The organism is Candidatus Aegiribacteria sp. (assembly GCA_021108005.1).
Classification (GTDB): Bacteria; Fermentibacterota; Fermentibacteria; order Fermentibacterales; family JCC-6; genus Aegiribacteria.
On record JAIORS010000169.1, the window covers coordinates 1 to 53,633 of the forward strand.

Sequence of the window (53,633 nt, forward strand, 5' to 3'; positions counted from 1 at the left end):
GGTTTGATGATTCTGTATGCTTCCTGCAGGAATCCGCTGATTTTAAACAATTCAACAAGTCCCTGCAGTGTCATTGCGGTATCAAAACTTTCCGACGCTATGGGAAGCTGCCGTACATCCCCTCCGATTGCTTCGCTGATTGAACTTCGCCCGATATGTTTGAACCGGTACTGGATATTCCACACGCACTTCAGATCACGTTCAACCGCGGCAATCCGTTTCAGTTCACTGTTCTGAAACGCCTGATGCGTTACACCGTATCCCCCTCCCGAAAGAAGGTCGATAAGATCATCCGGCTCTGTTCTCTGTACCGCGTTCATAAACTCTTTGAAAATGTCAAGATTGACTCCGCCCTCAGCCGGAAACGTAAGTAATCGTTCCGCTCTTCCGTTGTGTTTGAACCATTCGCCCGAATCCCGGTACCTTGCCTTGCCAAGCAGTTCTTTTGTGACCGCGTTCGGATCTGATTCAACAGCTTTTGTATTTGTACTCCGATTGAGCAATTGTTCGATTGACCTGTCAATCCCGATCTTCTTCAGTCTGTTCATAGAAAGCAGCCCATTAACAGGAATGCCGGGCGGTACTCCCAGAGCTTCATCCACGGGAGCCTGCCAGGTATTGACTGCCGTGTTCGACAGCAGGGCCGGTCTGCCAAGTATTATAGGATACTGATTATCACATCTCGCGCACTTCATTGTACCCGATCTGATGTCACTATTTCGCCTGGTCGTATGGTGGATTGATAGATGTCCCTTACATTCGGGACATCTGAGATATTCCAGAGCTGAGCTTCGCATAAATCCTCCCCCTATTTTAGTGTATCTGTAAGTTCTATATTAACAAGCAGATAGCTTCATTGTCAAGGTTTGACAGGCAGGATCTTTATTCGTATATAGAAAGTAGAAAACGTTCAGGTCGTTTCATATCGGAATGCATTTAACCAGTTATCACAGACTATGTTACTTCTATTTCAGGTAAAATAAAAACGTTTGTCCAGTCGGTACACCGATGAAAACACAAAAGTATATAGAGGAATCATTCCTTTGGTGATCTTAGAATCCTCCGGTAGCTGCGTCTGACTTCCAGCATGAAGTCGTTGAATCTCCCGTCAATGAAATCGGGAAAACTGTGATCGGGGGCTGTGAATATTCCATGACCGTATCTCAGGCAGGTATGAGCCCATACCCCGCGCCCCATGTATATCTTGTCGGGAGCACTCTTAAAGGAAGCCAGGACAAGCTTTCCGTAATCCAGATAGCCCGGATCGATGTTCACACTGCGATCGCCATTATTATCGAGAAAACCGTTCTCGATATCGACGCAGGAATACTTCCAGTCAGCAAGATGTGATGCGTCAAGAAGTTCCATGAAACTGAACCACCGCCTTGTAAGCTCAGTACCCATTTCCTTCTCGTAATAATCCGAAAGATCGAAAGGGTACATTTCGCTGATAATATCTATTTCACCGAATCGCGATTCAAGGATGGATTTCGTTTCCTCTTTTAGCGTTTCATCAGCCGTGATTACGCTTATCATCGGCATAACCTGTGGTGCTTCTACCGGTCCCGACATGATTTTATCCATTCCCTTTCCGCCGCCTGTGCTATATCTCTTCTAAGACCGAAATACGCCTCGATCTTTTCTGAGTAATCATCCCTGAGTTTTTCATTTTTCTTTCCTTCAGCATTCACACTGCGAAGGTTCATATTATGGGCAGACAGTCTTCCTTCACCGTTTCTGCAGTTAAGGTGAAGGCTGTTCATGCCTGTCGCGTCGAACGATCTCTGCCAGTGAGAAGTGAATGCATCAGGGCTTACCGGGTTCATTCTGACGCGATATTTCCAGTTCCTTGCGCTGTCGTTGACAGTGTAGAGATCGTACGTTTCGCCGTTATCAACCGGTTCCCAGATAAGCCTGTCATCGTACATTTCCAACTCCGGGGATTGTCCGGTTTCCAGCGGTACCGGTACGGAAACCAGATATCCTGGATCCGCGAGATAACGTGATCCATCACCCGTTATTACGGAAAGGGCACAGTGTATGTTCTCTCCATGATTCATATCAGCCATGACAGGATGGCAGTGAAAACCGGCAAAAGATAGAATCGTTCCCAGAGCTTCAGTTAGAGAAAAACAGGTGCCTCCCGCTCCGTTCTCTATGTGTTCTCTTATCACTGTATCAGCCAGCCTCAACCGGTTCTCTGCTGGAAGCCGCTGTGCTTTCACAAGGAACTTGGTCAGGTTTTCCCAGGGAATGCGTGAGAAATGTGAAATGATTATTCCGAGGGAATTGATGTCCGGTTTATGGGGCAATGCGCCGAAATGATCGAAAAATACGGATGCGGCCTGTTTCATCCTCTGTTTATCGTTCATTCTATCGTTTCCCTTCTTACTATCCCGCAGGTACGCCTGAACAACCGCTTTCCCGTCGGAAGAGGTATGAAAGTTTAATGGAAGACAACCGCATCCGCAAGCTGTGGTCGGAGCTGAGAGTACAGACCTCTGACGATAGAATCCTGGAAGATATGAACAGATGCCACACTTCTTCGTTAATTGTCAGATATTCCCTGAAGAATGTTCCTTGACCCAAGAGGTGAGGGAAGCAGGTCATATACTTCGGAGCATACAGCCAAGCTTGGAGGGGAAGAGAGTGCCGCCTGGCTGATAATGGTGATTATTTATATACAATAACCCTGTTTACAGTAACGGAACCTGCAGGATCGATGGATAGTATCAAGTAAAGACCCTGCGGCACTGCATGTGTATCCCATATCAGAGAGTGTGCGCCAGCATCGAGTTCACCCGAATGCACCGTCTCTATCGCCCTGCCGGCGGTATCGTAAACGGTTATCTCGAAATTGCCGCTGCTCGATAGTGTAACCGGAAAGGTAACAAGACCGCTGACAGGGTTGGGATGAGGGGTTCCCACCGAAGTGATGACACCCGCAGGATTATCATTTATTCCCAATCCGTTAATAACACCCTCTGAGGGAATCGCGTTATGGGCGGTAACCATCCAGCAGATATCGTTTAAGCTTCCGATAGCGTCGAAAGCAAGGGTGACACTGCCCGTGGTATCGGTGACGCCGCTTACCCAGAGACTATCGTGTGTCATGCATACAAGGGCATTCTCAACCATACCGTCCAGTTCACTCACCGAGAAAGCGGCCTGTGTGGAACCACTTGGCAGGCTGGTGGGAGCACTCACTGTAAGGTCATGAGGAACTGCTGTCCTCATATCCATTGTTGGGTCACCGAACCAGTGGAAAAGATCCCATTCCAACTCAGTACGATCGGTTGAAAATGGACACATTGGAGCTGAAGCCTCCATCTCCATCTTCGAGCACATCAGAGCCTGTCCGGCAAGGTAGTTCCCTGTGGGATCAGTGTACAGTGCGGGAGGGTTTACGTACTCATCATTAAAGGATTTATACAAACCGTAGCAGATGTAGTCGTTCCAGTAACTGCAACTTACATCCGTTGCAGCAAGTACACCTACGGCTCCCCCTTCCATCCGGAAGAAGTTCTCAGCAAAACAGTTACCGGAGAACTGACCGGTCAGGCAATTAACGCTCATAACCATGGGAGTCATCTCACCGTTTGTTAAGCCTGAGAGTTGTGATATTTTGAAGTACGGGTGACTCCATCCGGTAACACTTCCGTGGTCTCTGTGCTGAACAAGGAAAACTCCGGAGTTAATACTTGACAGAATACCTGCCGCGTTACCATCCCAGACTATATCACCGGGAATCTGCTGCCCTGCGCTGGGAAGATCGTTTCTGTAGTAGTAAGGTGGTGAGGCGGAAGTATTCTTGTTGTATTCGCGCTGAACCGTTTTTCCGTAGATATTCATGTAGGTGTCACGGACCGTCTCACATGTGAAGCAGAACCAGCGTTGCGCAACCGTGCTGGAACCGCTGGTTGCCTGGAAATATCCCGCGCAGAGAACATTCCCCCAGAAACCAGCGTCCATCAGCGGGTCGAATTGCCATTTGAGGATTTTTTCCTGCACTATGGGATAATCAATTGTGGAAGTTACGAACCTGCTGTGAAAGATATCGGCCCTGAAATCGCTTGAGCCGTCCATGCATACATATCTGTTATCGGTATCGACAAAATGGTCACCGTAAAAGTCAAGGGTACCGGTTCCTGCGGTTAAATCTTCATCATCTCCAACGAAAAGAATGAAACTTGGTGGTATAACCCATGTATCGTAGGCGTTCTGTATGTAATCCTTGATCTGTGTCTCGTTCCAACTTCCGGCTCCCACAATGGCGGTAAGGTAGCCCTGGTCCATTTTAGCATCGATGAAAACGTCCATCAAGGTGTCAACAAAACCATCGCCTGCGATTATCAACAGATCGGCTGCGGTGATATCTCTTGCCTGCTCCATGTTATAGGCTTTCACCGGCTCACAGTTCTCGGAGTTGATGGAATTTCGGGGTTCACCGAGTATTTCCGAATTGATTAGGGTTCTGTACGTATTTATAAAGAATCTGCTCTGAAGCCTCGGGTCGACATGAACGGTGCCGCCAAGATCAACAGTAACGCGAAGTTTAGGGGTTACCGTCAGGAGCCCTGTTTCAGCATCCCAATGGAAGGGAATGATATTGAACCTGCCCATATTCACTCCGCGAAGGGTTCCGGAATCCTCGAACACGGCTTCCTGCGAGGGGTATGCGCCATGGCTGTAAGCTTCCGGCAGGTATGTGAAGGGGACCTGCTCGTAGGAATTATCCACAGGAATGGGCTGCATGGGAGAAGGAGTAATGTTCATGATTACAACCGGCTCCTCAAGCACCTCTACGCTGATGGATACGTTGGGGTTGTCAGGTATGGCAGCCATGAAGGATGCCTTTGGAAGCATCGGCGCTCCCTCCGCGTCTGCGTAGGGTGTAAGGGCCGGTACGCTTATGGAATTGAATGTCATTCCGTTCCCGGTAACCGGGTTGTTCTGGAAACCAGGCAGAGTGATATCCACTACAAAACCGGAGGCGGTACATTCCACCACTTCCAGATTGGCGTGATCAAGGTCGGATATGCCGAAGTCAACCCAATCAGCAACAACCATGGGAACCAGCGCCAGCAAAACAAAGATTGTTTTCATAGCTATCCTTTATTGTAAGAGTTTAATTCACTCTGATGAGTATACTTTAAGGTTGAAATAAGGTAAAGCAAAGGCTTCGTCCGGTTTGAAATCAAGATTCTTATTACCCAGTCGAACATGAGCCTGTAGTTGTGCAGAAAATCAATATAGAGAATTCCGGAATAACCGCTTCCGTTCCAACCGGCGGATGGACCCCTGTTTCCGGTGGCATTGAAACCATTGTATGCGAGCGTAACACTACCGTCGAGTTTTCTGGCACGGATAGAACCTGACCTCTCATCTTTGCCGGTGCTGAATAAACTGCCATATGCCCGGTTCACACCACTGTTGGCGCTGTGCTTTCACAAGGAACTTGGTTAGATTTTCGCAGGGAATACGTGAGAAATGTGATATAATTATTCATTATGAAAGTCTTATGGAAGACAAACGAATCCGCAATCTTAACAGTTTTTTCAGACATGTTTTCGGATGCAAAGTCAAAAAGGTAATCCTGTGGGGAGGCTTTACATGCCCGAACAGGGATGGGACCTTCAGCAGTATGGGATGTACCTTCTGCAATCCCCTTTCAAGCCGTCCTGAGACTTTTGAAGAGGGTAAGTCCATCGCGCAGCAGATGGAGGACGGCTGCAGATACATTGCCAGAAGGTATGGAGTGCAATGCTTTCTTCCCTATTTTCAGGACTATACGGCAACTTATGGGGACCCTGTCGAGTTGGATGCCCTCTATTCAGAGGCGATATCACATCCGGGAGTGGTGGGTCTTTCATTATGCACACGTCCGGACTGCCTTGAGGAACCAATGCTTGATTATATCGAGGATCTGTCCGGGCGGATATTCCTCTGGGTGGAGCTGGGTGTACAGACCTCTGACGACAGAATTCTGGAAAGCATGAACAGATGCCATACTTCCCGTGAAACCATGAATGCTTTCAGAGCCCTGCACTCCAGAAAGATATTCTCCTCCGCTCACATGATAATTGGTTATCCCGGTTCCAGCGTAGAAACCGTTCTGGCTGATGCCGAGTTCATAAGGAAGACCCGTACAGATGGAGTCAAGCTTCAGAATCTTCATGTAATCAAGAATACTCTCATTGCGGATCAATTCGCTTCAGGTGAATTCGAACTACTGACAATGGAGGAATATGTTGATCTGGTAATACTTTTCCTTGAACACACTGAACCAAGAGTAGTAATACTCAGACTCACCGGAGAGGCTCCGGAAGAGCTGACCGTCGCCCCCGAATGGTCTCTTTATAAAATGATCGTCCTGAACAGAATCCACGAAGAGATGCAACGAAGGGACACATGGCAGGGAAAAGCTCTGGGATTCAATAGATCATCCGTTGAAAGTCCACCGGATAATATCCGTGACCACTGGAGACCGGACTGAAGTATTGCAGGATCACCTCCCCTTTCATAGATTAAACTCTCCGAATTCTAAAGATTTGACTGAACCGGATGTTTATTCCGGAACTACCCGTTAACTGGGGGTCCTGATGATTGAACGCACATCCATTAAATGCATTCTCGATGGAGAATGCAAAGAGGAAAAAGTAACCGTATACGGCTGGGTCCGAACTGCAAGATCAGCTAAGAACGTTGCATTCGCATCCATAACAGACGGTTCAGTTACTTCCCCCCTGCAGGTCGTATTCGACCGTGAGCAATTCAACGACATCTCAGGGCTGGCCACCGGAGCCTGCATAAGAGTTACAGGGAGAATCGTCAAATCACAGGGTGCTGAACAATCCCGGGAAATCAGTGCGGATGAACTGGAAATTGTCGGCCCGGCAGGAGACGATTATCCTCTTCAGAAGAAAAGGCATTCCATCGAATTCCTAAGATCATTGCCACACTTGAGGGCCAGAACAAATACCTTTGGCGCAGTATTCCGTATGAGCCACCACCTTAGTCTCGCAATCCACAGGTTCTTCGATGAAAACGGTTTCTTCTTTATCCATGCGCCGCTTATAACCACAAGCGATGCCGAGGGGGCCGGAGAAGCCTTCCAGGTTACCTCTATGCCGCTTGACAGCATTACACTGAAGAACGGTAATGTTGATTATTCGACGGATTATTTTAAGAGACAGGCTTTTCTTACTGTAAGCGCACAGCTTGAGGCCGAACCTCTTGCCCTGGCAATGGGGAAAGTATATACTTTCGGCCCTACTTTCAGGGCTGATCCATCCGATACACGGTTTCATACGGCGGAATTCTGGATGATCGAACCGGAGATGGCATTCTTCGACCTAGACGATGATGTTTTTCTGATAGAGGATTTCATCAAGTATACAGCCCGTTATCTTCGCGCAAAGTGTTCCGAAGATATCTCCTTCTTCAGTAAATTTTACGAAAAGGAACTCAAGGAACGATATAGAATGCTTATTGAAAGTGATTTCGCGCGGATTACATACACCGATGCATTCGAACTCCTTAAGAAGAACAGCAGCAGTTTCGAAGTCGTACCCGAATGGGGATGTGATATATCCACTGAATACGAAAGATTTCTTACCGATGAGTACTTCGGATGCCCTGTTTTTGTAACCGATTATCCGGCAATCATAAAACCTTTCTACATGCGGCTAAACGATGATGGGAAAACAGTAGCTTGTACTGATCTTCTGTTCCCACAGGTCGGTGAAATTGTCGGTGGCAGCCAGAGAGAGGAAAGGCTGGATGTGCTGAGCACGAGAGCAAGGGAGTGCGGTATTGACCTTGATGATTACTCATGGTACTTCGATATAAGAAAATGGGGGTCTGCGCCCCATGCAGGGTTCGGACTGGGGTTTGAAAGGCTGCTGATGTATCTCACCGGGATGGAGAACATACGTGATGTAATTCCATTTCCAAGATCAAAAGGAAAGATGATATAATAATCGGAACATTGTTTATCTATATAGAACAGGACGGAGCAAAATGAGCAAGAAAATGATCACTATTGACGGTAACGAAGCGACTGCCCGTATGGGGCACAAGCTGAGTGAAGTGATAGCTATCTACCCGATCACGCCCTCCAGTGGCATGGGTGAATACGCAGACGCGTGGTCATCCCAGGGGGAAACGAATATCCTGGGAACGATTCCACTGGTTCAGGAGATGCAGAGCGAAGGTGGCGCTTCCGCGGCTGTACACGGAGCACTTCAGACCGGCGCGCTCACGACAACCTTTACAGCGTCGCAGGGCCTTCTACTGATGATACCTTCGATGTACAAGATAGCGGCTGAACTTACACCTGCCGTATTTCATGTTTCTGCAAGAAGTCTTGCATGCCAGGCATTGTCAATATTCGGGGATCACAGTGACACCATGGGAGTCAGGCAGACGGGTTTCGCCCTTCTCGCAAGCGCCTCAGTTCAGGAAGCAATGGATCTGGCAGTGATAGCTCATGCATCAACACTAAAATCAAGGATACCCTTCATTCATTTCTTCGATGGCTTCAGAACAAGTCATGAGATCCAGAAGATAGAAATGGTGCAGGACGATGTTCTTAAAAGCATGATCGATAAAGAACTTGTTATCGCGGTGAGGAACAGATGCCTCGATCCGAACAATCCAGTATTAAGGGGTACCAGCCAGAACCCTGACGTTTACTTCCAGGGCAGAGAAACTGTCAATCCATATTACCTTGCTACCCCGGGAATAGTACAGGATTACATGGACAGGTACGCTGAGCTTACAGGAAGACACTATCATCTTTTCGATTATGTGGGCGCACCGGATGCGGATACAGTAGTAATGCAGATGGCTTCAGGCTGCGAGACAGCACATGAAACCGTTGAATATCTGTGTAGCAGGGGTGAAAAGGTTGGACTTATCAAGGTTCGCCTGTACAGACCATTTCATAAGGAAGCACTTCTCAACGCCATACCTGATACTGTCAGGAACATCGCAGTTCTTGACAGAACCAAGGAATCCGGCGCCCCGGGAGAGCCTCTGTATCTTGATGTTGTTACCACGCTGGCGGAGAACGGCAGAAACGATATCAGAGTCATCGGAGGCCGATATGGATTGTCCAGCAAGGAGTACAGTCCATCCAGAGTTAAAGCTGTGCTTGACGAGGTCAGGAAGCCGCAGCCCAAGAATCATTTCACAGTCGGTATCAACGATGATGTAACAAACACATCGATTGATGTTGATTCTGAATTCGAGCTTGAGCTTCCCAATACAATCCAGGCAGTGTTCATCGGTCTGGGTTCGGATGGAACAGTGGGAGCCAACAAGAACAGCATCAAGATAATCGGAGAGGAAACGGATAACTACGCGCAGGGCTACTTTGTCTACGACTCCAAGAAGGCAGGCTCCAGAACTGTCAGCCATCTCAGGTTCGGTCCCGAACCAATCAGGCAAACCTGTCTTATTTCCGCGGCCAATTTTGTAGGCTGCCACCAGATCATTTTCCTTGAGAAGTACGATGTACTTGGATACGCCGCAAAGGGTGCTACTTTCCTTCTGAATTCTCCATACAGCAAAAACGAGACATGGAACATGCTTCCAAGGTCGGTACAGGAAGCCATGATCGAGAAGGAAATCAAATTCTACGTCATCAACGCCTACGATGTCGCAAAGGATACGGGCATGGGCGCAAGGATAAACACTATCATGCAGACATGCTTCTTTGCGATTTCGGGTGTGCTTCCAAGAGACGAAGCAATTCAGAAGATTAAGGATGCCATCAAGAAAACTTACGGTAGAAAAGGCGATGAAATCGTCCAGAAGAACTACAATGCCGTTGATCAGACACTGGCCAATCTCTTCGAAGTGAACTATCCGGATAAGGTCACAAGCACTATAGTAATGCCTCCTACCGTACCGGAAGAAGCTCCGGAGTTCGTACAACGTGTTACCGCAAAGATTATCAGGATGGACGGTGACGATGTTCCCGTTTCCGATATGCCCGCCGATGGAAGCTGGCCAACGGGAACAACTCAATGGGAAAAACGGAATGTCGCCCTTGAAATCCCCGTGTGGGATTCTGAAACGTGCATTCAATGCGGATTCTGCAGCCTGGTCTGCCCTCATGCTGCCATCAGAATGAAGATTTATGATAGTAGTCTTCTTGAGAATGCACATGAGACTTTCAAGTCCACCGACGCAAAAGGCCGTAAGTTCGAAGGAATGAAATTCACCATTCAGGTAGCCCCTGAGGATTGCACGGGATGCGGAACATGCGTTCATATATGTCCCGCCAAGAGTAAGACGAATCCAGATGAGAAAGCCATCAACATGGCGAATCAGCTACCGCTTAGAATACCGGAGCGGGAAAACTACAAATTCTTCCTGGATCTTCCAGACTTCGACCGCAACGAACTGAATCCTTCAATAGTCAAGGAATCACAGCTTCTTCAGCCACTGTTTGAATACTCCGGCGCCTGCGCTGGATGTGGCGAAACCGCATATGTGAAGCTCCTCACCCAGATGTATGGAGACAGGGCAGTAATCGCCAACGCCACAGGATGCAGCTCCATTTACGGCGGAAACCTGCCTACCACTCCTTACTCCAAAAACCATGACAATAGAGGTCCCGCCTGGAACAACAGCCTGTTCGAGGATGCGGCGGAATTCGGTTACGGGTTCAGGCTGACAGCCGATAAGCATACTCAGATAGCCAGAGAACTCCTCAAAAAGCTGGCTTCACACGTGGGTGAAAACCTTGCGGACGCTATCCTGAATGCAGAGCAGAATACAGAGAAGGACATCTCTGATCAGAGGGAAAGGGTTGCGGAGCTTCGGATAGCTCTATCGAAGATTGATTCAATAGATGCAAGGATGCTGGAAAGCGTAGTCGATTACTTCGTACACAGGAGTGTCTGGACGATAGGAGGAGATGGTTGGGCATACGATATCGGTTACGGCGGTCTTGATCATGTTCTCGCTCAGGGCAGGGATATGAACATCCTGGTTCTGGATACCGGCGTTTACTCGAATACCGGAGGACAGTGCTCCAAGGCTACACCTCTGGCTGCAGTCGCCAAATTCGCTGATTCAGGCAAACCACAGCCCAAGAAGGATCTGGCCATGCTCTGCATCGGCTATGGTAATATCTACGTTGCCCAGGTGGCACTGGGAGCGAACTACAATCAGACCGTTAAAGCCTTTACGGAAGCGGAAAGCTATAAGGGATCAAGTATCATAATAGCTTATACGCATTGTATCGCGCATGGAATTGACATGACCTGCGGCCTTGATGAACAGAAGAACGCTGTTGATTCCGGCTTCTGGCCTCTTCTCAGGTTTGATCCCAGGAAAATTGATATCGATGGAAAACCTTTGACGCTTGATAGTAAAGATCCGTCGATCACTTTCAAGGATTTCGCGTATAATGAAGCCCGTTTCAAGAGCCTGACGAAAACAAAGCCTGAACATGCTGCAATGCTTCTGAAGAAAGCACAGACAGAGGTTAGCCGCAGATGGAATGTCTACAAACAGATGGCTGAAATGAGCTGGAAATAGTAAACTTGTAATAAGGTAACACGAAATTCGAAATAACCCCGGCCTTGTAAAGCGATACCGCTTCCAAGGTCGGACTTACTTATCTTACTTATTTTGACCGTTTAATACTTTTCATCAGAATAATGGATGATGGGTCTAATCGTTCATTTAGAAACCGACTTACAGATGGTTCTGATATCCCTAAATATCTTGCAGCATCTGCCTGCTGAAGCCCATATACGTTAATTAGTATTTTGGCGAGTATGCGTCTGACTCTTGTGGCAGTTCTTGTCCCGCCAGACTTTCTAAGAGTATCAATTGAAACACCAGATATCTCTGAGGCGGTTAGGATAACTTCCTCGATTTCCTTATGCTCATGACTCCTATTTCTTATTTTCATCTTTCTTACACCATATAGTGCTCTGTAAACCGTTTTTGCATATTCTTTTGAACCAGCGATTCTTGCTGAGCGTGGTGGGATAGTAATCCTATCATTCCCAACTTCATAACGTATGTGCCATTACTTAGGGCTGATTTGTTACAATGAGATCCATCAGAAAGGAAATTCATATAGTTTGCTATCCATGATTGATTTCCACCTGAAAACTCCGATTCAAGTAGTTCTGTATCCTGCCATGGGTAGTTGCATACACCTGATATATGTACATGCCCACTGGAAATGTACTCATCCAAATTAACTAATTTCTTAATAATACCTGCTCTCAATGGATTTAGATGTATATACCTCACCAGTTCCAGAAGGTATGCCTCTTTTTCAACAAGTATAGATTTGAATCTGCTTTGAAAGACATGTCCCTGTCTCTCTGATCTTTTATTGTAATACATTGCGAATCCGGTTAGCAATATCTGCATACACTTTGAGAGACTGCTTTTACGTGGTTCTGCCAAGAGATGAAAGTGATTACTCATAAGTACCCAGGCATGGATTTTCAGATGTTCTTTTTCAACTAGTTTTTCTAACCTGCAAATGAAATCTTTCTGGTTTTCCGGTAAGGAAAATATATCCCTGCCATCAACAGCTCTCGATATCACATGATGGAATGATCCCGGTTCATCAATCCTGAATGTAGTTTTCATAGTTAAAGTTTACACATTTTCTGAATACATTGCAAGTGAATTAAATATTTTATTTCACTAATGCATATAAACTGTGGTATATAAGTAAGATACGTAAGTCCGACCTTAGTGTTGGTGGAGGCGGCGGGATTCGAACCCGCGTCCGAGGACAGGGACCTGTCGGCTCTACATGTTTAGTCCGGATTAATGTCATCCTGCTTCGGCTCCGGTCGGCCTTTTCAGGACTAGCTCCCATTTAATCTTGCTGCTTACGTCTGGAAGCGGGGCTTCACAGCCAGCTTTCCTTCTTCCGCCCATCCCCCGGTAGGAAAGCTATTCCGGGGGGGACGGCTATTCCTGTTTACGGAATAGCGTGCCGTAATTATGCGGCAGTTATTTCTATCCGCAAGTTTAACGAGGCAGCGGATACCTCGACATGCAACCGTCAGACCACTTCTGAACCCGTCGATACCTGTCGCCCCCGTAGTCTGAATAACACAATTCAATTATGGGTAACATATTTAACCTGTCAACCCCCGGTACTTGCCAAATACACGTGATTGAGTTATTTAATTGATTCTCATTTGAATCAGTAAATACAATTAGGAGTTAAAATGTCCTGGAAATGTGATATTTGTGGTAAAGGACCTTCAGTTGGAAATCGAGTCAGCCATTCGGCCAGACATACAAAGCACGTTTGGAAACCGAACCTTCAGAAAGCAAGAATCCTTGTTAACGGCAAACCAAAAATAGTTAAAGTCTGTACAAGCTGCATAAGATCCGGTAAGGTCCAGAAAGTCTAGTTAAGAGCTTCATATTCAGAAAAGCGGGAATGTATTTCATTCCCGTTTTCTTATTGAAATTATTATCAGTTACTAGTCAGAGCTTCCTCTTCTGATTCCTTTTCAAGATTCTTCAATCTATTCTGATTGAGAGAAAAGGATGCGTGGTATTCACGGGCAAGCCTTGTATGCCCGAAGCCCATGTTAAGGAAACTCCATTCGAATGAGATTTCAGTATCAATTTCTTCTAAAACCCATCTTATGTTTACGTCTGCCTTTTTAAAAGCGGTATTCCAGCCTACGCCTGCAAGTTTTTCCTCAAGAACTGCGCTCGTTCTATGGTCTCCCCTTGCAAGAAGAGCTTTAATATGCGCCATTCGTGGATCTCCGAATGTCACAGAAACCTTATCGATCTTTCTAAACTCGGTTTCGAACCAGTCTATCCACTCCCTAAGATCAGTGGGACTGGCCATCGCAGACCATTGGAAAGCAGTCCATGGTTTCGGTATAAAGGGATCTATACTGATATGTATAGGTAGCGAAACTCTATCACGAACCTCTTTTACAAAGTCAATTATTGATTCCCTGTCCGCTTCAGTTTCGAAAGGTAATCCTATCATGAAATAAATCTTGATATTACTTATTGTATCATCTGTATGTTTTTCAACGGATTTAAAAAGCTGTTCGTTCGTAAGCTTCTTCCCTATTACTCTCCTTAGTGAATCCGTTCCTGTTTCAGGGGAAAGAACCACAGATTTCTCGTTAAAATCTTGAGGCAGCTCATTCGAATGGATCTGGTCTTCATACTTATGTGAGCAGAGCATAACCTTTAGACTTCGTTTCTTCGCCGCTTTGATGATCTTGCGGAGATCGGGATGAGATCTTGGTGAACTGCCAAGCAGTGCCAGCTTTTTGATATCTGGCAAATTGCTGATAATTCCTTCCAGCTCTTCAAGTTTGCATTCTCTATAAGGAAGGCTTACATATCCTGCCTGACAAAACTTGCAGTTGAAAGGACATCCCCGAGATATCTCGAGTATTGTTGTATCACTGTCAATACAATCCGGGGAATGTATGAAAGAGGTCATTCCCATGCCATCAGAACCTGCCCACTGACGCATAATAGAGCTGACAGTACCTGGGATGTCATGCACGGAAGGGATGTACATACCGGGAAGAGCAGCAAGCCTGCGAAGGAGTTTTTTCTTTGATGCACCCTGAGCACCAAGGCTTTTAATAGTATCAAGAACAGGTCCTATTGAAGGTTCTGTCTCGCCAATTACAAAGGCATCCATGAAAAGTGAAAGAGGCAGTGGATTAGCTGTGACTGGTATCCCCTCAGCGATAACCAGCGGCCATTTGTTGGTTCTATACTCAGCTCTGAGTTTTATATCAGATAGTTTCATCATCTCAAGAACTTTTAGATAATCATCCTCGCCAGAAGTTGTGAAAACAAGGAGATCACACTGACTGATAGGTTTACCAGTTTCAAGTGTTTCCGTTGAATATCCGTATCTGCTTCTCCAGTGTAATTCATCCTTATCAGGATAGAATGCTCTTTCACAGCAGGTTTCCGGCCAGGAGGAGAGCTGTTTGAAAATACTCTGGTATCTGATAGAAGACATCGCGGTGCTGTATTCTTTAGGCGAAGCTAAGATTATTTCGAAAATACCCTGCCGAGAAATGGCATGGGTACTGGTTTCATTATCAACTAGCCTGCGTCGACGTTCATCATAGTATTCGGCTGCAGGTTTTCTGCTCATAGATATTACCCTCCATTCATAGATGGGAGTAATATATGATAATGAAATACATATTGCTAGATGAGACCTCTACATGCATGTTATACAACTAGCTATACTATCTTCTGAAGAATGGTGGCTGCTTTCTCTTTTCTTCCTTTCCGCTTGACCTTGCTGCTCCAAGAATGAATGGCAGTTTTTCCCTGTCCATATCCCTTTCGGAACTCTTCGACTTCAAACCTTCTGGCAGTCTAATATCCATAGAATCAATCTCGGGATATTCAACCTCACCAAAACCAGTGGCAATTACCGTAACCTTCAGCTTATCATCCATGCTTTCAACTATGCTTGTTCCTAGAGACACATCAGCCTGGGATCCCACAGCCTTTGTCACAATTTCCACTGCTTCATGGAATTCAGCAAATTTCATGGATGAAGAAGCCTGGATGCTAACCAGAAGGGACTGCGCTCCCTCTATTGATACATTCTCAAGAAGAGGGTCTGATATGGCTCTGCTTGCGGCTTCGGATGCGCGGTGTTCACCATTACAGCAACCGGTGCCCATCATAGCTCCTCCACCAGTGGTGATGACTTTCTTGATATCCTGGAAATCAAGATTCATAAGTCCGGGAGAGGAGATTATATTCGCGATACCTTCCACAGCATCCTTCAGAGTCCTGTTACCTCTCTCCAGTGCATTACAAAGAGTTTCTTCATCTCCCGCTTCACGTCGCAGACTGTCGTTAGGAATCACAATCAGTGTATCCACCTCTTTTCTGAGCGCGGATATCCCCTGCTCAGCCCTGTTTTTCTTAACGGAGCCCTCAATCTCAAACGGCCTTGTAACCACACCTACTGTGATCGCATTTAGATCCCGTGCTATTCGTGCCACAACGGGAGCTGCTCCGGTACCTGTTCCACCACCCATACCAGCCGTTATGAAAACCATACTGCAACCCTGAAGGCTTTCGATAATTTCATCCCTGCTCTCCTCAGCGGAACTCTCCCCGGTTTCAACATTTCCGCCAGCTCCCAATCCTCCGGTAAGCTTCGGACCGAGCTGCACCTTCAGATCAGGTTCGCAGCTTTGAAGAGCTTGAAGATCAGTATTCATCGCAAGATACTCAACGCCCACTATGTCAGCGCTCAGCATCCTGTCAATTGCGTTGCATCCGCATCCGCCAAGACCAGCAACTACTATTTTAGGCTTACCGTGAAATTCCTCGGTCACATCAACTATCTGCAGCCTGGGTCCTTCCTCCTGCGGTATCATTTTCCCTCCTCTGTTCACTATCTGAGTTTCCTTATCATTCCTTTTATTTGTGATGTCACTTTACCTAATGGATTTGATTTCTTTCTTCTCTCGAACTCATTTTCCTCTTCATGTGAAAGCAGGACAAGTCCCACAGCGTTAGCGAATTCGGCGCTTTCTATCAATGAAGACGACATGTCTATCCCGCCCGGCTTTCCCACTTCAACAGGGATTCCAATTATCCTGGAAGCCACACTGGTAAAGCCTCTCAGGTGGGAAGTTCCACCGGAGAGAACGATCCCCGCAGGAAGATCCGATTCCTGAATACCCACCTGCTTAAGTTCACAGAGAATGTCTCCTATGAGATTGCCAGCACTTCTATATGCAATTTCGTTCACGGTTTCATCCGTAATTGGAATAGTACTCCTTCCACCGAATGAGTTCACCGATATTTCTCTGTCACTCGTTTTCAACCGTCCGGCAAGATCGATGAACTCCCTCTTCAGCCTTTCAGCTTCATGTCTGGGAATACGAATCTGCTGCAGAGCCCTTGTAATCGATTCTCCTCCACCTGGTATTACCGCGAGATGAGCCAGAACACCGGAATGGAAAACAGCTAAATCAGTAGTGTCAGCTCCAATATCTGCGAGAACTACGCCCATTTCCATTTCGTCAGGGGTAAGGACAGATCTGGCAGATGCGGAAGCAGCCGGATAAATAACCGAGACATTCTTACCGGCGTCCAGGATAACCTGCTCAAGATTCAGAACAGCGGTTCTATCAGCTGTAACCATATAAATATCTGCTGTAAGCCTTTCGGCTCGGAGTCCTACAGGAGGCCTCAGGAGCCTGCTTGAACCGTCTATTGTATATCCGCATTTCTCGGTTCTTAGGACCATGGATTCTCTTGGCAATTTTATCAGTTGCGCGGTTTCCATCGCATCCTCAATATCTATCCAGGTTACTTTCCCTGATACGAATTCATCCTCTTGCTCAATATTCACCGTTCCCCTGCCGGGAAAGCCCCGCACATGTGATCCGCTTATTGACACTGCGGTGTCGATTACTTTCCATGATGCTATCGATTCTGCTTCTTCGATAGCTTGCGACGCTGCTTCAGTAGCACCTTCAAGGTCTACGATCACGCCCTCGATTACACTTCCCGAAGTGGGAGCCTGGCCTGCTCCGGTTATATGCAAAGCTCCCTGTTCATCAGCTTCTGCCACAACACAGATAACGTTCTCGCTACCTATATCAATTCCTGCATAAATATCGGTGTTCATATTTCGTACCCCTGAGATGGTGTACTCTCCGTTGATTCTCTCAGAATTGCCTGATTGGAGTATCTCATATCAACCTGCTGCAAATTGTCGAAACCGGATACTGAAGATGCAAGCTGTCGGTAACAATCCCATCTATCAGAAAGTTGATCAGCTCCAAGAAGAACTTCATATCCGTTATTCACGAATACAGAGAATCCTCTGTCCGTATATCTGAAATGTAGACTGTCATATTGAATCTCACCAGCTCTGAACCATGCCGCCAGATTCCTTGAAACTGCAGCCCCTATCCTCTCCCTGGATTGAATTACAGGTATACTGTCGGTAAGAAAGCGTGGTGGAAGAACTTCACCCATGGAAGAAACAGCCATGATTCCCGACGAATCGCTTACGGCGAAAACAGGTTCCGATATTTTGATATCAAGTATCAGGCCGCTCAATGGCGCCCGGCTTACATTCACTGAATCTATACCTGGCACAACAGACAGCATCGTTTGAATCTCGGATGGATCAAGTTGCCAGATCGATGTACCGAACAGAGATTCAACGACCTCACAAACTGCGGCAGAATCCGCATGTCGTATTCCCCTTATCCTGATATTATCAAGGTCGAATACTCCCCCTCTTTCGAACCATCTGTAGCCCATGGCAAGTGCAAAAGCTGAGATCCCCGATATTAGCAGCAGCCAGAATGCCGTCCTGCGTCGATCCTTCATTCGATCTCCTCCACAAGTTCTCTTGCATAGCAGTCAACACTGCCGGCGCCCATAAATACTATAATTTCAGCCATTTTCTCCTTCAGGACTTCACGCAATTCGTCAAAAGCGCACAACCTGCAATCGCAACCTGATCTTATTGACGCGTCAACAACTAACCGGCTACTGACGCCCGGTATAGGCAGCTCCCTCGACGGATAAATAGGCAATACCAGCGCCCAGTCGGCTCTGCTGAGTGCCCTGCCCATTTCCTCAGACTGTGATGCGGTTCTTGAGTAGAGATGCGGCTGAAATACAACACCGATCTTTCCATCTGAAAGCTGAGATACTCCCTGGAGGGCAGCATCAATCTCATCGGGATGATGCGCATAATCGGAAAGAACAACAGCGGAACCATAAACCCCGATTTTTTCAAGACGTCTTGATACACCGGGAAAGGATTCAAGAGCTCTAACGGATTCTTCCGTTTTCACTCCGACAGTTGATGAAAGAGCTATGGCCGTTTCTGCATTTCTCAGGTTATGATCACCAGGAAGAGGTAATTTCGCTTCAATTCCATCTATCAGATATTTCTGCTGCCATGGATCAGCTTCAATGAATCTGCAGAATACCGAACCATCCGGCCCGGTTGTGATTACCTTTCTATCTATCCTTTCGGCCCATCTCGCCAGATCTCTGTTTATTAAAGGTACAATTACCGATCCTCCGGGTCTGGTCATTTCCAGAAATACCCCGAATGCGACTGACAGTGCTTCCGGAGTTCCATAACATTCCAGGTGTTCAATGGCGAAAGAGGTAACGGCGGCAGATTCGGGTCTTAATCTGAGAAATGTTCTGTCATATTCGTCTGCTTCAACTACCGTACGCATGGATCCTGACCTGAAATTCCCGCCCCACGCTTTAACTTCACCACCGACCATAACTGTCGGATTGTAACCAGTTTCCTGAAGTATCCAGCCTGTCATAGCTGTTGTTGTCGTCTTTCCGTGAGCACCGGCTACCGCCAGTAATTCTGAAGCGTTCGCCAGTTCGGCAAGAGCTTCGCTTCTTCGCAGGACTTCTATTCCTTTTGCCCTGGCCCTCATGATCTCCGGGTGATCCGAGGGTATCGCGGCGCTGAAGACAACAAGGTCGATTTCTTCAACATGAGAAGGATTATGTTCATCCGAAACAGCGATTCCCGCATTTTTCAATTCGGCAAGATTTTCGCCGGGACTTCTGTCACAGCCACTAACCTCAAAACCGCGGTTCTGGTACCAAAGAGCAAGGGAACTCATTCCGCTCCCACAGATTCCTATGAGATGCACTCTGGTATTCATTTACGAACCCTTCAGCGCGGTATTCATAACGATCTCCGCGATTATTCCTGCCGGGTTATCATGCATTGTTTCCTCCAGGCAATTTTTCATTCTTCTAATTTCATCGGTATCTTCAAGCAGATGATCTACTATTTCCCACAGAACATCCGCGTCTGCGCTGTCCTGTAAAACTAAAAGAGCTCCATGCTTGTCAGCTATTTCTCTGGCATTCCATTCTTGATGGTTGTCTGCGGCAAATGGATAGGGTATGTAGACCGCTGGAATTCTGAACCATGTCAGTTCAGCGACTGTCATTGCGCCTGAACGTGCCACTGCAATATCAGCTGCGGAGTAGAGCAATGCCGGATCATCCGTGAAATCAATAACCTGAATCCTCTGAAGGCAGGGTGATTCACTCTTAGTTCTCTCTTTATCCCTGCTGCCGCACTGAAGCAGTACCTGAATTCCCTCAGGAACTTTCAAAGCTATATCATTAATCGCTCTGGCACCCTGGCTGCCACCAAGAAAAAGCACTACTGGAACACCATCGGGAATATTCAATTTTTCCCTTGCGAATTCTCTATCGTATCTCCGAAGGGAAAGCCTTACAGGATTACCGGTGTAAACAGTTGTTTTTCTGAAACCGGAGGCTGATGAGTAGAAGCCTGTCAGCACTTTATCCGCAAAACGGGAGGCCAGCCTGTTCGCCCTTCCGGGTATGCTGTTCGATTCATGTATTATTGAGGGAATGCCCAGGCTGCGTGCTGCGGCCACAGGGAAAAAGCAGGGGTAGCCTCCGGTCGCGAAGAGTACGGAAGCATCCAGTTCTTGAAGCAGTTTTCTTGCCCTTATGAACTCCCTGACTGCCCTGAATGGCAGCAATACAATATCAGAAATACCTCTATCAATCCGTGGAGGGTTGAGTATATGCACGGTACTTCCTATCTTGCTATACATCCTTTGATCAACGGGCCTGGGCGTTGCAATAAAATCGATTACAGTATCTGGTTTCTTCTCCCAGATGGCTTCTGCTACGGCAATTGCAGGACTTATATGCCCACCGGTACCTCCTCCGGCTATTACAACCTTCATTCCCGTATCCCCTCACTTGCCACCCTTGATACTATTCCCAAAGTTCCTATCGTTACCATGAGATTTGAACCACCCCATGAAACAAGTGGGAGCGGCATACCTGTAGATGGAAACATCCTGGTAACAACAGCGATATGAATGAACAGCCCCAGGGCAATTGAAGCTATCAAACCTCCAGAAACCAGGTAACCGAACAGGTGATCAGCATTATCAGCAATAGTCCACCCCGACATCAGCAGTAGAAGCAATAAAGACAGTATCAGTAGAACACCGGCAAACCCCGATTCCTCACCGATTACTGCAAGTATGTAGTCAGAGAACGCCTCAGGCAGAAAACCTCTCTGCTGCCTTCCCCTGCCAATTCCCCTTCCCATTATTCCGCCGCTGCCCAGTGCGATGCAGGCCTGTTCAGGCTGATAAGTTGAAGCCTCCGCTGCATCCTCCGGAGAAAACCAGCTGACCAGTCTTTCCCTTCTGTACTCGGACGAAAAGACGACAATAGAAGCCAGGGCAAGCATAACCAGGAAGAGAACCACCATGTCCCTGAATCTGGATTCAGCAAGAAAAAGAACAATGACCATGACAGAGAGTATGTACATCCCACCCGCGAAATCAGGCTGAAATGCCACAAGTGCCGCTGGAATCAGAGCAAGAACTGTGAGACAGACTATACCGGCGCCTGTCCTCGCGCGGATGACGCCATCAGATACGAGGGAGGCGGCAAGGATTATATATGCAATTCTGGCTATTTCTGAAGGCATTATCCGAAACCCGCTGAATAGAACCAGCCATCTCGATGATCCGTTGATCACCGGTGCCCAGTGAGATCCTCTGAGAACCATTAGAAGAACCAACATAGCCAGGGATAGAACGTACAATATCGGAGCTGCCTTCTTCAGTGTGGTCGGTGGCATGCTCCAAGCGAGCAGCCCTGCGAGAATTCCGATCAATACCTTTTTAACATGAGGCAGTAGAAACACTGTACTTGATTCAGAATCCGTTAGCAGCAGTGATTTAAACGAACTGGCGGTAAACACGGCCAACGTTCCCAGAATCAGCAATAGAATCGCTGACACAAGCATGGTATTACGAGCTCCGGACGGTTTGAGATTCTTCAAGTCAAATCCCCCACAATCTTCCGGAAATGCTCTCCGCGTTCTTCAAAACTGCTGTACTGGTCAAAACTTGCGCATCCAGGGCTCAGGAGCACAATATCACCATCCTGTGACTGATTCAATGCCTGCTTTATAGCGTTTTCCATTACATCTTCCAGGAAAATTGGCGTAGAACCGGACCAGCAATTTTCCAGCATGGCTGAAGAATCTCCAATCAGTATGAGCGCCTTTACTCGATCGGCTATCAGGCTTTTGAGCTGTTTGTAATCAGCTTCCTTTGCCAGTCCACCGGCAATCAGTATGACAGGTTCCGAAAAACTCTTCAGCGCCGCGTTAAGAGAATCAGGATTAGTAGATTTGGAATCGTTTACGAATGAAACACCGTGGTGCTTTCCTATCCATTCAATTCTGTGGGGAACACCCGGGAAGGATGAAAGCCCTTCAACCATCTGCTGCGGCTCCAGGCCGGCCTTACCGGCAAGACATACGACTGCGAGGGCATTTGACAAGTTGTGGAGACCGGAAAGAGATATGTCCCGTTTATCAATCACGAATTTTTTTGTTCTGGAATCTGCGTAGTAGATTGAATCCCCCTGGACAAAGGCTCCTGCTTCAAGGTTCTCTCCAATCCCGAAGTACCATTCAAGGCCGGCTGTTCTACGGGCAAGAGGAACCGATCCGGGATCGTCCCGATTGAGTACAAGCAGGTCGCTGTTATGCTGATTCATGAATATTCTGGCTTTTGCGTTGATATAGCCCTTTATATCTCCATGACGCTTGAGGTGATCCGGTGTGATGTTGAGAATTGCCGCGGCGCTGGGACGGAAAGCCTTAATAGTCTGCAGTTGATAGCTGCTTACTTCAAGTACAAAGAAATCCGCACCAGGATTTTCGATAACTGCTGTGCTGAATGGATAACCGGTATTACCTGCAACACAAGCGTTCAGGCCAGCTTTTTTGAGAGTATATCCCAGCCATTCCGCAGTAGTGGTTTTTCCATTGGATCCTGTAATTGCAAGCACCGGGATATCGGTATTTCGGAAGGCAAGCTCGATCTCTCCTATGACTGGAAGACCCAGTTCCCTGGCAACTGCGGGCAGAGGTGACACAGGATCAATTCCAGGACTTATTACAATACCATCAAGACTATTCAGACAGTCTATCATATCATCCCCGGTTACCAGCCGGACGCAGTCCCGGCAGACAGCGACATCGTTACTGCTGTCAAGACCTGTTACCGAGAAACCTCTGAGGTTGAGAAGCGCGGCTGCGGCCCTTCCGCTCCTTCCAAGCCCGAATACTCCGACATTTTTTTGTCCGTCAGTCCAGTATCCCATATCTCACCTGATCTTCAATGTGATCAATCCCAGGAGTCCCAGAATCGCTGCTATTATCCAGAATCGGACAACTACTTTGCTTTCCATCCACCCGATAAGCTCAAAATGGTGATGAATTGGCGCCATACGAAAAACCCGTTTTCCGGTTTTCTTGAACCAGCTGACCTGTAAAATCACGCTGAAAACCTCCATTACGAAAACCCCTCCCACAAGGAATAGAAGAAGTTCATTCTTCGTTACTATTGCCATAGAACCGATTGCGCCGCCCAGGGCCAGAGATCCGGTATCTCCCATAAAAACCGATGCCGGAGGCGCATTGAACCAGAGGAAACCCAGGCATGCGCCAGCCATAGCACCTGCAAAAACTGACACTTCCCCCACTCCGGGCAGATATGAGAATTGCAGGTAATCAGCAAAATTAACATGCCCGAGGAGGTATGCCATAACACCAAATGTTATTATCGAAATAAGGCTTACCCCTGTCGCGAGCCCGTCCAGGCCATCGGTAAGGTTAACCGCATTTGAACTTCCTGCAAGCACAAGAGCCACAAATAGTATATAGAAGAAGCCCAGATCTATACGGATATCCTTGAAGAACGGAACGGTTGTCTCCGTAGATAAGATGTCGATACCCTCTGCGGATTCCAGATCAATGGTTCGCACAGACGGTATCAGTGACGGATCCGAGGCATTCCCTCCCGGTACAACAGGGCTGAAACAGAGCCACGCACCAAGAGCGATACCCAGAACGAACTGCCCTGCGAGCTTGTATCTTCCTATAAGCCCTTTGGAGCAGTGTCTTACGACTTTCAAGTAGTCATCAAGCAGCCCTATCAATCCCATCCATATCGTTGAAATAAGCACAACAATCAAGTATCGGTTATCAAGCCTTCCCCACAGCAGAACCGGTATCAGAACCGATAGAAGAATGAGAAGACCTCCCATTGTTGGGGTACCTTCTTTTTTCAGATGACTCTGAGGCCCATCATCCCGTACTGTCTGTCCAATCTGGTGCTTCTTTAGAAACCTGATTACGAAGGGTCCTGCAGCGAACATGATAACTAAAGCGGTAAAAGTAGCTCCTGCGGCACGAAAAGTGATATAACCGAACAGGTTGAAAATGGAAACGGATTCCCTCAGCGGGTACAAGATCCAGTAAAGCATCAAACACCCTCCTTCATAGAACGAACCAGTTCACTGAGTTTCAGCGAATTTGAACCCTTTACAAGCACCGTGCATTCGGGAGGAACAGTACTTCTCAGCATCCTCAGTGCTTCCATCCAGTCATCAGCCGTGATTATTCTCGTTTTTACAGCAGTGCTTCTTACGGAATTGTACACTTCACCTGTCAGAATAATGAAATCCAGCCCAATACTGTCCGCTTTCCTCAGTATATCAACGTGAAATCCGGGAGCGTCTTCTCCAAGTTCCAGCATATCGCCAAGAACCGCCCCCCTGTTCCCTTCTATCCCTTCAAGCACATCAAGGCACGCCCTTGTTGAATCAGGGTTTGCGTTGTAGCTCTCATCAAGGATGGTCAATCCTCCCACTCTGACGATTCTGCCCCTGCCCTTTGCGGGAACGACTTTCGCAATCGCATCTGTGGCTCTGTCCGGCTGAACATCAAATACGTCTGCCATCAGCACCGCGGAAACCGCGTTCATTATATTGTGATCGCCCCGGAATTGTAGTTTCAGCTCCTCTTTCCATGGGTAAACAATGCATTTACCTTCTTCCCGTTCGAACCATGCATCTCCACCGTCCCCAAAATACCTGATATTCAACGAGCAATCGTGAGCAGTCCTTTTAAGGATTTCTTCATCTACAGGTATGACGCAGGTTCCACCGGGAGCAATTGTCTGTATCAGTTCAGCCTTAGCTCTTGCTATGTCATCAATAGTATTGAAATATTCCATATGAGCATGTCCTATATTCGTAATAAGACAATCAGTCGGAGAAGCGATTCTGCCTAGAAGCAGCAGTTCACCGGCATGGTTCATGCCCAGTTCAAGGACGATAATATCCGGATCTTTTTCCGGAGCGTTGAGGATTGTAAGCGGCATTCCAAGATGATTGTTCAGGTTGCCACTGGTACTGTATACGCTGAACTTGCATTCAAGTGCGGCAGTAAGAAACAGCCTGGTGGTTGTTTTCCCGCTTGAACCTGTAATAGCGACAATTCTGGACCCTATACCGCTTCTTCTCCATTCTGCGGCATCAAGAAGTGCCTTCTCAACGTTATCAACGAGTACAATATTCTCACGCAGGTGGCCACGAGACACTACAGCAACACCGTTGTTTTCAAGAACAGCATCAACGAACATATGACCATCCGTGCTGCTTCCACTCAGAGCGAAAAACAGACAGTCCCGGCAAGAATTCCTTGAATCAATTACTGCGGGACCAACTTTTCTGTCAGCGCTCTCCGAAGTTACCAAGCCGCCCATAGCATGTGCGATTTCCCCCAGATGCATCATCACAGCACCTCTCTCAATGCTGCGGCGGCCTCTTCTCGATCATCGAAATGAATCCGTTTCTTCCCAAGGATCTGATAGTTTTCATGTCCCTTGCCGGCTACTATTACTACATCTCCGGATTCAGCGATACCGATGGCTGATCTGATGGCGGTCCGTCTGTCAGGTTCCACAATTACATTATCGGATAACCCGGAATCGAGTCCTGCGATTATTTCATTGATAATGACACCGGGCGGTTCAGTTCTGGGATTATCGCTTGTAATCACTACAATATCCGCAATGCTTTCCGCTATGTGCCCCATGACAGGCCGCTTGGATGAATCCCTGTCACCACCTGCGCCAAAGACTGCGATAACTCTGTTTTCAGTTAGTTCCGAAGCTTGAGTCAATATTCTTTTTAAAGCATCGGGAGTATGGGCATAATCAACCGCAACCAGGAAATCCTGCCCCAGATTCACCGACTGAAACCTTCCCGGTACACCTGAGAAATCACCGAGGGATTCAGACGCTGATACTGGATCGATACCAAGCTCAACAGCTGCTGACAGAGCGCCTGCAGCATTGTAAATATTGAACTTGCCGGGAATAGACATCTCAACCGGGATTGAAGCATTATCCGTATGAAACAGGAATGAGATTCCACCAAGTCCACCGGACATCTCACCGATACGGTATGTATCTCTTTCCCTGATTCCGAATGTTACCGCATTCTCTATCTCGGGATATCCGGCTGAGTATGTACCTATGATCGCTCTGCCATCCTTCTTGATAAGGTCAAACAGATGCTTCTTGCAGTTGAGATACTCCTCCATGTTTCGATGATAATCCAGATGATCCTGTGTAATATTCGTGAACAGAGCCAGGTCAAATTCCACATCGTCCACCCTGCTGAGGGAAAGAGCATGACTCGACACTTCCATAACGCAGCACCTGTCATTCTTCTGAACCATTTCTCTCATCATTCTAGCAGTATCCAGGGAGCCGGGTGTAGTAACTGTTGCCCTTACGCTCTCCCCGCCAATGAGGTGACCGATTGTTCCCATTATCCCGCACTGCATGTCATGCTTCTGAAGAATCCAATGAAGCATTCTGGCAGTCGATGTTTTTCCATTTGTGCCAGTTATGCCTACGGTAACAAGTTCATCCCATGGATTACCGAAGAATCTGGCGGATATCAAGGACAGAATTCTTCTATTATCATGATCTGGATTAACGCATATACGGGGTTCTTTAAAAACCTGCCGTTCGGTAAGAACAGCTGCCGCACCGTTGCTGATAGCCTGCTTTATGTAAAGATGTCCGTCGGTCTTGAAACCCCTTATCGCCACAAACAGGGATCCCGGGACAACTTTTCTTGAGTCTTCCTCAATTGAAGTTATCTCAACAGGCGCAAGCTTTCCGGGAATCCGGATTCCGGTTTTCCGAAGAAGATCTGACAGGATCATTCTATTACCCCTGCCATAAGGTTTCTGTTCCCAACTCTATGACCCAGAGCAAGTTCAGGTTCAACTGCAAGAATTCTTGATGTAATGTCAGAAAACACGGGAGCCGCCGAAGCGCTCCCCCATCTGTATTCGTAATCGGGGCCGTCTATTATCACAGCGAGGACAAAACTCGGATTATCAGCGGGAACCATTCCCACAAATGCGCTCAGGTAATCACTATCTCCGCTCAGCCTTTCCGCCGTACCTGTCTTTCCGCCCACGGCAACTCCGTCAACAGCGGCACTGGCACCGGTTCCTTCCTCAACAACAGCCCTCAGCGTTCGTCGTACAGTCTCCGCGGTTTCATGTGAGAGGGGATGGGATCGTACGATTGATTCCTCGCTCATCCATTGATCTCCATCCAGGCTGGCTTCCAGAAGCCTCGGATAGTAAAGGGTTCCCCCGTTGGCAATCACACTGTATGCCAATGCAAGCTGAATAGGAGTAACCGTTACCTCCTGCCCTATGGCAATCTGAGCGGAAGACACTCCGGACCATCCAGGAGACCCGGGATAGGGCAATATTCCCCTCGACTCATCAGGATATTCGATCATCGTCTGCAGACCGAATCCGAATCGGCTGCAGTACTGACAGAGAGTCGTGTCTGAAAGAAATCGGGAGAGCATTACCGTACCCACATTGCTGGAATTAATTAATATTTCATCGCGGGTAAGAATCCCCATTTCGTGCGCATCGGAGATATTGTGATCTGCAACACTTATAAACCCGTCGCTGCAATTGAACATGTCATCTTCGTTTATCAGACCCTCTTCAATGCAGGCTGCATATGCTACAATTTTGAATGTTGAACCCGGTTCATGGTAGCCCTGAAAGCAGTGGTTCATAGCCAGAGACCCGTTTTCAGCCCTTACCGGCACACTGCCGGCTGCAAGAACCTCCCCGCTTGCCGGATCAACCAGCACCGCAGCGGCCCAATCGCAGTTGAACCGGTCAGTGGCTATTTCAAGTTCCTCCATAATAATACACTGGAATCTTGCATCTATAGTGAGCATGATGTCCTGTCCATCAACTGCTGGAGTATTGTCTGCATCGGGATCAGTAAGGTTGTATCTGCCTGTGGCACTTTTCTCTATAAACAGCCTGCCGTCAATTCCCTGCAGGTCTGAGTTGAACCATGCTTCTATTCCTTCTGAATTCTCAGCTGTAAACCTTCCAACTATTCCGGCTCCAATATCACCCATAGGATAAGTGCGCTCCTGATTAACATTAACGCTTACACCCGGAGGCAAACCCGAATTCATCAGGACAATCGCGTCCTGATAAGGAACATCGATTGCTAAAATCTGATTGCCGGAACGTCTTTCAGCGGGGAAGTCCACCAACGAATACTCACCCAGCTTCCGTACAAGACTATCGATAAGAACGATTCCTTCTGAAGGAACTTCGGGCCAGTAGATCTGAAAAGTGGCAACGGCTCTGTTACCGGCCAGAAGGTAACCGTTTCTGTCCAGTATTCTTCCCCTTCGTGCTTCCACATCAATAAGTGTCGTATGCTGATTGCATGCTACATCGGAATAGTGCTGATGGTGTACGATCTGAATATTGACAAGCCTCCCGACAATAATAAGAAAACCAATCAGAGTTGAAACCATAAGCATCTTCAGTCTCGCGGAGCGCCTTTCGGGGGAAATTTCACTGTTCCATACAGACATGCTGCTCACCCCCGGATACATCAGAATCCAGTCTGACAACCGAGAAATTCTGAAGAGGTACGGGTGCCAGTCCCAATTCTGTACCTACTTTCTGAAGTCGTTCAGGATTAAGGAGAGCTGCCCTTTCAACCAGTAATTCGTCCCGTTTCCAGCTGAGCTGACGGTCCAGTTCAGCAAGATTCTTATATCTCATGGAGAGCAGCAGTCTCCAGTTGTAAATACCAGCTTCAAGCACGATAAGAAGTAAGAATCCCCCTGCGATAACCAGAAGAATCCTGCGTACTCCTGATTTCATATCCTTATCCCCATACGTAACCTTGCTGATCTGGCTCTGCTGTTTTCCTTTACCTCGTCCTCACCTGGAATAATCCATTTGGGTGAATGCTGCTTGTATAAAGGATCATCCCTGAAAAGCAATTTGATCCTTCTGTCCTCGATAGAATGAAACGTGATAAATGCAATTCTGGCACCTGTGTCGGTCCAGCTATCAAGGGTATCTATAAGCGTGTTCAGTTGATCAAGCTCTTCGTTAACGGCAATTCTAAGAGCCTGGAATACCCTTGAAAGCACTTTATAGGAACTGCCTTTTACAGAGCCATTTATTATCGCAGCAAGCTCAAGGGTTGTTCTTACAGGCCTGTTTGTTACAATCGCTTTTGCTATCCTTCTACTTCTCCCCTCTTCACCGTATCTGTAGATGATATCGGCTATATCTTTTTCGGACATTCTGTTAAGCAGTTCTGCCGCGGTTTTGCCCGAAGAATCATCGAATCTCATATCAAGGGGACCTTCGAACCTGTATGAGAATCCCCTCGATGGTTCATCAAGCTGTATTGATGAAAGACCCAGATCAAAAAGAGCAGCTGACGCCTTCGGTAATCCCATTTCGTTCATGATATCGGGTATCTCCGTATAACTCCCGCGCCGTACGGTAACTTCAGGATTATCGCCGAACCTGCTTCTGAGGATCGATACGGCCGCAGGATCGCGATCAATAGCCAGAAAACTCATTCCCGGTATTGCTCTTGAAAGCATTGCCAGATGCCCCCCTGCCCCAGCAGTTCCATCTACAAAAAGCCCTTCATTCGGGCCATCCGCAAAAAAATCAACTACCTCATTGGCCATAACTGGCACATGAGGCAGTACACCCATTTCATTCCGGAAACTGTCCCGACTGTCTTTTTTCGATCTTCCTGCACCCATTGAAACCAGGCCTCCTGCAAGTGGAGAGATTTCAACTCAGTAAATGTCTATATCGATTTCCTCAATTGCTTCTTCCAGAGAGGATACCTGTTCCTCTTTCCGTCCGGCATAACGCTGGGCAGCCCAGAGTTCGATTGAGTCAAGAAAACCTATGAAAACGACTTCGTGTGTTATCCCGGAAACTTCGATCAAATCGGAAGGAATAGTAATCCTGCCCTGGCCATCTATATTCACAGGTCGAATGTACTGGGAGAACTCGCGAATGATGTCTCTGTTCCTTCTGCTGTTTCTGGAAAGTGATGCAAGCGCATCTCTGACCTTCTGCCACTTCTCCGGCGGATAAAGAATGAGGCTTCCTTCCATACCCTTCCCAATGAAGAGACCTTCTTTGGGCAGCTGCCTTCGGAACTGAGCGGGTACACTTACCCGGCCCTTATCATCAAGCGTATGTAAATGCTTTCCTGTGTATTCGCTCATACGTTATCCTCCAGTCCAATTCTATCCCACAATTTCCCACTGTCAACCCATTCTATGGGATAGTATCCCACATAAACTCGACGTTGAGATATATTACTCTTCTATAATGTTGTTACATAATATTTTATAGATGGAATTGGTTACACTGAATGTGTGTGTGGATTCCTGCTTCTAATGAAGATACATTGTACGATGTTTTTGGCGGACTGGAAATACCGATTCAGTAAGCCTGCAGAACCACAGGTCGTTACTCAGATTTCTTCCTGGTAAGGTCTTTTATACGGCGCTTTTTCCTTGATTCATCCTGATAGTAATAGTGATACCTGTAAGTGTAGTAGCTATACGAGGTGTAAATATTTATGGGATCGAATTGATTCAGAACGGCACCTGCGCAGTAGCCGGATCCTCTCTGAAGTTTCTCCCACGCTGATTTCAGCACTTTACGATCGATCTTCTTCACACCCACAACCATAAGCGTAGCATCCACTTCAGGGCTCAGCACAATGGGATCGGTTACAACCGCAACCGGGGGACTATCAAGAATAACCATGTCGAATGATTCTCGGAGCCTCGCCAGGAAATTCCTGAATCTTTTGCTACCGAGCAATTCTGAGGGATTATGCGGTATATATCCGCATGTAAGAACAGATAGATTTTCAACACCTGTGGCTTTAACAGCTTCTTCTATAGGAACAACACCAGCTATCGCTTCCGAAAACCCTGGTTCCCGCTCAAGGCCGAAGATTTTATGCATCACGGGACGCCTCAGATCAGTATCCACCAGTAAAATCCTGGCTCCGGTCTGAGCAAAAGCCACAGCAAGGTTACCGGCTGTAGTGGATTTCCCCTCCCTTGGGCCTGCGCTGGTGACAAGAATCGAATGAATCCCCTTCTCGGCTGCGCTGAAACGGAGGCTTGTTCTGAGATCTCTGTACGCCTCGCTGGCGGCCTGCCTTGGAGCGGTTATCATTATCAGCCCCTGTTCACCTCCGTGAAGCGTAACATCGGATTTGTGAACCTTCGGAATAACACCTATAACAGGAATGCCAAGATTCTCAATATCCTCGGGATTTTTAATAGAAGAATCCAGTTGCTCCTTCAGGAAAATGAACCCGATTCCCGCGGCAAGTCCCGCGAATATTCCGAGTATCAGATTTCGCTTTTTATTAGGCTTGATCATGCCGCCGGGAAGAGCGGTATCTACGATTGTTACATTACCTATCTGACCTGCCTCGGCAATCCTGACTTCTTCGAATTTGGTTCGAAGCAGCAGGTAGATATTCTCGCTTACCGTCCAGTTTCTCTCAAGCCTGGTAAGTCTCAGTTCCAATTCGGGAAGAATCGATATGCTGTCTTCAAGATCCAGTATGATACTTCTCAGAACAGATTCTCTGATTCTCTCAGCTCTGAGCTGCGATTCAACCGTTACCAGATCTGATACAATTCCCTGAAGAGATTGGGCTGGATCGTTGGGATACTGACTGTAAGCAGCTTCTTCAAGTGCCCGTGTAAGAGCTTCCCTTCTGGTGGAGATTTGACTGTCCATATCCATGATAACATTGTCATTCTCTGAACTGCCTCTGGCAATCAGCGAAGCCCTGGATGATTCTAGAGTCGCTATATCCCGTTCAAGCTGCGCGATAAAAGTGGAATTCATACATGTGATATCCTCCGCGAAACCCGCGCGGCCAATCTCGAGCTGATCTGAGTAATAAACCTTCTGTGCCTGCAGCGCTCCCTGCTCCGTCCTTGATGTGGCTGCAGCGGTCTCGAAGGTGGACAGGTTTCTTACGATCTGAGCTGTTTCGGTACTCAGGCTTACTATTCCATATTCCTCTTTGAACACGGTCAGAGAATCCTCAGATTCAGCGAGTTCCAATGAAATAATGTCAAGCTGTTCAGCAAGGAATTCCTTGACTATTGTGTTCTCACCCCGTTCATCGGCAAGATTCTTCCTGTAGTAGGTCTGGACAACAAGGTTGGCCATTGTGGCTGCGGCAACGGGAGAATAACCGGTCGCTGAAAGAATGAAAAAATCCGTATCCTTCATATTGCTGACTGAGATGCTCCCCCTGGCCAATCCAATAAGTGAACCCCTCAGATTGTTCTGCGGTATCCCCAGGTCACCGTAAATGATAGCCAACAGACTATCCGTATTCGGAGATCTCATAATAGAATCAGCTACCGCCTCGGCCATGCTTCTGCTGTGTATGATCTGTATCTGGTTGTTCCGCTTGGGATCCATTTCGAACCAGAGCACACTCGACATATTGAGAGTCTGTGTCATGTTACTGCTGAGATCGTAAATAAATGTGGCTGATGATCTGTATACGGGCCTCGTTCTTGAAGTTATCCAGATACTCGCAGTTATGGAAACTATCAGGAATCCCAGAACGAGCCATTTGTTATGATAAAGAAGCCACAGGTATTCCGATATGTTTATAGATTCCCGTTCTTCCTGGAAAGTACTGTCATTCATCGGTCTGTCATTATCCATATCAGATTCACCGCAACAATAATCTTGTATGAGAAATCAATTGCGGTTTTCCACCACTCGAAACTGTTGGTAGGTATGTGTATTGTGGCTCCAGGTTCAAGAACCGGAATGGGGTCGCCCTCAGCATCCAGGAAGTGATCGAGATTGTATCTTATTTCGCTGTCTTCGTAAATTATTCTTACATCGCTGAGTTTCGCCTGTGACGTAGGTCCTCCCGCAACGGATATACCTACTATCAGATCAGCTTCAACGGGAACAAGGTGCGTGCCGGGACTTCTCACCTCTCCCCATACGTGAATACTCATTAGGACTTCATCAGTCTCAACTCCGGGAACTGTATATCTCTCAAGCCCGGAAGCGTAAAGAATAAAAACAACTGTAATCACAAGAACAGCGGAAATTCTCATGCCTTAACTACTTTCTCCTTACCACCCGTTATCTCTGAACATGCGTTTCTTGTATCAATAATAAGGGATGAATTGTCAACTATCCACTGATAATCATAACAAGAATGATTTGTAATGATTATAGCACAATCGTATCTATTGAGAGTATCCTCGGTAAGTTCTACCGAAACAGGCCTGCGTTGAGTCTGTCTTGTTTCACCGATACTCCCGACATAGGGATCGTTGTAATCAACTACCGCTCCCATTTCGAGGAGTTCGTCCATAACCTTGAGAGCCGGAGTCTCTCGAATATCATCTATATCAGGTTTGTATGCCATGCCAAGGATTAGTATCCTGCTTCCGTTTACGCTTTTCTGCCTGTCATTAAGAGCCTTCGTTATTATCGAGACAACGAAGGTGGGCATTGCGGTGTTGACCTCCCCTGCCAATTCGATAAAACGTGTAGGCATTCCGAACTGATGTGCTTTCCAGGTCAGGTAGAAGGGATCGATTGGAATGCAGTGCCCCCCAAGTCCCGGCCCGGGGAAAAACGGGGTGAAGCCGAAGGGTTTCGTTGAAGCAGCCTCAATGACTTCCCAAATATCAACACCCATCCTTGAAGCGAGCATTTTCAGCTCATTTACAAGGGCGATGTTTACGGCCCTGTAGGTATTCTCGGTTATCTTCGCCATCTCGGCAACCTCTGGAGAACTGACGGTAACAACATCATCAACCGCAAAGGAGTAGACCATCTTCGCAGCCACTGAACCTTCGGGAGTTAATGCGCCAACGAGTTTCGGTATTGTCCTTGTGTTGTATGTCTTGTTACCGGGATCCTCCCTCTCGGGAGAAAACGCAACGAAGAAATCCTCTCCGGCCTTGAGGCCGCTTTCTTCCAGGATCGGCACAAGCTGTTCCCTGGTTGTACCCGGGTATGTTGTCGATTCGAGCACAATAAGCTGGCCGGGCTGCAAATATTTGGAAATTTCTCTACCGGTACTGGTAACGAAACTGAGATCGGGTTCTCTGGATTTACCAAGAGGGGTGGGAACACAGATGATAACGGCATCCGAATCCTTCATTTGCGAGAAATCAGTTGTACATTCTATCCTGCCGGTTTCAACAGCAGCGGAGATCCGCTCAGATGGGATGGTCTTCAGGTAACTTCTGCCCTCGCCAATAAGCCTGGGCTTCTCCGGATCAACATCAATACCAGCAACCCTGCATCCTCCCTGAACGAATTCCAGAGCCAGCGGAAGCCCGACATAACCAAGGCCAATAATTGCAACGGATGGATATTCAGAGCCGTTCAGTCTGTCAGTGAATTTCATACATTTCTCCCGATTCCATAGTAAGTAAATCCAAGATTTTTCAATTTGATAGGGTTGAACACATTTCTGCCATCGAAAATAACAGGTTTTCGCATTATCTCAGTCATTCTCGGGAAATCAGGCTCTCTGAATTCCGTCCATTCTGTAACAAGAACCATGGCGTCGGCTCCCGTTACCGCATCATACACTGATGATGCGTATCTTACCGAATTACCAAGTACGCCCGAAACGTTTTCAATTGCCTGAGGATCGTAGACCGCAACAGTTGCTCCATTTTCAAGCAATCCTTTAATAACGGTAAGAGCCGGAGCCTCCCTGATATCATCCGTATTCGGTTTGAAGGAGATTCCCCAAACCCCAATTGTGATGCCGTTCAGATCATCGCCGAAGTGGTCTTTAACTTTCCTGACAAGAAGCTTCTTCTGATCCATATTAACATCAGTCACAGCTTTTAGAACTCTCAGTTCGACACCATTTTCAATCGCTGTTTTCTGGAGTGCCCTGATATCCTTGGGGAAGCAGGAACCACCGAATCCGGCCCCGGGAAACAGAAAACTGGAGCCAATTCTTCTGTCGGATCCAATTCCAATTCTGATATCATGAACGTCCGCGCCAACGGAGTCACACATATTGGCAATTTCGTTCATAAATGAGATCCTGGTCGCAAGGAGACTGTTGGCGACGTATTTCGTCATTTCAGCGCTTCTGTTGCTCATGACTAAAACCGGGTTATTCGTTCTGACAAAGGGGGAGTACAGTTCTTTCATTACTTCCGCGACTTCTGAGGAATCGGTACCTATCACCACTCGATCGGGTTTCATGAAATCATCTATGGCCGAACCCTCCTTCAGAAATTCAGGATTACTGACCACGTGCACAGCATACTCAGTTCCCTTCCGAATCTGCGCATAGACACGGTCAGCGGTTCCGACCGGGACAGTGCTTTTATTCACAACAATTCTGGATCCATCCATGTACTTCGCTATATCCGAAGCAACAGCCAGTACATGTTTAAGATCCGCTGAACCATCTTCATCAGGAGGTGTTCCCACAGCAATAAAAACAATGGAACTCTTTTTCACAGCCTGCGAGATATCAGTTGTAAAAACAAGTCGATTCTCTACAGTGTTACGCTCTATCATGGATCTTAGTCCGGGTTCATAAATGGGGATTATACCTTTATTTAAATTACTTATCTTTTCTATGTTGTTGTCTACGCAGATAACATCGTTACCCATCTCCGAAAGACAGGTTGCAGCGACAAGTCCTACGTAACCGCTTCCCACAACTGCAATGTGCATTTTTCCTCCAGTAAGTTTCCGTTGTTGTCAGGGACTGGTAACCATATAATAAAATATGTGTACTGTAAACTAATATTCCCTGCAGATTCTTCTTTCGCCTTTTCTTACCGTCCAGCCAAGGCCGTCAAAGAATTCTGCCCACCTCAGAGCGGTTTTCCTTGAAACACCCAGGAAATCCCTCAATTCCCCAAGAGTAAAACCGTTTTCTCCGTACATTTCATTTATCTTACGGATCTGTACTCCCGCGTTTTCAGACGAAATCAAAATATTGTCAGCAAGTTTATGCAGTAGCCCACGTTCAATAAGAGCCCCGGCCAGCAAGGAGTCCTGAATATCTTCGATGCTGGTTCCCCGGTTCTCACCTTTTTCAACCTTTGAGATCACGTCATTAACAGCTGCGGTATATTTTTGCGGGATTTCTCTTTCATGAGCGGAAAGCGCGAACCAGTCATCCCTTCTCTCAAGTTCTCCAGACTCTATCAGCCTGTTCAGCACTGCTTTCACAAACCAATGAGGATATTCAGATAGGATTCTCGATGGTTCAGACAGCTGCAGTCCGGGGCTTACCGGATTTATTTCATGGTGTTCCGCAAGATGTGACAGAAGCTTTCCGCAGGCTTCATCAAAGTGGATTTTTCGCACCACATGATGGGCTGAACTATCAATTAGAAGTTCAACTGTCCCTTTCTGGCCCATTTCCAGAAGTGTGTTCCGAATATCATCCAGGGCAAGCGAGGTTCTCTTCTCCGCATTTTCAGCTGTAATACCGTTGATACCGGAATCATCAAGCATCTCTTCCAGAATGCTCTCAATATCACCTGATTCCAGTGCTTCAAGATGAGAAGTTCTTTCAAGAGCGTATTTTTTTCTTACTTTATGTGTACCGGTTTCAAGAATTGTACCGCCGCCAATCGTAATAACCGGTGAATAATTCCTTACAACGAATTTATCACCTGGAAGTGCCACCAACGGTGTTTCAAGCTGAAAGTGAACGTATCCTGTTATTCCCGGGCTTATCACATCAGTTTCAACGGGAACTGCGCGGGCCATTACCTCAGCTGTTCCGGCATGAAGTCTTACGCGCTGATACCTTTTAAGGGGCTCAGCTGTTTCCAGCATTGTAAGACTGGTGTCAAGGCTCCCTTTCACCTGGAGAAAACCGGGTTCCGCCACACAGGATCCCCTGTGAACATCATCTTTGCGAAGACCGACAAGGTTCAGCGCAATCCTGTCACCGGCCGCTCCTGTCTTCACTTCGCTGTTCGCGTTCACTCTCATTGAACGGACTCGGTATTTTTTCCCGCCGGGCTGTAGTTCGATTTCATCTCCTACCGATACACTGCCGGAAATGGCCGTTCCGCCAATGATGGTCCCGAATCCTTCAAGTACGAAAACCCTGTCTATGTCCAGTCTGAATTTCCCATGCGACTGCCTGTGAGATGTTTCTTCCGTAAGCCTTAGAAGAGCTCCTCTGAGTTCTTCCATCCCCTGGCCCGTTATCGATGAAACTCTAAAAACAGGGGTTCCCCGGAAAACTGAATTTTCGAAATACTCCTCAATTTCGGATACAACCAGTTCCTGCATTTCATCGCCAACAAGATCGCATTTCGTCAGGGCAACAATACCATTATCAACACCAAGAAGCCGGAGAATATCAAGATGTTCTCTTGTCTGAGGCATTATTCCCTCATCGGCCGCGATAACAAGGAGGAAACAGTCGACTGTAGCTGTCCCGGCAACCATTTGCCGGATGAATTTCTCGTGTCCCGGAACATCAATAAAGGATATGACGCCGCCATCCGGAGTGGGCATGAACACATACCCAAGTTCGATGGTAATGCCTCGCTCCTTCTCTTCTTTAAGTCTATCGGGATCGCTTCCAGTCAAGTATTTAACGAGCTGGCTCTTTCCATGGTCAATATGACCAGCGGTACCTACAATTACGCCCATAACTCCTGCGCAGTAGAATTCACCAGCGAAGCAAGCTGCTCCAGTTCACCGGGCTGAATGGTTCTCATATCGAGTTTGATGAATCCATCTTCAATTCTCGAAGCAACAGCCGGATTTCCAAGCCGCAGCTTTCTGGCCAGAGCTTCGTTATCCGGACTCTTCAAACCCGCGCAGATTGAAGGAATGGCATGATCGGGCAACGAACCGCTTCCTATAAAACTGTCCGATTCCATAACGGTTGTAGAACATGAACCAGGCAGGTTCAGAAGGGATAGAAATTCATCAGCTTTCTTCCGGAGTTCTATAACAGAAACTGAAAACATTCTATATAGAGGGTGATTATGAACAAGGTATTCAATATCCTCTCTGAACAGTATCAAAGACGCCTCAAGTGCGGCTATTGTGAGTTTCCCCACCCTGAGAGCCCTGGCAAGAGGATGTTTTTTAATCTTCTGAATGTACTCCTTCTTACCTGTGATTATTCCGGCCTGTGGACCGCCTATGAGTTTATCCCCGGAACTTGTAACAACCGCGGCACCTGCCTTGATGCTGCTGCAAACAGTTGGTTCCGACGGAAGACCAAAATTCGAAAGATCGATGTACGAACCTGCGCCGAGATCATCCACTACGGGAATACCGAATTCGCCTCCAAGTTCAACCAGCTGTTCAAGGGGAACCTCTCCGGTAAAACCTCTTATCCTGTAGTTGGAAGGATGAACACGCAGAATGATGGCTGTATTCTCATTTACAGCATCACGGTAATCCCAAAGATGGGTTCGGTTGGTGCAACCCACTTCGTTCATGATTGCACCGCTCTGCTTCATAACTTCAGGAATCCTGAATGAACCCCCGATTTCAACCAGCTGTCCTCGGGACACTATTACTTCCCTGCCCCTCGCAAGGGCCGAGAGTACAAGAAGAGTAGCTCCCGCATTGTTGTTAGCGATAGTGGCCGCTTCCGATCCCGCAAGTTCACAGATGAGCTTCTCCGTATGTATGTCGCGGTGTCCCCTTCTTCCTGTCTCGCAGTCCCACTGGAGAACACTGTAACCTTGAGCTACTCTGGTTACCGCTTCCACCGCGCTGTCAGGAAGACAAGCTCTTCCTATGGCGGTGTGAAGGATAATGCCCGTCGCGTTGATGACATTCTTCATGCTTGAAGTAGTAATCATATGCAGTTCAATAACTGCAAGTTCCTTCAACTTCTCAGGAGTTGGAGGATTCGCGCCTTCAAGTATTTCTGTTCGTGCTTTTTCAAGGGCACTTCTACAAGCCTTCCGGATCGCTGCCGGTGCCCCGCTTTGAGTCTCACCGGCCAATTCTTCCGCAAGTTCATGTACTGCGGGTAATTCTCTTAATAATTTATTGAGTTCTTTCTCTGTCATACCTGGAATTCTCTATTCTGCTGATAGGATTTGGCTCCTATCAGGTTTATTGAATTTTTCGGACATTTGGGGACACAGAGTCCGCAACCAATACATTTATCGCTGTTTACTACATGTCTTTCCTTCAGTTCTCCTTCTATGGCATCCACAGGACATACTTTAGTACAAAGAGTGCAACCTATACAGCTGCTGTCGATATATGCCTTTGGTCTTGCAGTGGCATTGTCGATTATTGCGCCGGTGGGACATTCCGAAGCACAAAGACCGCAATTAATACACTTCTCCGGATCGATCACCGCGAGGAAATCATCAACTGTAATAGCATCAACAGGGCAGGCTTTTTCACATTTCCGGCATCCTATACATGCCATGGTACAGGCTTTTCTTGCAAAACCACCTTTATCAAGACTTGAGCAGGCAATCACCACTTCGTGATCCAGAGGCCAGAGTTCTATAATATGCATCGGACACGCGTCGATGCACTTGCCACATCCGGTGCATTTAACTTTGTCGACAACAGGTAAACCGTTCTCCCCCATTTCAATGGCATTGAAGGGACAGACGATTGCGCAGTCACCGAATCCAAGACAGCCGTATGAACACGTCTTCTGGCCACCCATGATCATTGCAGCGGAAACGCAATTCCCCGGACCATGATACTCGAATTCGTCTCTGGCGGAATGGCCACCGTTGCAGTGAACAAGAGCTATCAGCCTTACGCTTTCAGATATTTCCTTTCCAACAGCATCGGCAACCTGTTGATTCATCTCAGCGCTGGCGGCAACACAGCCATCAGCTGGTGCATCGCCCTTTGCCACGGCCTCCGCGAACTGCATGCAACCGGGAAAACCGCATCCCCCGCAGTTTGCGCCCGGTAGAATACAGTTGATCTTTTCAACCAGAGGATCCCGAGAAACCGCCAGTTTTCGAGCGGCAAAAGCAAGCCCCAGTCCAAATATGAGCCCCATCGCACCAAGCACTATTGCCGGGTTGCCAATTGACTCAGCCAGTGATTCCTGTCCAATCAGTATTTCTGTAACGAGCATCTGGATATGCATCTCATCCCCCCAGTCCGGCAAAACCGAGGAAGGCGATGGACATTATTCCTGCCACAAGAAACGCGACAGGTTTCCCCTTGAGAGCAGGAGGAACATCTGCCATCTCGAGCTTCTGCCTGAGACCAGCCATCAGAATCAGAGCAAGTGTAAACCCTATTCCCGCCGCTATAGCATTAACAAGTGAATACCCAAGGCTGTATTTCTCATCGATATTGAGAACCGCAACTCCAAGAATTGCGCAATTGGTTGTAATCAAGGGAAGGAATATCCCCAGAGCCTTGTAAAGAGCGGGACTGAATTTCTGCAGTATCATCTCTACCAGCTGCACCAGGGACGCGATAATCAGTATGAAGGCAATGGTACTGAGATAGGTCAGTTCCATTGGAACCAGAAGAAGATTGTAAACCGTCCAGGAGCCCAGAGTTGCCAGTGTCATTACGAATATTACCGCAGCCCCCATGCCAATGGCAGAATCCAGCTGTTTAGATACGCCTAGAAACGGACAGATTCCCAGGAATCTTGAAAGTACGAAGTTGTTCACGAAAATGGAAGCGATTATTATGGCCATCATCTTTCCGAGATCGAACCCCTGGCTGCCCGAATCAGGTGCCGCCAGAAGGGTTGTAAGCAGTACTGTTGAATTCATTACTGACGACCTCCTTTTCGTTTTTCAAGAATATTGAAAAACCCCAGAATGAAACAGAGAAGAATGAACGCTCCGGGAGCAAGTATTGCAATAAGCAGTGGCTGATTCTGATAGGCTGTTCCAAGAACATTGATATTCAGCCATGTTCCGTTTCCAAGCAGCTCACGGAATGAAGCCAGAATAACCATTGCCAGGGTGAATCCTATACCCATTCCAACTGCGTCGGCAATTGAGTTAATAACAGGGTGCCTGTTGGCGTAACCTTCCGCCCTGCCGAGTATTATACAGTTCACCACAATCAAAGGAATGAATATCCCCAGGCTTTTGTGCAGGTCCGGAAGGTACGCGTTCATTATCATATCAACCAGAGTAACGAAAGTTGCGATAATTACTATATAGCACGGAATTCTTACCTTTGAGGGAATAACATTACGGAAAAGAGATACAAGGAAGTTGGAGCATATCAGCACGAATGTTGCTGCCGCTCCCATTCCAAGAGCGTTTTCAACGGAAGTTGTAACCGCAAGGAAGGGACACATGCCCAGCGCAAGCTTGAAAACGGGGTTTTCACGGTATATCCCATTGGTCAGGTCTCTTGCGAGGCTCATTCCGCACCTCCTTCCCCGACAGGTTGCGCTGCGCCATCAGCAGAGTTGAAAAGACCGGCTTCGCTCATTGCCTCAAGACCGGTTCTTACCGAATTTGTTACAGCTCTGGAGGTGATCGTGCAGCCCGTCATGGCATCGATTCCGCCTCCGTCCTTTGTGAGAAGACATCCCGATGCAGTTAACCCAGTGAACTTATCGATGAGTTTCGATGGGTTTTCAACATTGGCTCCCAGACCTGGAGTCTCCTGTTGATAGAGGATTGTTGTGCTGAAAATACTTCCATCAAGCTCCACTGCCACCATGGTCTGTACAGTACTTGAATAACCCTTTCCATAGGCGATGAATACGTAACCCACTCTTGAAGTATCGGGCGGTACGGAAACTTTCACGACATTCAGTGTATTGTCGCAGATCGTATATGGATTTTCAAGTCCGGCTATGAGAAGGGAATCAAAAGCCAGGCTGTCGCCGGGACTGAGATTTCCAGCTACTTCATTCATCGCGTTCTGTTTTTCCAGTTCTTTTTGTACAGCTATGATTGGTGCAGTCCTGCTGTTTACAAGCCCTAATGCCGCTGCCGCAACAAGGGCGACCAGCATCAGAACCAGACCGACTTTAAGCATCTCAGCCATTCTCTTTCACCTCCCCGAATTCCTTTGGCAGCGTATATCTATCGATCAGTGGCGTAAGCAGATTCATAAGCAGTATCGAGTATGAACATCCTTCCGGGTATCCACCCCATCTTCTTATCACCATAGTTATCAATCCTGCGCCAATGCCGAAGATAATTCTTCCCCTGGATGTCACCGGGGTTGTCACCATATCGGAAACCATGAAAATTCCCCCGAGCACGACTCCACCGGCAAGAACGTGGAAAAGAGGGTCTCCGTTGAACCAGCCGCTGCCACCGAACACCCAGGCAAAAACCGCCACGGTTCCAAGGTAACTGATGGGCAGTCTGAGTTCAAGAACCCCTCTCATGACAAGATAGATACCTCCAAGCAGAAGGAGGAGCACTGAAGTCTCTCCCAGACAGCCTCCCCTTCTCCCGATCAGAAGATTCATATATGTGGAGTTGTCGGATAGAGCACTGCGAATACTCGCAGCCTTTCTCTCAAGGTATTCAGCCTCTGCGGTATCCCCTTCCCGATGATAATTCTCAGCACTTGAATCCAGATCGAAAGATTGCTTGAGAATATTCAGGGGAGTGGCACCTGATATAGCATCCGCATCGGGAATTGAATTCCATTCTACCTGAACGATACCAGTTGTCTCCCACGTATTGTCAGCACTGCTTCTCCAGGCCTCCGGCGCAGTCCATCCGGCTGTCATGAGGATTGGAAAACTCGCCATGAGGAAAGCCCTTCCAAGCAGAGCAGGGTTCACGATATTTTGTCCAAGCCCCCCGAAAGCCTGTTTGCCAACCACTATGGCAAAAGCGGTACCTATTACCGGAAGCCAGAATGGAACCCCCGGCGGAAGGTTGTAAGCAAGCAGCATGCCTGTTACAATTGCACTGCCGTCCAGTGCGAAATTGACAGGTCTCTTCATGAATTTCAGGCATAGATACTCTGACAGTACTGCGGCTGCGGCACTGATAAATACGATCAGCAACGCTCTGGGCCCGAAGAACCAGGTTGCGGCAGCAAGCGCTGGAAGAAGCGCAATAATCACATCGAACATTACTTTCCTTGTAGTCTGAGCTGAACCCACATGGGGTGACATCGCCAGCTCAAATCGTCTGGTCTGTGCCATTTACGCCTCCTTTCCCCTGTTTGCCCTTATAGCTTCCTGGGCTCTCTTAATGTAATGAACAAGGTATCTTCCGGCTGGACACACATAACTGCATGTACCGCACGCCATGCAATTCAGCGCTCCGTATTTCCTGGCAAGATCCCATTTCTCGTTTTCAGCTGCCGATGCTATCATGCTTGGTGCAAGCCTTAACGGGCATGCATCCATGCACTTACCGCAACTAATACATGGGCTTTCAGTAACATCTCTTACTTCTGCTCCGATCAGTGCTAGAACACCACTGGTTCCCTTTGTTACAGGAACGCCATCGGTATAAAGCGAGATGCCCATCATCGGTCCACCACTTATCAGTCTCTCAACGTTTTCAGTGTAGCCACCGGATTCTTCGATGAGGTCAGAGAAAAGCGTACCCACACATACATCGTAATTGGCCGGTGATTCAACACCTCTACCTGTTACCGTTACTATCCTTCGAAGAGAGGGTTCACCGTCCCTTACAGCTTTTGCAACTGCGGCCGCCGTTCCAACATTCTGTACTACTACTCCCACATCAAGAGGAAGCCCTCCGGCAGGAACTTCCCTGCCGATGGCGGCATCGATGAGCTGCTTCTCAGCCCCCTGGGGATAGCTGACTTTCAGCGGAAGAACATCGCATCCCTTTTCCTCCATGATCCTTATAGCATCGGGCTTGTTGATCTCAATACCTATCAAGCATTTTTCTACTCCGAGCGCGTAAGACAGTATTTCCATTCCAAGAATTATATCGTCAGGATTCTCAAGCATGAGCCTTTGGTCGGCAGTAAGGTATGGCTCACACTCCACCCCGTTAATAATAAGTGTATCAATATTCTTATCGGGAGGTGGAGACAGCTTCACGTAAGTAGGAAAACTTGCTCCCCCCATACCGCAGATACCGGCCATTTTGATCCGCTCAATTATCTCAGCGGGTGAATGCTTTCTGTAATCGTCCCACTTCTTGAAAACCTGTCCTCCATCTTCCGATTCTGTCTCGATGACTACTACAGGACCGGTTCTTCTGTGTGGCATGGGGAATTCCTCAATAGACTTAACCGTACCGTTCACAGGTGAATGCGTTGGTAAACTAATAAAGCCGTTCTGAGTACCTATCTCCTGTCCCCTGATTACTTTGTCTCCTTTGGAAACCGAGGGTTTCGATGGTGCTCCAAGATGCTGGCATAACGGCACTCGAACAATTTCCGGAGCAGGCAATCTTTTTATCGATTGTCCCGATGATAGATTCTTATTGCCCTGGGGATGGGTTCCCCCCCTGAATGTTCTGGCTTTGGTCATGTGCCTCCCCTAATAATTCTAACTCTATAAATAGAAATGAGATAGGTCCGACTTATTCTTCCTTCAGTAACCTGTCAAGTTCTTCTTTAAATTGTGAAACATCCTTGAATTTCCTGTAAACACTTGCGAATCTGACATAAGCAACCTGATCAACCTCGTGAAGAAGCTCCATTACACATTCACCAATAAATTTCACCGTAACTTCCTCCTGGAACTCATCCGTTACCCGTGCGATTGTCCGGTCGACCAGGTCCCGCAGATCTTCCGCGGCAACAGGCCTTTTCTCGCAGGCCCTGTCAATTCCCTTCTCAAGCTTCTTCCGATCGAAGGACTCCCTCCTGCCGTCGTTCTTCACCACAACAGGAAAAGACTTCTCGATATACTCGTAAGTTGTGAAGCGATACCCACATTCGGCGCACTCCCGCCTTCTTCTTGTGGCCTCTCCATCCCTTACCGTACGGGAATCAATTACTCTGTCATCCATGCTTGAGCATCGGGGACATTTCATTTATGAACTCCAGACATTGTTTTAGAAAATACAGGATTCACATATGTCAGACTGTACAAGTATCCAGAATAATAGTAAATATCCTTGACGAGGTACACCGTTATCAATAGAATCAGCGGGTTCCAATGGTGGGAGTAGTTCAGTTGGTAGAGCCCCTGATTGTGGATCAGGTGGTCGCCGGTTCAAGTCCGGTCTCCCACCCCACAATGCGCTCCTAGCTCAATTGGCAGAGCAACGGACTCTTAATCCGTAGGTTCCGGGTTCGATTCCCGGGGGGCGTACCAGAGAACAGAGCCGCGGGGTCTAGTGCCCCGCGGCAACACATACATAAAAACAGTGCGCCCGTAGCTCAGCTGGATAGAGCAGCGGACTTCTAATCCGCAGGCCACAGGTTCGAATCCTGTCGGGCGTACCAAAGTTCAAAAAGGCTGTTGGAATCATTTCCTTCAGCCTTCTTTGCTTCATAGACTCGGTTTGTATCTACAATCATATCATACGGATGTCGGAATTCTACCGAGAGATTTCCACCTTTCCAAAGGCAGTTCGAAAGTAGATTATTAAGAAGTCTTCTTTTCTCTGAACTATCTCTCTTAGAGTACGTAGTACGGGCATTTCTGATAAGTTCGAGAAGATCAACACTTCGCTCAAACTCTGCAGGATCTTCAGATTCATGTTTGACGATAGCTGAGAAGATATCCTCCATTTGATTCCTGCATATCTGTGATTTCTCATTGAACATCTGAGGAGTAATGATACCTTCAAGCTTATCTTCATACATTGTATCCAGCTTCACCTGGAGTTTATCGTACTCAGCTTGAAGAATTGATATAGCTTTTTTCCTGTAGCTTCGTTTCTTCTTACTCATTTCCAAGTAATTATCTCTGAGAAAGTCTATTACCTCTTGATTGAACTCCAAAAGCCCCAGGAAATCACAGAATAGGCTATCTAAGACCGTTTCTCTTGTATACGGCTCATTACACTTACCCTTGTATCCTGTGCAATGGTAATAGATGTATTTGCCCTTCTTTAGCTCTCCAGTCATCATGCAGCCACAATGACCGCATCTTAATAGCCTTGAAAACGCAAAATCATGCTTCATTCGTCTTATCTTGCTGGAATTGCGGTCTAGCATAGTATCTTGAACCTTCTGCCAAAGTTGTCTGGAAACGATTGGTTGATGTTTGCCTGAATAGGTGACTTCGTTCCAGTCAAAATCACCATAGTAGATTTTGTTCTTGAGCATTTTATGTATTGCAGATCGGGCAAGAGGATTTCCAGATCCTCGTTGATTCAATCCCGCATCTCTGGCAATCTTTGACAGTTCAGATACTGAGCAATCACCTTCGGAGTATTTCTCAAATAGCATCCTGATGATTGCAGCTCTATCTGGATCTGGTTGAATGATCTTCTTGCCACTTCGTGAAACTGCATTCAGATAACCAACAGGAGCATATGAAGGCCATAAACCCTGTCGAGCTTTCTGTTGCATTCCTTTAGTGACTTCCTCAGAAAGGTTATCAACGAATTGCTTTGCCATTAATACTCGAATACCATGCATGAATTTCGCTGAAGATCTCGACTCAGAGGAGATGATCGTATTCTCCTTAACCAGGTGTATTTCCAGTTCAAGTTCATCAATAGTTACCCAGTCTTTGATGTTACGGTAGAGCCTGTCGGTCTTTTCAACTAAAACGGTCTTGCAGTTATCATTCTCTTTAAGGTATGAAAGCATAGCATTGAATTGCGTTCTACCTGCTTGTTTAGCAGTTTCAACATCTTCGAAGACTCTTGCTATAGAGAAACGGTTGTTCTTAGCATACTCCCTGATCAACCTCTTTTGAGCAGGTATAGAATAACCTTCACGCTCTTGATCCTTGGATGATACACGGACGTAAAGGACTGCTTGAATCCTTCTGCCATGTACCTTTTCTGCTCTTAATCTCTTGTTTTCCATGCTTTCACCTCTTCAATCTCTAAACCTATCTGTTTTCTGCTTTCTTCAAGGCTTTCAAAGAGCCTTTCAGAAAGCATTCAACAGAATTCCAATGCTCGAATAGCTTATCCCAACCTCTAAATAGCTGATGAAGCAATATCATTAATAGCTCTATCTCCTGGGTGTAAAATCTTACTTTCCCGATTTATCTGATGTGTGTTTGCGGTGTTAGTAATAGAGGGTGATTCAGACTTTTCGGGAAAGGTTACATCTATATCTTCAATTGGTTGGTCAATGACATCAATAAGTTCTCTTACATCCTCAGTCAAAAACCAAACGCTCCTCTTGCTTTGCTTTGTCTCTGTAAGAATTCGATGTGATACCAAATCTTCACATACTCGTCTTACAGTAGTATTTGGATGACCAATAACTGTTACTAGTCCCTTCAGATCCATTTCTCCGTTCTCGCATATACTCCAAATAACTCTTCTCCTAAGTTCCGGCATCGAAGATAATCCAACTTCATGAGCCAGTTCCCAAGCTTCTTGGACATTACATCCAATAAGAATTGAACCCTTGAAAAGACTCATCAATGCTTGGGCAAATCTTGGAGAAGCTTCTATATGATGAATGTGTGTAATTTCTCTCTTATAACCATCTCTCTCTATCGTACTTCTAGCACAGGTAACCAAGGAAGCGAGTAATGCAATTCGCTCTCGAATGAAATCGTCGACTTCAGGTTCATATTTGAATTCAAGAACATGATCTACTAGAGTCTTCGTCATATTCCTAAGAGTATTTCTGACGAGACTCTTTTTGCATTCTCTACTCAAAACCATTCTGGCCTGTTCAATCGAAGTCGCTAAATCGGTTTTGATTCTGAACATTGTGAAGCGTTCACCCATTGAACTCATTGCTTCATGTTGAGAGTCGATCTTCTGAGTTACCGCCCCGATGAAGCCGATCTTGCCTTCCCAGACGGTATGCCATCCCCCATCTGTTCCAAATGCTCTTCTCATGCGACCGTCATAGATATCTCTAAGAGCTGCAAAACTTTCTAATCGAGTTTCATTGTTCATTGAAAGAACACTAGTAAAATCCTTACATATGAGAATCCCAAAATCACCAATTTCCTTGAGAAGACCGCCTTTTGCATTTTTCGCAACCTCTCTCTTAGGAGTTCCAGAAAGCAATGCTGCTTTTGTAAAAGTACCAATCTCAAAAACATCATTGAGATCCCGAAGCATATTTAGTATTTCTGTTTTACCACTTGAAGGAGAAGAGACAATTAGAAGCCATACAGGAGCACCTTCAAGGTAATTCCCTATGAACGTAGCTAAAACGATTCTCAGTGTAAGCGGATCATTCAAGTACACCCATTTGGAGAATTTCACCTCAAGGTTAAGTAAGTATTCCCTTGATTGCTCATAGATTGAAGCCTTTGATGCAATAGACACACCTGGATTTGTATATAAGCTTATTAGTATGCTCCCTTCTTAGTCGGGAGATCTTCGTATTGTTGAAGAGCATCCTCTCTATTCCAATCAAGCAAGATCTGTACAAAATTGAACAGAGTTTCAGAAGTTTCACGTGCATCTTCCTCGGAAAGTTGTTTTAAGGAACGAACCTGCCAGAAATGAAGTGCATTCATAGTAGTCTTTTCTTTGCTGGACATTTGAGAACCATCCCTCGTATATACACTTCAGAATGGCTCTGATAGCTATGCTTATTCATTATATTCTTGCTTCAACGCTCCCATGGCGGGAATCGCTTTTACTTCATTGATTTCATTTACCGAAATCAGGAACCTGTAATTTCGTCCATACTCAATGTTGACTTCTCTCTTATTCTTGCTCGTTACCCTCGCTTTTATAACAATCTTTCCATAGCCATATTTCGCACAATCCAATAGACATTCAAGCATCTTCTCTGAACATTCCAGGTACTGCTTGTTCTTACTGTCTATGTGCATAGGTATCGCAATTCATTTATGTACAGTACCCACTGAACACATGAGGTAAAAAAACTCATCATGTTCGCTTTCCATTTCTCAACGACATGTGAATTTCCTTAACTTGCTCCGTAAGCATGGAAATCTCTTCATCTTCTGTCTCATCAAGGAGTTTTCCATATTCATCAGCGATAAGTATTTGTAAGCAGGGCAAAACAAGTACATCCATAATACTTTTCTGTTTAAGACCAATGAATGATTCTGCTAACAGTTTTGGGATTTCAGGATGATCACTGAGAAGATCTGAAAGTGAATGAGTAGGTCTTCTGGCTAATCTAGCAAGCTTAATGGGATCTTCATTTAGTTCCTGAGCAAGGTGAGTAATAAGAAAGATGTTAGAAGGAGGAGGGAGCTTCCCCTGCTCGATTTGAGAAAGATAAGAAGGACTAATGCCGACTCTTCTTGCGAGCTCGCGAAGGCTCATATCACCTTCACGATGGCGAAGCTCCCTTATTCGAATACCGAAATCGGGTTTGAATTCCATTAGAGTCAAAGCAAAATCCTTTCTGACATCTTTCTCTGTTCAGTATCTACTGAACACATATTCTCTTGTCAAGTGCGGAATACAGCATTGACTTAGACTATAGTTATGTTACAGAATCTGAGTAACACGACATTTAATGGATGTACAGTTCATGAGTACTAAGTGAATGAAGTAATCGAAGGAGGAACTCAAATAGGCTCATCAAGGAAACCTAGAATTATTAGGTATGGTGAGAAGAATGTGTTACGCCTTGAGGAAGAATTTTTTGAGAAATATCCGTGTGAATCATACACAGAACAATGGATTAGAAATCATCCGGAATGGACTAAAGCTGCAGCAGCCTTGGTTGAATCTCTGCATAAAAGAGAGGTTTCGAGAACACAATCAGCTACAAAGAAGGCTCATCTTGTGTTAACTGCATCTTTTGTTGCATTAGGCGTTATTGGATGGATTATAGCCACATTCCTTGGTGGTATATTCCCAATTGAAGTTACTTCAGTGTCTTTGTGGCAAGGTGTTATTACGCCAATTATTAGCTTAGCATCAGCAAGTCTAGCAGCAGTGTTTCTGATATATGCAATTTGGTGGGCTCTAGATGCTCTTAAACCAATAGTGTTTTCTGACATTAAAATAGAGAATGCTCTTCGACTAAAGAACAAAAAAAGTACGAACCAAGATGAAAAAGAAAAGAATCTGGATGAATCTTTTGATTTGCGGGAGTTCTGCACAAGAAGAATTTATCTTGATTGGCAGTGTATCTATGTAAGAGAGAGCTTAAATGAGAGTCTACTTCTTTCCTTTTCACGGGCTTGGCATCGTCTAGCCTTTGGAATAACTTTGCTATTATGTTCATGGTTAAGTGGATTAATATCTAGAATGTGAGGATAGAATGACTGCGAAGAAAACAAACTCAAGTAATGAAGCTTCGATGGAAACTTCATCAAGTGATACTTCAACTTCAGAAACAGCATCATCAACTAGTGATTCTCCAGAACCCATTGCTAGTATAGCACCCATTGATAGGCATGGAAGAATTGTTACTGCAAGTGTGAAAACCAATGAAAATTCCACTAAAGTAATATTTGCTGTAAGAAAATCTGAAGAAAACTCTAATTCATCAGATAAAGAATAATACTTCTGCCTCAAAGGCTCAGTATTCATTCGATAGCAAAATGTAAGGATAGTAAGTGTCAATACTTATTGTAGAACTTCTAGATTGCGGTATTGTCTTTGGTGCTGATCAAAATGTTGACATTCCCAATCAAGATGATCCAAATAAAGAAATAAAAATATTCAAGTGGCCCCGGGAAGATGTTCTGTTTGGGTATGTTGGAGTTGCAAGATTGGGGGGATTAGACATAAAAAAATGGTTAGATAGCCAACTTTCACAATTTACAAACAGAATGAGATTATCAGAAATAGCAGAGCATCTAAGGGATCAAATCGAGAAGCAATATTTAGAGGATAATTATTCTACTAATCCACCACTTATTGTTCATCTAGGAGGTTATGAATATTCAGAGTGGGGTTATATTCCTCAGATATGGCATATAGCTAATGTGAAAAGGCTTGGTAGATTCAATTACCTTGAGTTTACGAGAGAATTCTACTGTGTGGATGGTTTCGCTGTAGAAATGAGGAAAAGAGAAGTATCGGATTTAGAAATACAGGATTATCTTTGTGTACTAGCTAAGCAATTCAATCCATTTTGGTTTCATCAGGGCTTTGACTATATGGCCTTTAATATACTTGAACAAGCAGTCAAGCAAGCATATAAAGGTCTATGCTCAGTACATCCTGATTCTGATTTTGTATTACCCCGGAATATTGAAGATTGGGAGAAACAAGTCCGATTTTCAATTCTCATGTATGGAGCGTATTTTCAGGCATATAAACCAAGAAATGAACAATACGTCGGAGGTGAAGCTGATACTCTTGCAATACCATGGCCAAAATTCAAGTAATTTGAGTTCTTTAGCAGATTACAAAGCATAACTATTAATTCATATAAGGAAGGGGCAGACAATGGGTGAATGGGCTGATTATTGTATAGTTGCAATTAGATATGGAAATTCACGCAAAGAAATTTCACATCTTAAGGTGAGAAGAGATCTCTCTAGTCATTTTGGATCTCCTGAAACTTGGACAAAGGAAGAGACTAGAATAAAGATCACAGACTTCTTCAGGGATATAATTACCATGACTTATGATGGTGAAAATTGGAATAAAGGAGCAAAGGTTCAAGCTGTAAGAATTGATAATAACTATTATCTCCGAACAAATGCGAATAGTATCAAGGAAGATAACCTTGGAGAACTTCCTGAATTCTAAAAGAAGAGGGTTCAGTTCCTATTGAGATTATGTAGAGTAAAATAGTCTGGAAAAACATGTCAGAAGTTCCTAATAAAACTGAATCAAGGGCAAACTGGTCGCTGGGAATGTCCATACTAGCATTAGTAGTGTCAATAATAGCTGGGATTTACTTTCCATATTTTCTGGAAGATCGCGAACTTTCTTTACTAACATCCGGTTTTAGTTATATCACTCACACAACTATAGAGAATGATAGCACAATAACGAATATTCTTGCCTGCGATCTCACATTTACTAATAATGGTAATCGAACAGAAGTTGTCCTAAGTACGAAGTTTGTCTTACCTTTTTTCCTTAACTTTTGTGAGTTCGCTGGATTTTACTGGAATGTGCAGTACCAGCAGGTCCAGTTACCTCCGTTTTCTATCAAACCTGGAGAAAAACTGGTATTTAGACTAGAGCAACTCATTGATGATAATGCTATTCTTGGGCCATCCATCAATAATCCAGGCTATACTGGATTTGGCTTTAATCTGGCAAATAGGATAATTGCGCTTGAAGTTTTACTGGTCGGGCAATATGGAGTACCCCAATTTAACGTAATTCCAATTGCAGGGGCATTCCTCAATCCAAACACTTCGAATTTATCTTGGAGACTATTTTCGAGTTTTGATGATTTCTACAGTTATGGTGGTGTGACGCTTACTAGAAATCTACTTGATACAGAACACTTCGCATGGGAATATTTCCCTAAACGAGATGCTCCATATATTCAAAATAACACTCTTGTACATTAGCACTAGATAATTTGTATGGATTACATCGTGAAATAACTATTTCATCTCGAGATGCGTCAACTAGCGTACTAGTTGTTAAAGCGTCCACTACGGTCCACTATCTCATCATTCTAGAACCCTAATTTCAACATTGGTACAAGTTCGGAAAGTGTCCAATACCGGGTACCAAAGAAAACGGAGCGGCGGGAACCACCTCTCCGGTTTTCTTTAATGCGCTGTGGATTCGGACTTCAGATCGCAGATCTGACTGGTGAGTTTATCCTGAGCGAGTGAAACGAGTCGAAGGGAATCCCGTCGGGGGTAGACGTACAAACTCATCAAACTGGAGTGTATTCAAGAGATAACCTTTATTGGATGTTCGAACTCATTACTTAACTCGAATGAAATGCTACCAATTCTCATATGATTGATGCCCTCGTTGCCATAATCAGTGAAAAGACGAAGTCTATCCCCAGCAGTTGCAGGAGTACAACCAGCTTCCATCCAATCATCTCTATTCATCGAAACAAGCTCAGATGCCATTTTTTTAGAAACAAGGAATTTTGATGCATCAGGATTCTTGTCCATTAAATCATTTAACTGTGCAAAAAAAGCATTTGCTGGTGTCTTGTACTGTTGAGACATTGTTTTTCCTTTCTGTTCAGTGATATTTTCAATGACTATTACAATAGAATATACCCGATACCCGTTTCTAAGGAAAAAGTTCTAAGAGTGTCTACTACGGGGTACCATATTCCAGAATTTTCGAAATTCTCCGAAAATGACGGCTCTACACCATTAACAGGGGCACCTATCCAATTTAAGCACATAAGGCTCTGA

At 46.2% G+C, this 53,633-nt stretch carries 49 protein-coding genes, 3 tRNA genes, 1 other RNA gene and 1 pseudogene; 12 read left to right on the top strand and 42 right to left on the bottom strand.

Annotation, left to right across the window (positions count from 1 at the left end; translation table 11 throughout):
* From K8S15_10200 to K8S15_10220, 5 genes are all read right to left on the bottom strand, one after another.
* On the bottom strand, positions 1-797 hold a 797-nt coding region (locus K8S15_10200; GenBank protein MCD4776406.1), incomplete at its 3' end, for a methyltransferase domain-containing protein.
* Between the two features lie 238 nt (positions 798-1,035).
* A complete protein-coding gene (locus K8S15_10205; protein ID MCD4776407.1) occupies positions 1,036-1,584 on the bottom strand; it encodes a DUF4416 family protein in 549 nt (182 codons plus the stop codon).
* Positions 1,557-2,372 (bottom strand): arylamine N-acetyltransferase, encoded by an 816-nt coding sequence (locus tag K8S15_10210; GenBank protein ID MCD4776408.1) that lies wholly within the window; start codon positions 2,370-2,372, stop codon positions 1,557-1,559. Before K8S15_10210 ends, K8S15_10205 begins: the two co-directional genes overlap by 28 nt.
* A gap of 301 nt (positions 2,373-2,673) precedes the next feature.
* A complete protein-coding gene (locus tag K8S15_10215) occupies positions 2,674-5,106 on the bottom strand; it encodes a hypothetical protein (GenBank protein ID MCD4776409.1) in 2,433 nt (810 codons plus the stop codon).
* Positions 5,107-5,108: 2 nt separating this feature from the next.
* Positions 5,109-5,426, bottom strand: coding sequence for a hypothetical protein (locus tag K8S15_10220; GenBank protein ID MCD4776410.1), 318 nt, complete (start codon positions 5,424-5,426; stop codon positions 5,109-5,111).
* 95 nt (positions 5,427-5,521) lie between these two features.
* Here K8S15_10220 and K8S15_10225 point away from each other — a divergent pair, with 95 nt between their 5' ends.
* The 3 genes from K8S15_10225 to nifJ all read left to right on the top strand — a co-directional run bounded on the left by K8S15_10225 (position 5,522) and on the right by nifJ (position 11,556).
* Entirely contained in the window at positions 5,522-6,496 is a 975-nt protein-coding gene (locus K8S15_10225) for a TIGR01212 family radical SAM protein (GenBank protein MCD4776411.1), read from the top strand.
* Between the two features lie 106 nt (positions 6,497-6,602).
* Complete coding sequence (asnS, locus tag K8S15_10230) at positions 6,603-7,979, top strand: asparagine--tRNA ligase (protein ID MCD4776412.1); 1,377 nt, start codon at positions 6,603-6,605, stop codon at positions 7,977-7,979.
* A gap of 43 nt (positions 7,980-8,022) precedes the next feature.
* Positions 8,023-11,556: a pyruvate:ferredoxin (flavodoxin) oxidoreductase gene (gene nifJ / locus K8S15_10235; GenBank protein ID MCD4776413.1), complete on the top strand. Its 3,534-nt coding sequence runs from the start codon at positions 8,023-8,025 to the stop codon at positions 11,554-11,556.
* 88 nt (positions 11,557-11,644) lie between these two features.
* On the opposite strand, the gene K8S15_10240 is transcribed toward nifJ, so the two are convergent.
* The 3 genes from K8S15_10240 to ssrA all read right to left on the bottom strand — a co-directional run bounded on the left by K8S15_10240 (position 11,645) and on the right by ssrA (position 13,095).
* Positions 11,645-11,935, bottom strand: coding sequence for a hypothetical protein (locus K8S15_10240; protein MCD4776414.1), 291 nt, complete (start codon positions 11,933-11,935; stop codon positions 11,645-11,647).
* Between the two features lie 5 nt (positions 11,936-11,940).
* A complete protein-coding gene (locus tag K8S15_10245; GenBank protein MCD4776415.1) occupies positions 11,941-12,633 on the bottom strand; it encodes a transposase in 693 nt (230 codons plus the stop codon).
* A 112-nt stretch (positions 12,634-12,745) separates the two neighbouring features.
* Positions 12,746-13,095: a transfer-messenger RNA gene (gene ssrA, locus K8S15_10250) on the bottom strand.
* Between the two features lie 131 nt (positions 13,096-13,226).
* On the opposite strand from ssrA, the gene rpmB reads away from it, so the two are divergent.
* Complete coding sequence (gene rpmB, locus K8S15_10255) at positions 13,227-13,415, top strand: 50S ribosomal protein L28 (protein MCD4776416.1); 189 nt, start codon at positions 13,227-13,229, stop codon at positions 13,413-13,415.
* A 65-nt stretch (positions 13,416-13,480) separates the two neighbouring features.
* Here rpmB and K8S15_10260 read toward each other — a convergent pair whose 3' ends face one another.
* From K8S15_10260 to nrdR, 28 genes are all read right to left on the bottom strand, one after another.
* On the bottom strand, positions 13,481-15,157 hold the full coding sequence (locus K8S15_10260; GenBank protein MCD4776417.1) for a radical SAM protein: 1,677 nt from the start codon (positions 15,155-15,157) through the stop codon (positions 13,481-13,483).
* Between the two features lie 97 nt (positions 15,158-15,254).
* Positions 15,255-16,409, bottom strand: coding sequence for a cell division protein FtsZ (gene ftsZ / locus K8S15_10265; GenBank protein ID MCD4776418.1), 1,155 nt, complete (start codon positions 16,407-16,409; stop codon positions 15,255-15,257).
* A 17-nt stretch (positions 16,410-16,426) separates the two neighbouring features.
* Positions 16,427-17,671 (bottom strand): cell division protein FtsA, encoded by a 1,245-nt coding sequence (gene ftsA, locus K8S15_10270; GenBank protein ID MCD4776419.1) that lies wholly within the window; start codon positions 17,669-17,671, stop codon positions 16,427-16,429.
* A complete protein-coding gene (locus tag K8S15_10275) occupies positions 17,668-18,384 on the bottom strand; it encodes an FtsQ-type POTRA domain-containing protein (GenBank protein ID MCD4776420.1) in 717 nt (238 codons plus the stop codon). Before K8S15_10275 ends, ftsA begins: the two co-directional genes overlap by 4 nt.
* Entirely contained in the window at positions 18,381-19,703 is a 1,323-nt protein-coding gene (gene murC, locus K8S15_10280) for a UDP-N-acetylmuramate--L-alanine ligase (protein MCD4776421.1), read from the bottom strand. The genes K8S15_10275 and murC overlap by 4 nt, the downstream gene beginning before the upstream one ends.
* On the bottom strand, positions 19,704-20,774 hold the full coding sequence (locus tag K8S15_10285; protein MCD4776422.1) for a UDP-N-acetylglucosamine--N-acetylmuramyl-(pentapeptide) pyrophosphoryl-undecaprenol N-acetylglucosamine transferase: 1,071 nt from the start codon (positions 20,772-20,774) through the stop codon (positions 19,704-19,706).
* Positions 20,771-21,892: an FtsW/RodA/SpoVE family cell cycle protein gene (locus K8S15_10290; GenBank protein ID MCD4776423.1), complete on the bottom strand. Its 1,122-nt coding sequence runs from the start codon at positions 21,890-21,892 to the stop codon at positions 20,771-20,773. Before K8S15_10290 ends, K8S15_10285 begins: the two co-directional genes overlap by 4 nt.
* Positions 21,889-23,226, bottom strand: a complete 1,338-nt coding sequence (murD, locus tag K8S15_10295) for a UDP-N-acetylmuramoyl-L-alanine--D-glutamate ligase (protein MCD4776424.1) — start codon at positions 23,224-23,226, stop codon at positions 21,889-21,891. The genes K8S15_10290 and murD overlap by 4 nt, the downstream gene beginning before the upstream one ends.
* 3 nt (positions 23,227-23,229) lie before the next feature.
* Positions 23,230-24,390, bottom strand: a complete 1,161-nt coding sequence (mraY, locus tag K8S15_10300) for a phospho-N-acetylmuramoyl-pentapeptide-transferase (GenBank protein MCD4776425.1) — start codon at positions 24,388-24,390, stop codon at positions 23,230-23,232.
* Positions 24,390-25,703 (bottom strand): UDP-N-acetylmuramoyl-tripeptide--D-alanyl-D-alanine ligase, encoded by a 1,314-nt coding sequence (locus K8S15_10305; protein MCD4776426.1) that lies wholly within the window; start codon positions 25,701-25,703, stop codon positions 24,390-24,392. The genes mraY and K8S15_10305 overlap by 1 nt, the downstream gene beginning before the upstream one ends.
* Positions 25,703-27,148 (bottom strand): UDP-N-acetylmuramoyl-L-alanyl-D-glutamate--2,6-diaminopimelate ligase, encoded by a 1,446-nt coding sequence (locus K8S15_10310; GenBank protein ID MCD4776427.1) that lies wholly within the window; start codon positions 27,146-27,148, stop codon positions 25,703-25,705. The genes K8S15_10305 and K8S15_10310 overlap by 1 nt, the downstream gene beginning before the upstream one ends.
* Positions 27,145-28,860: a penicillin-binding protein 2 gene (locus K8S15_10315; protein MCD4776428.1), complete on the bottom strand. Its 1,716-nt coding sequence runs from the start codon at positions 28,858-28,860 to the stop codon at positions 27,145-27,147. The genes K8S15_10310 and K8S15_10315 overlap by 4 nt, the downstream gene beginning before the upstream one ends.
* Entirely contained in the window at positions 28,841-29,155 is a 315-nt protein-coding gene (locus tag K8S15_10320; GenBank protein ID MCD4776429.1) for a hypothetical protein, read from the bottom strand. Before K8S15_10320 ends, K8S15_10315 begins: the two co-directional genes overlap by 20 nt.
* Complete coding sequence (rsmH, locus tag K8S15_10325) at positions 29,152-30,063, bottom strand: 16S rRNA (cytosine(1402)-N(4))-methyltransferase RsmH (protein MCD4776430.1); 912 nt, start codon at positions 30,061-30,063, stop codon at positions 29,152-29,154. Before rsmH ends, K8S15_10320 begins: the two co-directional genes overlap by 4 nt.
* A 36-nt stretch (positions 30,064-30,099) precedes the next feature.
* Positions 30,100-30,540: a division/cell wall cluster transcriptional repressor MraZ gene (locus tag K8S15_10330; protein ID MCD4776431.1), complete on the bottom strand. Its 441-nt coding sequence runs from the start codon at positions 30,538-30,540 to the stop codon at positions 30,100-30,102.
* Positions 30,541-30,787: 247 nt separating this feature from the next.
* Positions 30,788-33,037, bottom strand: coding sequence for a polysaccharide biosynthesis tyrosine autokinase (locus K8S15_10335; protein ID MCD4776432.1), 2,250 nt, complete (start codon positions 33,035-33,037; stop codon positions 30,788-30,790).
* A complete protein-coding gene (locus K8S15_10340) occupies positions 33,016-33,444 on the bottom strand; it encodes a hypothetical protein (GenBank protein ID MCD4776433.1) in 429 nt (142 codons plus the stop codon). The genes K8S15_10335 and K8S15_10340 overlap by 22 nt, the downstream gene beginning before the upstream one ends.
* Positions 33,441-34,754, bottom strand: a complete 1,314-nt coding sequence (locus K8S15_10345) for a nucleotide sugar dehydrogenase (GenBank protein ID MCD4776434.1) — start codon at positions 34,752-34,754, stop codon at positions 33,441-33,443. The genes K8S15_10340 and K8S15_10345 overlap by 4 nt, the downstream gene beginning before the upstream one ends.
* The gene (locus K8S15_10350) at positions 34,751-36,055 is read right to left on the bottom strand and encodes a UDP-glucose/GDP-mannose dehydrogenase family protein (protein MCD4776435.1); all 1,305 of its coding nucleotides are present in this window, start codon (positions 36,053-36,055) and stop codon (positions 34,751-34,753) included. The genes K8S15_10345 and K8S15_10350 overlap by 4 nt, the downstream gene beginning before the upstream one ends.
* Positions 36,056-36,124: 69 nt before the next feature.
* A complete protein-coding gene (selB, locus tag K8S15_10355; protein MCD4776436.1) occupies positions 36,125-38,005 on the bottom strand; it encodes a selenocysteine-specific translation elongation factor in 1,881 nt (626 codons plus the stop codon).
* Complete coding sequence (gene selA / locus K8S15_10360) at positions 37,996-39,390, bottom strand: L-seryl-tRNA(Sec) selenium transferase (GenBank protein MCD4776437.1); 1,395 nt, start codon at positions 39,388-39,390, stop codon at positions 37,996-37,998. Before selA ends, selB begins: the two co-directional genes overlap by 10 nt.
* Positions 39,387-40,436: an RnfABCDGE type electron transport complex subunit B gene (locus K8S15_10365; protein MCD4776438.1), complete on the bottom strand. Its 1,050-nt coding sequence runs from the start codon at positions 40,434-40,436 to the stop codon at positions 39,387-39,389. Before K8S15_10365 ends, selA begins: the two co-directional genes overlap by 4 nt.
* 13 nt (positions 40,437-40,449) lie before the next feature.
* Entirely contained in the window at positions 40,450-41,019 is a 570-nt protein-coding gene (locus K8S15_10370; GenBank protein ID MCD4776439.1) for an electron transport complex protein RnfA, read from the bottom strand.
* 74 nt (positions 41,020-41,093) lie between these two features.
* Positions 41,094-41,702, bottom strand: coding sequence for an electron transport complex subunit E (locus K8S15_10375; protein MCD4776440.1), 609 nt, complete (start codon positions 41,700-41,702; stop codon positions 41,094-41,096).
* Positions 41,699-42,334 carry an RnfABCDGE type electron transport complex subunit G gene (locus K8S15_10380; protein MCD4776441.1) on the bottom strand — a complete coding sequence of 212 codons (636 nt, stop codon included), beginning with the start codon at positions 42,332-42,334 and terminating at the stop codon, positions 41,699-41,701. The genes K8S15_10375 and K8S15_10380 overlap by 4 nt, the downstream gene beginning before the upstream one ends.
* A complete protein-coding gene (locus K8S15_10385; protein ID MCD4776442.1) occupies positions 42,327-43,427 on the bottom strand; it encodes an RnfABCDGE type electron transport complex subunit D in 1,101 nt (366 codons plus the stop codon). The genes K8S15_10380 and K8S15_10385 overlap by 8 nt, the downstream gene beginning before the upstream one ends.
* A gap of 30 nt (positions 43,428-43,457) precedes the next feature.
* Positions 43,458-44,768 (bottom strand): electron transport complex subunit RsxC, encoded by a 1,311-nt coding sequence (rsxC, locus tag K8S15_10390; protein MCD4776443.1) that lies wholly within the window; start codon positions 44,766-44,768, stop codon positions 43,458-43,460.
* A gap of 52 nt (positions 44,769-44,820) precedes the next feature.
* On the bottom strand, positions 44,821-45,276 hold the full coding sequence (gene nrdR, locus K8S15_10395; GenBank protein MCD4776444.1) for a transcriptional regulator NrdR: 456 nt from the start codon (positions 45,274-45,276) through the stop codon (positions 44,821-44,823).
* Between the two features lie 128 nt (positions 45,277-45,404).
* Between nrdR and K8S15_10400 the strand changes: the two genes are divergently transcribed.
* The 3 genes from K8S15_10400 to K8S15_10410 all read left to right on the top strand — a co-directional run bounded on the left by K8S15_10400 (position 45,405) and on the right by K8S15_10410 (position 45,691).
* Positions 45,405-45,480 (top strand) — tRNA-His (locus tag K8S15_10400).
* Between the two features lie 4 nt (positions 45,481-45,484).
* Positions 45,485-45,560 (top strand) — tRNA-Lys (locus K8S15_10405).
* A 54-nt stretch (positions 45,561-45,614) separates the two neighbouring features.
* Positions 45,615-45,691, top strand: a tRNA-Arg gene (locus K8S15_10410).
* Here K8S15_10410 and K8S15_10415 read toward each other — a convergent pair.
* The 5 genes and pseudogenes from K8S15_10415 to K8S15_10435 all read right to left on the bottom strand — a co-directional run bounded on the left by K8S15_10415 (position 45,650) and on the right by K8S15_10435 (position 49,713).
* A complete protein-coding gene (locus K8S15_10415) occupies positions 45,650-46,519 on the bottom strand; it encodes a recombinase family protein (protein ID MCD4776445.1) in 870 nt (289 codons plus the stop codon). The genes K8S15_10410 and K8S15_10415 overlap by 42 nt on opposite strands.
* Before the next feature lie 222 nt (positions 46,520-46,741).
* Positions 46,742-47,230 (bottom strand): annotated as a pseudogene (locus tag K8S15_10420) (recombinase family protein).
* 116 nt (positions 47,231-47,346) lie between these two features.
* Positions 47,347-48,666, bottom strand: a complete 1,320-nt coding sequence (locus tag K8S15_10425; GenBank protein ID MCD4776446.1) for a hypothetical protein — start codon at positions 48,664-48,666, stop codon at positions 47,347-47,349.
* Positions 48,667-48,689: 23 nt separating this feature from the next.
* Positions 48,690-48,884, bottom strand: a complete 195-nt coding sequence (locus K8S15_10430) for a hypothetical protein (protein MCD4776447.1) — start codon at positions 48,882-48,884, stop codon at positions 48,690-48,692.
* A 355-nt stretch (positions 48,885-49,239) separates the two neighbouring features.
* On the bottom strand, positions 49,240-49,713 hold the full coding sequence (locus K8S15_10435; GenBank protein ID MCD4776448.1) for a helix-turn-helix domain-containing protein: 474 nt from the start codon (positions 49,711-49,713) through the stop codon (positions 49,240-49,242).
* Positions 49,714-49,866: 153 nt separating this feature from the next.
* Here K8S15_10435 and K8S15_10440 point away from each other — a divergent pair, with 153 nt between their 5' ends.
* The 5 genes from K8S15_10440 (at position 49,867) to K8S15_10460 (ending at position 52,814) form a co-directional block, all read left to right on the top strand.
* Positions 49,867-50,586, top strand: a complete 720-nt coding sequence (locus K8S15_10440; GenBank protein MCD4776449.1) for a hypothetical protein — start codon at positions 49,867-49,869, stop codon at positions 50,584-50,586.
* Positions 50,587-50,593: 7 nt separating this feature from the next.
* Positions 50,594-50,836: a hypothetical protein gene (locus K8S15_10445; protein ID MCD4776450.1), complete on the top strand. Its 243-nt coding sequence runs from the start codon at positions 50,594-50,596 to the stop codon at positions 50,834-50,836.
* 55 nt (positions 50,837-50,891) lie between these two features.
* Complete coding sequence (locus K8S15_10450; GenBank protein MCD4776451.1) at positions 50,892-51,668, top strand: hypothetical protein; 777 nt, start codon at positions 50,892-50,894, stop codon at positions 51,666-51,668.
* Between the two features lie 61 nt (positions 51,669-51,729).
* A complete protein-coding gene (locus K8S15_10455; GenBank protein MCD4776452.1) occupies positions 51,730-52,035 on the top strand; it encodes a DUF3892 domain-containing protein in 306 nt (101 codons plus the stop codon).
* A 56-nt stretch (positions 52,036-52,091) separates the two neighbouring features.
* The gene (locus tag K8S15_10460; GenBank protein MCD4776453.1) at positions 52,092-52,814 is read left to right on the top strand and encodes a hypothetical protein; all 723 of its coding nucleotides are present in this window, start codon (positions 52,092-52,094) and stop codon (positions 52,812-52,814) included.
* Between the two features lie 333 nt (positions 52,815-53,147).
* On the opposite strand, the gene K8S15_10465 is transcribed toward K8S15_10460, so the two are convergent.
* Positions 53,148-53,438 carry a hypothetical protein gene (locus tag K8S15_10465; protein MCD4776454.1) on the bottom strand — a complete coding sequence of 97 codons (291 nt, stop codon included), beginning with the start codon at positions 53,436-53,438 and terminating at the stop codon, positions 53,148-53,150.
* Positions 53,439-53,633 lie beyond the last annotated feature (195 nt).

Coding starts and splice junctions, on each gene's coding strand:
- K8S15_10205 (MCD4776407.1), bottom strand. CDS start 1,584: ATGGATAAAATCATGTCGGGACCGGTAGAAGCACCACAGGTTATGCCG.
- K8S15_10210 (MCD4776408.1), bottom strand. CDS start 2,372: ATGAACGATAAACAGAGGATGAAACAGGCCGCATCCGTATTTTTCGAT.
- K8S15_10215 (MCD4776409.1), bottom strand. CDS start 5,106: ATGAAAACAATCTTTGTTTTGCTGGCGCTGGTTCCCATGGTTGTTGCT.
- K8S15_10225 (MCD4776411.1), top strand. CDS start 5,522: ATGGAAGACAAACGAATCCGCAATCTTAACAGTTTTTTCAGACATGTT.
- asnS (MCD4776412.1), top strand. CDS start 6,603: ATGATTGAACGCACATCCATTAAATGCATTCTCGATGGAGAATGCAAA.
- nifJ (MCD4776413.1), top strand. CDS start 8,023: ATGAGCAAGAAAATGATCACTATTGACGGTAACGAAGCGACTGCCCGT.
- K8S15_10240 (MCD4776414.1), bottom strand. CDS start 11,935: ATGAAAATAAGAAATAGGAGTCATGAGCATAAGGAAATCGAGGAAGTT.
- K8S15_10245 (MCD4776415.1), bottom strand. CDS start 12,633: ATGAAAACTACATTCAGGATTGATGAACCGGGATCATTCCATCATGTG.
- rpmB (MCD4776416.1), top strand. CDS start 13,227: ATGTCCTGGAAATGTGATATTTGTGGTAAAGGACCTTCAGTTGGAAAT.
- K8S15_10260 (MCD4776417.1), bottom strand. CDS start 15,157: ATGAGCAGAAAACCTGCAGCCGAATACTATGATGAACGTCGACGCAGG.
- ftsZ (MCD4776418.1), bottom strand. CDS start 16,409: ATGATACCGCAGGAGGAAGGACCCAGGCTGCAGATAGTTGATGTGACC.
- ftsA (MCD4776419.1), bottom strand. CDS start 17,671: ATGAACACCGATATTTATGCAGGAATTGATATAGGTAGCGAGAACGTT.
- K8S15_10275 (MCD4776420.1), bottom strand. CDS start 18,384: ATGAAGGATCGACGCAGGACGGCATTCTGGCTGCTGCTAATATCGGGG.
- murC (MCD4776421.1), bottom strand. CDS start 19,703: ATGAATACCAGAGTGCATCTCATAGGAATCTGTGGGAGCGGAATGAGT.
- K8S15_10285 (MCD4776422.1), bottom strand. CDS start 20,774: ATGAAGGTTGTAATAGCCGGAGGAGGTACCGGTGGGCATATAAGTCCT.
- murD (MCD4776424.1), bottom strand. CDS start 23,226: ATGGGATACTGGACTGACGGACAAAAAAATGTCGGAGTATTCGGGCTT.
- mraY (MCD4776425.1), bottom strand. CDS start 24,390: ATGCTTTACTGGATCTTGTACCCGCTGAGGGAATCCGTTTCCATTTTC.
- K8S15_10305 (MCD4776426.1), bottom strand. CDS start 25,703: ATGATGCATCTGGGGGAAATCGCACATGCTATGGGCGGCTTGGTAACT.
- K8S15_10310 (MCD4776427.1), bottom strand. CDS start 27,148: ATGATCCTGTCAGATCTTCTTCGGAAAACCGGAATCCGGATTCCCGGA.
- K8S15_10315 (MCD4776428.1), bottom strand. CDS start 28,860: ATGTCTGTATGGAACAGTGAAATTTCCCCCGAAAGGCGCTCCGCGAGA.
- K8S15_10320 (MCD4776429.1), bottom strand. CDS start 29,155: ATGAAATCAGGAGTACGCAGGATTCTTCTGGTTATCGCAGGGGGATTC.
- rsmH (MCD4776430.1), bottom strand. CDS start 30,063: ATGGGTGCAGGAAGATCGAAAAAAGACAGTCGGGACAGTTTCCGGAAT.
- K8S15_10330 (MCD4776431.1), bottom strand. CDS start 30,540: ATGAGCGAATACACAGGAAAGCATTTACATACGCTTGATGATAAGGGC.
- K8S15_10335 (MCD4776432.1), bottom strand. CDS start 33,037: ATGGATAATGACAGACCGATGAATGACAGTACTTTCCAGGAAGAACGG.
- K8S15_10340 (MCD4776433.1), bottom strand. CDS start 33,444: ATGAGAATTTCCGCTGTTCTTGTGATTACAGTTGTTTTTATTCTTTAC.
- K8S15_10345 (MCD4776434.1), bottom strand. CDS start 34,754: ATGAAATTCACTGACAGACTGAACGGCTCTGAATATCCATCCGTTGCA.
- K8S15_10350 (MCD4776435.1), bottom strand. CDS start 36,055: ATGCACATTGCAGTTGTGGGAAGCGGTTACGTAGGACTTGTCGCTGCA.
- selB (MCD4776436.1), bottom strand. CDS start 38,005: ATGGGCGTAATTGTAGGTACCGCTGGTCATATTGACCATGGAAAGAGC.
- selA (MCD4776437.1), bottom strand. CDS start 39,390: ATGACAGAGAAAGAACTCAATAAATTATTAAGAGAATTACCCGCAGTA.
- K8S15_10365 (MCD4776438.1), bottom strand. CDS start 40,436: ATGCTCGTTACAGAAATACTGATTGGACAGGAATCACTGGCTGAGTCA.
- K8S15_10370 (MCD4776439.1), bottom strand. CDS start 41,019: ATGATGGCCATAATAATCGCTTCCATTTTCGTGAACAACTTCGTACTT.
- K8S15_10375 (MCD4776440.1), bottom strand. CDS start 41,702: ATGAGCCTCGCAAGAGACCTGACCAATGGGATATACCGTGAAAACCCC.
- K8S15_10380 (MCD4776441.1), bottom strand. CDS start 42,334: ATGGCTGAGATGCTTAAAGTCGGTCTGGTTCTGATGCTGGTCGCCCTT.
- K8S15_10385 (MCD4776442.1), bottom strand. CDS start 43,427: ATGTCACCCCATGTGGGTTCAGCTCAGACTACAAGGAAAGTAATGTTC.
- rsxC (MCD4776443.1), bottom strand. CDS start 44,768: ATGACCAAAGCCAGAACATTCAGGGGGGGAACCCATCCCCAGGGCAAT.
- nrdR (MCD4776444.1), bottom strand. CDS start 45,276: ATGAAATGTCCCCGATGCTCAAGCATGGATGACAGAGTAATTGATTCC.
- K8S15_10415 (MCD4776445.1), bottom strand. CDS start 46,519: ATGCTCAAGAACAAAATCTACTATGGTGATTTTGACTGGAACGAAGTC.
- K8S15_10430 (MCD4776447.1), bottom strand. CDS start 48,884: ATGTCCAGCAAAGAAAAGACTACTATGAATGCACTTCATTTCTGGCAG.
- K8S15_10445 (MCD4776450.1), top strand. CDS start 50,594: ATGACTGCGAAGAAAACAAACTCAAGTAATGAAGCTTCGATGGAAACT.
- K8S15_10455 (MCD4776452.1), top strand. CDS start 51,730: ATGGGTGAATGGGCTGATTATTGTATAGTTGCAATTAGATATGGAAAT.
- K8S15_10460 (MCD4776453.1), top strand. CDS start 52,092: ATGTCAGAAGTTCCTAATAAAACTGAATCAAGGGCAAACTGGTCGCTG.
- K8S15_10465 (MCD4776454.1), bottom strand. CDS start 53,438: ATGTCTCAACAGTACAAGACACCAGCAAATGCTTTTTTTGCACAGTTA.